Source organism: Janthinobacterium sp. GW458P, assembly GCF_002127585.1.
In the GTDB taxonomy this organism is placed as follows: Bacteria; Pseudomonadota; Gammaproteobacteria; order Burkholderiales; family Burkholderiaceae_D; genus Janthinobacterium.
Map to the genome: position 1 here is coordinate 1 of NZ_NEGZ01000020.1, position 57671 is coordinate 57671.

49 protein-coding genes and 3 pseudogenes are annotated in these 57671 nt (G+C 59.3%); 19 read left to right on the forward strand and 33 right to left on the reverse strand.

The window, feature by feature from the left end; translation table 11 throughout:
• Window positions 1–126, reverse strand: a pseudogene (locus tag CBW50_RS29955) (Bcr/CflA family drug resistance efflux transporter); the annotation flags it as partial.
• Between the two features lie 225 nt (window positions 127–351).
• On the opposite strand from CBW50_RS29955, the pseudogene CBW50_RS13205 reads away from it, so the two are divergent.
• Window positions 352–549, forward strand: a pseudogene (locus CBW50_RS13205) (serine acetyltransferase); the annotation flags it as partial.
• A gap of 177 nt (window positions 550–726) precedes the next feature.
• Here the strand turns inward: CBW50_RS13205 and CBW50_RS13210 are convergent.
• From CBW50_RS13210 to CBW50_RS13225, 4 genes are all read right to left on the reverse strand, one after another.
• On the reverse strand, window positions 727–957 hold the full coding sequence (locus tag CBW50_RS13210; RefSeq protein ID WP_086145994.1) for a hypothetical protein: 231 nt from the start codon (window positions 955–957) through the stop codon (window positions 727–729).
• A gap of 358 nt (window positions 958–1315) precedes the next feature.
• A complete protein-coding gene (locus tag CBW50_RS13215; RefSeq protein ID WP_086146049.1) occupies window positions 1316–1747 on the reverse strand; it encodes a carboxymuconolactone decarboxylase family protein in 432 nt (143 codons plus the stop codon).
• 28 nt (window positions 1748–1775) lie between these two features.
• The gene (locus CBW50_RS13220) at window positions 1776–2396 is read right to left on the reverse strand and encodes an FMN-dependent NADH-azoreductase (RefSeq protein WP_086145995.1); all 621 of its coding nucleotides are present in this window, start codon (window positions 2394–2396) and stop codon (window positions 1776–1778) included.
• Window positions 2393–2839, reverse strand: coding sequence for a GNAT family N-acetyltransferase (locus tag CBW50_RS13225; RefSeq protein ID WP_086145996.1), 447 nt, complete (start codon window positions 2837–2839; stop codon window positions 2393–2395). Before CBW50_RS13225 ends, CBW50_RS13220 begins: the two co-directional genes overlap by 4 nt.
• Window positions 2840–2926: 87 nt before the next feature.
• On the opposite strand from CBW50_RS13225, the gene CBW50_RS13230 reads away from it, so the two are divergent.
• Window positions 2927–4327: a PLP-dependent aminotransferase family protein gene (locus CBW50_RS13230; protein WP_086145997.1), complete on the forward strand. Its 1401-nt coding sequence runs from the start codon at window positions 2927–2929 to the stop codon at window positions 4325–4327.
• A gap of 381 nt (window positions 4328–4708) precedes the next feature.
• On the forward strand, window positions 4709–6214 hold the full coding sequence (locus CBW50_RS13235) for a glycosyltransferase family 39 protein (RefSeq protein WP_086145998.1): 1506 nt from the start codon (window positions 4709–4711) through the stop codon (window positions 6212–6214).
• Between the two features lie 443 nt (window positions 6215–6657).
• Here the strand turns inward: CBW50_RS13235 and CBW50_RS13240 are convergent, their stop codons facing one another.
• A complete protein-coding gene (locus tag CBW50_RS13240; protein WP_086145999.1) occupies window positions 6658–7542 on the reverse strand; it encodes a LysR family transcriptional regulator in 885 nt (294 codons plus the stop codon).
• Window positions 7543–7683: 141 nt separating this feature from the next.
• Here CBW50_RS13240 and CBW50_RS13245 point away from each other — a divergent pair, with 141 nt between their 5' ends.
• A complete protein-coding gene (locus CBW50_RS13245; RefSeq protein ID WP_086146050.1) occupies window positions 7684–8883 on the forward strand; it encodes an MFS transporter in 1200 nt (399 codons plus the stop codon).
• Between the two features lie 210 nt (window positions 8884–9093).
• Here CBW50_RS13245 and CBW50_RS13250 read toward each other — a convergent pair whose 3' ends face one another.
• Both CBW50_RS13250 and CBW50_RS13255 read right to left on the reverse strand, forming a co-directional pair.
• On the reverse strand, window positions 9094–9885 hold the full coding sequence (locus CBW50_RS13250; RefSeq protein WP_086146000.1) for an alpha/beta hydrolase: 792 nt from the start codon (window positions 9883–9885) through the stop codon (window positions 9094–9096).
• A 198-nt stretch (window positions 9886–10083) separates the two neighbouring features.
• On the reverse strand, window positions 10084–11343 hold the full coding sequence (locus tag CBW50_RS13255) for an MFS transporter (protein ID WP_086146001.1): 1260 nt from the start codon (window positions 11341–11343) through the stop codon (window positions 10084–10086).
• A gap of 235 nt (window positions 11344–11578) precedes the next feature.
• On the opposite strand from CBW50_RS13255, the gene CBW50_RS13260 reads away from it, so the two are divergent.
• Complete coding sequence (locus tag CBW50_RS13260; protein ID WP_086146002.1) at window positions 11579–12046, forward strand: helix-turn-helix domain-containing protein; 468 nt, start codon at window positions 11579–11581, stop codon at window positions 12044–12046.
• A gap of 483 nt (window positions 12047–12529) precedes the next feature.
• On the opposite strand, the gene CBW50_RS13265 is transcribed toward CBW50_RS13260, so the two are convergent.
• From CBW50_RS13265 to CBW50_RS28865, 8 genes are all read right to left on the reverse strand, one after another.
• Entirely contained in the window at window positions 12530–13435 is a 906-nt protein-coding gene (locus CBW50_RS13265) for a LysR family transcriptional regulator (protein ID WP_172404757.1), read from the reverse strand.
• Between the two features lie 315 nt (window positions 13436–13750).
• Window positions 13751–14977, reverse strand: a complete 1227-nt coding sequence (locus CBW50_RS13270) for an MFS transporter (protein WP_226935824.1) — start codon at window positions 14975–14977, stop codon at window positions 13751–13753.
• Between the two features lie 31 nt (window positions 14978–15008).
• The gene (locus CBW50_RS13275) at window positions 15009–16127 is read right to left on the reverse strand and encodes a bifunctional transcriptional activator/DNA repair enzyme AdaA (protein WP_086146005.1); all 1119 of its coding nucleotides are present in this window, start codon (window positions 16125–16127) and stop codon (window positions 15009–15011) included.
• Window positions 16114–16887 carry an isocitrate lyase/phosphoenolpyruvate mutase family protein gene (locus CBW50_RS13280; protein ID WP_086146006.1) on the reverse strand — a complete coding sequence of 258 codons (774 nt, stop codon included), beginning with the start codon at window positions 16885–16887 and terminating at the stop codon, window positions 16114–16116. The genes CBW50_RS13275 and CBW50_RS13280 overlap by 14 nt, the downstream gene beginning before the upstream one ends.
• Before the next feature lie 142 nt (window positions 16888–17029).
• Complete coding sequence (locus CBW50_RS13285) at window positions 17030–18199, reverse strand: saccharopine dehydrogenase family protein (protein WP_086146007.1); 1170 nt, start codon at window positions 18197–18199, stop codon at window positions 17030–17032.
• Between the two features lie 97 nt (window positions 18200–18296).
• Complete coding sequence (locus CBW50_RS13290; RefSeq protein WP_086146008.1) at window positions 18297–21413, reverse strand: efflux RND transporter permease subunit; 3117 nt, start codon at window positions 21411–21413, stop codon at window positions 18297–18299.
• Window positions 21410–22513 (reverse strand): efflux RND transporter periplasmic adaptor subunit, encoded by a 1104-nt coding sequence (locus CBW50_RS13295; protein WP_172404758.1) that lies wholly within the window; start codon window positions 22511–22513, stop codon window positions 21410–21412. The genes CBW50_RS13290 and CBW50_RS13295 overlap by 4 nt, the downstream gene beginning before the upstream one ends.
• Before the next feature lie 71 nt (window positions 22514–22584).
• Window positions 22585–22971: a hypothetical protein gene (locus CBW50_RS28865; RefSeq protein ID WP_367301826.1), complete on the reverse strand. Its 387-nt coding sequence runs from the start codon at window positions 22969–22971 to the stop codon at window positions 22585–22587.
• Between the two features lie 239 nt (window positions 22972–23210).
• Between CBW50_RS28865 and CBW50_RS13300 the strand changes: the two genes are divergently transcribed.
• A complete protein-coding gene (locus tag CBW50_RS13300) occupies window positions 23211–24743 on the forward strand; it encodes an efflux transporter outer membrane subunit (protein WP_086146010.1) in 1533 nt (510 codons plus the stop codon).
• A 510-nt stretch (window positions 24744–25253) separates the two neighbouring features.
• On the forward strand, window positions 25254–25829 hold the full coding sequence (locus CBW50_RS13305; RefSeq protein ID WP_253251937.1) for an AAA family ATPase: 576 nt from the start codon (window positions 25254–25256) through the stop codon (window positions 25827–25829).
• Window positions 25830–26343: 514 nt separating this feature from the next.
• Here the strand turns inward: CBW50_RS13305 and trxB are convergent.
• The 3 genes from trxB to CBW50_RS13320 form a co-directional block, all read right to left on the reverse strand.
• The gene (gene trxB / locus CBW50_RS13310; protein WP_086146012.1) at window positions 26344–27366 is read right to left on the reverse strand and encodes a thioredoxin-disulfide reductase; all 1023 of its coding nucleotides are present in this window, start codon (window positions 27364–27366) and stop codon (window positions 26344–26346) included.
• Window positions 27367–27371: 5 nt separating this feature from the next.
• Window positions 27372–27689 carry a thioredoxin gene (gene trxA / locus CBW50_RS13315; RefSeq protein ID WP_086146013.1) on the reverse strand — a complete coding sequence of 106 codons (318 nt, stop codon included), beginning with the start codon at window positions 27687–27689 and terminating at the stop codon, window positions 27372–27374.
• A gap of 1111 nt (window positions 27690–28800) precedes the next feature.
• Window positions 28801–29466 carry a metalloregulator ArsR/SmtB family transcription factor gene (locus CBW50_RS13320; protein WP_226935826.1) on the reverse strand — a complete coding sequence of 222 codons (666 nt, stop codon included), beginning with the start codon at window positions 29464–29466 and terminating at the stop codon, window positions 28801–28803.
• A 74-nt stretch (window positions 29467–29540) separates the two neighbouring features.
• Between CBW50_RS13320 and CBW50_RS13325 the strand changes: the two genes are divergently transcribed.
• From CBW50_RS13325 to CBW50_RS13335, 4 genes and pseudogenes are all read left to right on the forward strand, one after another.
• Window positions 29541–30977, forward strand: coding sequence for an MFS transporter (locus CBW50_RS13325; RefSeq protein WP_226935828.1), 1437 nt, complete (start codon window positions 29541–29543; stop codon window positions 30975–30977).
• A 125-nt stretch (window positions 30978–31102) separates the two neighbouring features.
• Window positions 31103–31332, forward strand: a pseudogene (locus CBW50_RS29960) (IS6 family transposase); the annotation flags it as partial.
• Window positions 31333–31430: 98 nt separating this feature from the next.
• Entirely contained in the window at window positions 31431–31865 is a 435-nt protein-coding gene (locus CBW50_RS13330; RefSeq protein WP_086146015.1) for a GNAT family N-acetyltransferase, read from the forward strand.
• A 234-nt stretch (window positions 31866–32099) separates the two neighbouring features.
• The gene (locus tag CBW50_RS13335) at window positions 32100–34112 is read left to right on the forward strand and encodes a S9 family peptidase (RefSeq protein ID WP_086146016.1); all 2013 of its coding nucleotides are present in this window, start codon (window positions 32100–32102) and stop codon (window positions 34110–34112) included.
• Between the two features lie 266 nt (window positions 34113–34378).
• On the opposite strand, the gene CBW50_RS13340 is transcribed toward CBW50_RS13335, so the two are convergent.
• The 8 genes from CBW50_RS13340 to CBW50_RS13375 all read right to left on the reverse strand — a co-directional run bounded on the left by CBW50_RS13340 (window position 34379) and on the right by CBW50_RS13375 (window position 43191).
• On the reverse strand, window positions 34379–35416 hold the full coding sequence (locus CBW50_RS13340; protein ID WP_086146017.1) for an acyl-CoA dehydrogenase: 1038 nt from the start codon (window positions 35414–35416) through the stop codon (window positions 34379–34381).
• Window positions 35417–35538: 122 nt separating this feature from the next.
• The gene (locus CBW50_RS13345) at window positions 35539–36156 is read right to left on the reverse strand and encodes a hypothetical protein (protein ID WP_139842502.1); all 618 of its coding nucleotides are present in this window, start codon (window positions 36154–36156) and stop codon (window positions 35539–35541) included.
• A 318-nt stretch (window positions 36157–36474) separates the two neighbouring features.
• The gene (locus CBW50_RS13350; RefSeq protein WP_086146019.1) at window positions 36475–38550 is read right to left on the reverse strand and encodes a methyl-accepting chemotaxis protein; all 2076 of its coding nucleotides are present in this window, start codon (window positions 38548–38550) and stop codon (window positions 36475–36477) included.
• 57 nt (window positions 38551–38607) lie between these two features.
• Complete coding sequence (locus CBW50_RS13355) at window positions 38608–39414, reverse strand: TorF family putative porin (RefSeq protein ID WP_086146020.1); 807 nt, start codon at window positions 39412–39414, stop codon at window positions 38608–38610.
• Window positions 39415–39690: 276 nt separating this feature from the next.
• Window positions 39691–40104 (reverse strand): hypothetical protein, encoded by a 414-nt coding sequence (locus CBW50_RS13360; protein ID WP_086146021.1) that lies wholly within the window; start codon window positions 40102–40104, stop codon window positions 39691–39693.
• Between the two features lie 63 nt (window positions 40105–40167).
• Window positions 40168–41187 carry a YafY family protein gene (locus CBW50_RS13365; RefSeq protein ID WP_086146022.1) on the reverse strand — a complete coding sequence of 340 codons (1020 nt, stop codon included), beginning with the start codon at window positions 41185–41187 and terminating at the stop codon, window positions 40168–40170.
• Between the two features lie 81 nt (window positions 41188–41268).
• Window positions 41269–42369: a diguanylate cyclase gene (locus tag CBW50_RS13370; RefSeq protein WP_157792294.1), complete on the reverse strand. Its 1101-nt coding sequence runs from the start codon at window positions 42367–42369 to the stop codon at window positions 41269–41271.
• A 111-nt stretch (window positions 42370–42480) separates the two neighbouring features.
• A complete protein-coding gene (locus CBW50_RS13375; protein ID WP_253251938.1) occupies window positions 42481–43191 on the reverse strand; it encodes a FadR/GntR family transcriptional regulator in 711 nt (236 codons plus the stop codon).
• A 141-nt stretch (window positions 43192–43332) separates the two neighbouring features.
• Between CBW50_RS13375 and CBW50_RS13380 the strand changes: the two genes are divergently transcribed.
• The 4 genes from CBW50_RS13380 (at window position 43333) to CBW50_RS13395 (ending at window position 48097) form a co-directional block, all read left to right on the forward strand.
• Window positions 43333–44142 (forward strand): (Fe-S)-binding protein, encoded by an 810-nt coding sequence (locus CBW50_RS13380; RefSeq protein ID WP_086146024.1) that lies wholly within the window; start codon window positions 43333–43335, stop codon window positions 44140–44142.
• On the forward strand, window positions 44139–44855 hold the full coding sequence (locus CBW50_RS13385; protein ID WP_086146025.1) for an LUD domain-containing protein: 717 nt from the start codon (window positions 44139–44141) through the stop codon (window positions 44853–44855). The genes CBW50_RS13380 and CBW50_RS13385 overlap by 4 nt, the downstream gene beginning before the upstream one ends.
• A complete protein-coding gene (locus CBW50_RS13390; RefSeq protein WP_086146026.1) occupies window positions 44852–46297 on the forward strand; it encodes a LutB/LldF family L-lactate oxidation iron-sulfur protein in 1446 nt (481 codons plus the stop codon). Before CBW50_RS13385 ends, CBW50_RS13390 begins: the two co-directional genes overlap by 4 nt.
• A 93-nt stretch (window positions 46298–46390) precedes the next feature.
• The gene (locus CBW50_RS13395; protein WP_086146027.1) at window positions 46391–48097 is read left to right on the forward strand and encodes a lactate permease LctP family transporter; all 1707 of its coding nucleotides are present in this window, start codon (window positions 46391–46393) and stop codon (window positions 48095–48097) included.
• Between the two features lie 58 nt (window positions 48098–48155).
• On the opposite strand, the gene CBW50_RS13400 is transcribed toward CBW50_RS13395, so the two are convergent.
• Entirely contained in the window at window positions 48156–48683 is a 528-nt protein-coding gene (locus CBW50_RS13400; RefSeq protein ID WP_172404759.1) for an NADPH-dependent FMN reductase, read from the reverse strand.
• A gap of 110 nt (window positions 48684–48793) precedes the next feature.
• Entirely contained in the window at window positions 48794–48940 is a 147-nt protein-coding gene (locus tag CBW50_RS29965) for a DUF3563 family protein (RefSeq protein WP_226935964.1), read from the reverse strand.
• 390 nt (window positions 48941–49330) lie between these two features.
• On the opposite strand from CBW50_RS29965, the gene CBW50_RS13410 reads away from it, so the two are divergent.
• Window positions 49331–50638 (forward strand): sugar MFS transporter, encoded by a 1308-nt coding sequence (locus CBW50_RS13410; RefSeq protein ID WP_086146028.1) that lies wholly within the window; start codon window positions 49331–49333, stop codon window positions 50636–50638.
• A gap of 57 nt (window positions 50639–50695) precedes the next feature.
• Here CBW50_RS13410 and CBW50_RS13415 read toward each other — a convergent pair whose 3' ends face one another.
• Window positions 50696–51589: a LysR substrate-binding domain-containing protein gene (locus tag CBW50_RS13415; protein WP_086146029.1), complete on the reverse strand. Its 894-nt coding sequence runs from the start codon at window positions 51587–51589 to the stop codon at window positions 50696–50698.
• Window positions 51590–51749: 160 nt separating this feature from the next.
• On the opposite strand from CBW50_RS13415, the gene CBW50_RS13420 reads away from it, so the two are divergent.
• The gene (locus tag CBW50_RS13420; protein WP_086146054.1) at window positions 51750–53246 is read left to right on the forward strand and encodes an acetyl-CoA hydrolase/transferase family protein; all 1497 of its coding nucleotides are present in this window, start codon (window positions 51750–51752) and stop codon (window positions 53244–53246) included.
• 61 nt (window positions 53247–53307) lie between these two features.
• Here the strand turns inward: CBW50_RS13420 and CBW50_RS13425 are convergent, their stop codons facing one another.
• Window positions 53308–53679, reverse strand: coding sequence for a hypothetical protein (locus CBW50_RS13425; protein ID WP_086146030.1), 372 nt, complete (start codon window positions 53677–53679; stop codon window positions 53308–53310).
• Window positions 53680–53775: 96 nt separating this feature from the next.
• Window positions 53776–54438, reverse strand: coding sequence for a TetR/AcrR family transcriptional regulator (locus CBW50_RS13430; protein ID WP_086146031.1), 663 nt, complete (start codon window positions 54436–54438; stop codon window positions 53776–53778).
• A gap of 302 nt (window positions 54439–54740) precedes the next feature.
• Between CBW50_RS13430 and CBW50_RS13435 the strand changes: the two genes are divergently transcribed.
• Window positions 54741–55862 carry a M14-type cytosolic carboxypeptidase gene (locus CBW50_RS13435; RefSeq protein ID WP_086146032.1) on the forward strand — a complete coding sequence of 374 codons (1122 nt, stop codon included), beginning with the start codon at window positions 54741–54743 and terminating at the stop codon, window positions 55860–55862.
• Window positions 55863–55874: 12 nt separating this feature from the next.
• Window positions 55875–56339, forward strand: a complete 465-nt coding sequence (locus CBW50_RS13440) for a CYTH domain-containing protein (RefSeq protein WP_086146055.1) — start codon at window positions 55875–55877, stop codon at window positions 56337–56339.
• Between the two features lie 71 nt (window positions 56340–56410).
• On the opposite strand, the gene CBW50_RS13445 is transcribed toward CBW50_RS13440, so the two are convergent.
• Window positions 56411–57664: a DUF2863 family protein gene (locus CBW50_RS13445; protein ID WP_086146033.1), complete on the reverse strand. Its 1254-nt coding sequence runs from the start codon at window positions 57662–57664 to the stop codon at window positions 56411–56413.
• Between the last annotated feature and the right edge of the window lie 7 nt (window positions 57665–57671).

Below are 57671 nucleotides of genomic sequence, written 5' to 3' on the forward strand. Positions count from 1 at the left end.
CATGAAGGCAAACGTGAACAGGAAAAAGCTCAGGGTTTGCTGCACCAGCAGGGGGCTGGACTGAAAATCGTGCACGATGGCGGGGAAAGACGGCAGATAGGTGTCGATGGCAAGCGGTCCGACCATGGCCAGGCCCGCCAAAATCCAGATTAATAATTTAGTCACGTCGAAGAGTGTTTTTGTTAGGTCGTTATCTTGTGGTAGTGGCAATAACCGGGTGGCCGCCAGCTGATCTGGGCTCGTTATGTATCTTTCGCATACCGAAGCGAAATGCTTTCCTGGTTTTGTCATGGGCTGCCGCTAAGCGGGGGCGACCTGGCCTGCGTGCCGTTTTTATGGAAGTGATGCCCTATGCACTGCAGCTGTCCCGCAGCACCCGCCGACGACACGGCCCAGTGGAACCTGGGAGCCGTGATCCAGGCCTTGCGCAGCTCGCGCGAAGACAAGCACAAGATCCGCCACAACGGCAGGGTGCGCGAACTGCCGTCGCGCGAAGCCTTGACTGCCATCGTCAACGGCCTGTCGGCGGCGCTGTTCCCCATCCATTACCAATTGAGATTTTTTTGCCCACTCGACGATAAATTGTTTAGGTCAGAACGGCCCCTCCCGAACCAGTATTCAGTTTAACAAACTCAACTAGTACAACATCAACTAACCGCGACGCATAGTTATCCTCGGCAGGTGTCAACTGCCTGCCAGTTGATTGGCACTCGGTGCAGTTTCCGATCAGAGCGAACCGTTGTCGACCTCCGTGCTGATCAGTGGGCGGTGTTTGGCCTCTTCAAGCTCGCGTTTGCACTGGTAAATGGCATCGCGCAGCGACTGCTGATAATACTCGTGGTCACGTTGTTGGGAGCTACAGTTTTCTCTTTGAATGCAATCGCGCTCCAACTCATTCAAGTAGGCGGCATTCGCTGCAGCCAGCGCGGCTTCAGCTTGTTCAACGGTTTTACTCATGGACCTGTCCTCACACTGGATGCCGACCAGATATCGGGCGCCGAAGCGCGGAATTTCTTTTTAAAGACGACTGCGCAAGTGGTGATTTCTATGCATTCCAATTACTCTTTAGCGCCAAAATAGTCGGCAGGGTACTCAACGCCGTCATCCGGGTACACCCGGCGATAGCCACCGGCGTTGCAATTTACTTCGATTACGAAATCGAGGTAAAGGATTCGTGCCTACTCCAGCCATGCAGCTTCTGGAACTGCCGCGTCCCATGGGGCACTGAAATCTGGAGCTTGAATTCCTGCAATATGCCGTAGGTTTCGCGAGTGGCAACACTGCAACCAGTACACAGCCGACGATCACCTCGCTTTTAGAGCTTCATACCTACCGCCAGCCGGTTAAATGCATTCATCAAGGCCGCGGCCAAAGTCAGATCGGAAATTTCGACATCGGAGAAATGTGCTTTCAAAGGCTCATATAGCTCGTCAGGCGCGCCCTTTTCGCTAATATGGGTAAGCGTCTCGGCCCATGCCAGGGCGGTACGCTCGCGGTCATTAAATAATTCGCTGATTCGCCATCCTGCGAGGCAATCCAGCTTCTCTTGCGGCATCTTGCATTCGCGCAGGGCCTGCGAATGTTCGCCCAGGCAGTAAGCACAGCCATTTATTTGCGAGATGCGCAAATAAATCAATTCAAGCAGCGGCAAACCTAGCGAGCTCGCGGCCAGCGCCGTATTGCAGGCGAGCAGACCTTGATAGGCTGCAGGCGATAGGGAACGAAATGGCAATCTAAGTTGACTCATGGTGAAACTCCTGCGTAGAAAAAAGGGATCAGGCATAAACAAGTTTGTTGAACCGAGGTTCCAGTGCCAGTCGGACACGCGCATGTTCGAGCGTGGCACGGACGGCCTCTTCTCCGAATACTAAGCCTTGAAGATAGCTGAAGTGCAGGTTGAACAGGCCAAGGGTGTTAAGCACGTGGCGCAGGTAAGTAGTGAGAAAATCTGGTTGCCGTGCCCGTTCTCCCTGATGAAAACCACCGGAACCGACCAGCACGTACACAGGGCGGTCGCTCAGGAGGCCAACTTTGCCATCGGGTCTTGAATTGAATGTCCGGTGAATTCGCAGGACATAGTCGATCCAGAGCTTGAGCGCGGCAGGGATCGTGAAGTTGTGCATTGGGGTGGCAATGAGCAGCATATCGCTGCGTTCCAATTCGGCGATCAGAACTTCGGAGGCCTCAAGTTCCGGCGAGTCGAACGGCGTATCAGAGGTCAGGGCACGGGCATAGTCCATACCGAGTGGCGACAGTGGATGTGCGCCCAAGTCTCGCTTGACAAGTTCGAGCCGCGGATACTGGTGCTGCAAAGATGAAACTAGTTCCAGTGCTAACTGGTTTGCATGGGAAACCTGCCCATTCGGGCTGGCATTGATCAACAGGACATTGTTCATGCCAGACTTTCTGGCCGAAGGCTCTGCGTGAAATGCATGCCACGGGCCAACAGCCCCTGGCGAAAATAGAAACGTTGTGCCAATGGCATATGCAGGCCTGTATCCAGCACGAAATGATCACAACTGCGCTGCATGGCCTCCTCCCGAACCGCAGTCAACAACCGCGCTCCCAGGCCGCTGCGCTGAAGATCAGAGCTGACCACTAGATCATCGACGTAAATGAAACGCCCGTAGAGCAGGTTTTCCAACGCGCGATAACCAGCCAGGCCGACCATGTGCTCGCCGGCCCACGCCGCCAGTAAACGGTAGCCCTGCTCGCTCTGCCGAACCAGTTGTGCCACGTAGGCGGCCGGATTGGCGATATGCGGCCTTAAGCCGCGCATCAGATCGAAACTGGCCTGAAAGGCCTCCTTGTCTTCGAGGTGTTGGAGTGTGTAATTCATGTCTGCAGTCCGTTGTAGAGATATAGCTCATCTTAGGGCTGCAATGGCTTAAACTACAGGGCCAAAAAATGCTTAAATGACTAGGCCATGATTTTTCCCTTCCTGCCGGACCGCAGCCAGCCAGCGCCGATCTATCGCCAACTTTATCAGCGATTCCGTGATTCCATTGCCGACGGCCGCCTGCGGCCGGGAGACCGTGTACCTGCAGTTCGCTCATTGGCTGCGGAGCTGAACTTGGCGCGCGGTACAGTGGAAGCGGCCTACCAGTTGCTGATTGGTGAAGGTTATTTGATTACGCGTGGGGCAGCCGGGACAGTAGTCTCAACGCAACTGCCGCCAGTTTCCTCGTCCATACTTCGCGGCCCAGTTATTTCGACGGTGTACCAAGCCACCCATTCCGGGACGCTGCCGCTGGCACTGCAGATGGGCCTGCCCGCGCTGGACGCGTTTCCCCGTAAGCTCTGGACAAGACTGGCGGGTCGCCAGCTACGGCAGGATGGTGTCGAGGGGCTCGTCTACCCGGACGCACGAGGCCATGCCCCCTTACGCGCGGCCATTTCGACCTATCTGGGGATTTCGCGGGGTATCACTTGCCACCCGGAACAGGTTTTCGTGTGCGCCGGCTATCGCGCGTGTCTGGACCTCATTCATCACACGCTGATGCAACGAGGCGATACGTGTTGGCTAGAGGAACCCGGCTACTTCATGGCCAGGAATGCCCTACTGGAAGCCGGTGCACAATTGGTGCCGGTTCCAGTAGATGAGCAAGGCCTGGATGTTGCGCAAGGCATCGCCCGTGCTCCAGATGCCCGATTCGCAGTGGTCACGCCGACCCACCAGAGTCCGCTGGGTATATCGCTGTCGCTGCCACGTCGCTTGGCTTTGCTAGACTGGGCCAACCGCCGAGGTAGCTGGATCATCGAGGATGATTATGACAGCGAGTACCGTTATCTAGGTAAGCCCTTGCCGGCCCTCAAGAGCCTCGACCAGCAGGGCCGCGTGCTCTATACCGGTACCTTCAGCAAGGTGCTGTTTCCAGGTCTGCGTTTGGCCTATCTGGTTGTGCCGGCCGAACAGGTCGATGCGTTTGCCCGTCTGGCTGATCGTCTGCATAACTACTGCCCGTACGTGCTGCAGGCAACCGTAGCCGCTTTCCTCAACGAAGGGCACTTTGCGCGACATCTAAACAAAATGCGGAACCTCTACGCGCGCCGCCGTCAATGGCTGGTCGATGCACTGCGTCAGCAATTCGGCGCGCGTCTACTGATCACTCCCCAGGCGGGCGGCATGCATCTCGTTGTCGGCCTTCGCCAAGGTGATGATATCGAGTTCGCTCAGCGTGCCCAGGCCGTTGGCATAGTCGTCGAACCTCTGTCACGGTGGTACCTGGAGGCCAAACCAAGGCACGGCTTGATTCTTGGATTCACGAACATAGCCAGTCCCGAACAGGCGTCGGCGATGGCACTTCGGCTGGATAAGATCATCTAAGACGGTGAAATTTTAGTAGCGCTGTCTTGAGTCGAACCAACGCTCAATAGATTTATCGGCAGCAGGCAGACCGTATTCTGGAATGTCGGTGCCCGTCTGGCTCATGTCATTCGCGGCCTGGTTCTTTGATGTTCAAGAGTCCTTGCGTTTAGTCTCAAAAGGGGGATAGCAACGTATTTTCCATGCCAGTATCTGTGCGCAAATAGGGTGGCTTTAAGAACTATTCATCCGAATTCCATAGATTCTCCATGCTGCATCGCTACAGTCAATCGCTGATGTATTTCTCGTCAGCGTGTTTGTCCCGCATGCAAGCCATGACAGTCGTAGAGAGAAGGGATGCATTCGGGACGCGCTGGACAGTAGCTGAAAAATATAGAAAACATGAAATTAGAAGCCATCACCACGTCGGAATCACCGCACGAAACCAGCCCCCACACACTAAAGAAAATTTTCTCAATTGCCGTTTTGGCACATGTGATCATCTGGATAATATTGCCATTATTATTTCAAAGCAATATTGCGCTAGACATGGCCGAGGGTTTAGCTTGGGGAAAAGAATGGCAACTTGGCTATGAGAAAGACCCACCATTGTTTCCATGGGTCATACAGACCCTGACATCTTGGTCAAATAGAGGGCTATGGATAAGCTATCTCGCAGGACAATTGTGCGTTGTCACAGTTTTCTTTGCCGTGTGGCAGTTGGGACGGCGAGTTGCGACTGAAATGCAGGCACTGATCGGTGCATTGTTGTTAGAAGGCGTTTATTATCTCAATCTTCCGGTTTTGGAATTGAATGACATCGTATTGCAGATGCCGTTTTCCGCCCTGTTTGGTTGGTTGCTACATAAGGCGATCCAAGATGATCAGCTGGGGCACTGGATTCTTGCGGGTTTGGTTTCCAGTTTAGGTTTGTTGTCGCGCTATTCTATGGGGGCATATATCGTACCCATCGCGCTATTCGTTATTATTCACCCAGCCTCCCGTCGTCGCCTGTACTCAAAAGGCCCGTGGCTTCTTATGCTGACATCCACACTAGTATTCCTTCCACATTTATACTGGATCATAAAAAGTGATTTTATTTCAATAAAGTATGTCGGGGACAGAGCGCCTGAAATTACACATGCATTTACTTTTATAAAGGAGTACTTTTCATTTATTGGGGCACAAATTTTAGCACTGTTACCCATGCTGGTAGTGGCATCATTTTTGTGGCGATGGCGGTCATCTCGTGTCTGGCTAAGGGCGCGATGGCATGACTTTGACTTTTGCTATATTGCTGTTTTAGCTCTAGGACCGGCAATTTTTTCCTTGTTGCTATCTTTGCTAGCGCAGCGCCCATTGAGGGCCATGTGGGGGGCGCCGCTGTGGTTTTTTACGGGGATTTTTATCGTTCTTCTTTTTCAGCCCATCTTGACGCAAAAACGTTTTCGTTACTTTATCCGTTCCTGGATTGTACTACTGATATTTCCTGCTTCTTTCTTTATTGCAGAGAAAATTTATGGAACTGACATTACCGGAAATGAGCAGGCCGTCAACTTTCCCGGCGAAAGTTTTGGTAGTGAAATCAATAACAGGTGGTACGCAACGACGAAACGATCATTGAAATATGTCATTGGAAATACTTGGAATGCAGGGAATGTCGCATTTTATGCAAAGGACCGGCCGTCTATCATATTCTCTCATGCAGATCTCCGTGTAAGCCCTTGGGTGAAAATAGAGGACCTTAAACAAGCAGGAGCTGTCATTGTGTGGAATATGCAGGAGGAGGGCATTGCGCTGCCCCAGTATCTTGCCGCGAGATTTCCAGATGCAGTTGTTCAGCCCGCATTGACCGTGAAAGGGAAACGATTTCATCATTTTGGCGTCGCCTACCTTTTACCGCAGTGACGGAATGCAAAGTACGTTTTTTCGCTGCTAAGCTGAAATGAAATATCATATCAAATGATTAATATTATTTAAATTGTGGCGGCAATAATCTTGTCTGAGGCTGGTTCGTCAGCGATAATTCGGCAGTATTTTAATTTTTTCTCTGCTGTGTAGGTGAATAGCCCGTTGGCAGCCAGTTTTCAAAAGCGATGAAATGAAAGCGAATGATTTTTACTCTTTTCGGCGCATAATGAAGCATATTTTTATGAGGAAGCTAAGGGAAATCGTCAGCAACGGAAAATGACTTCCAATAAAATCAAAGGGCAACGGCATCTTCTACGCCGGCGCATGATGGTGCTTGAGAGTCACCAACCTAGCAGGCAATTACCCGCATCTTCACTGCAGCCACAGTGAAGGTTTGCAGCGATTACAATCGCGCCTGCCATCGGGAAGGGGAGGGGCGATCAAAGAGGAAACAAATGCAGAACGACGAAGTCCACAAACACCCGAATCTTGGGTGATAGATGAGGACTCGACGGCCAAAGTACATGAAAAATCATACTGTCATGATTGTAATCATCTAACACACTGGTCAAACTTCCTATTTGCAATTGCCGGCGAACCGCTATTTCTGGCACACAAGCGATACCCAAACCCTCTTCAGCGAAGCAGACCTGTGGATCAAGAGTGTTTGTCACCATACTGGCTTGCAGGTTAAAGCTGGACGCGCCGGCAACTTGCAATGGCCAGGCGTCCAGCTTGCCAGTGCTGGGGAATCGATAGAGCAAGCAGGAATGCTTGATCAGGTCTTCGGGCGTGAGCGGCAAGCCCGCTACCCGAAAGTACTCAGGCGCGCCAACCATGACTTTGCGACAGGAGCCGATGCGACGGGCTGTTAGTCGGGAGTCGCTAGGTTCGCCAGTACGAATCACGGCATCGAAACCGTCTTCAATCACGTCTACCAATCTGTCCGAGTAATCAATGTCTAGCAGAATGTCGGGGTAAAGCCGCTTGAAGGCGGCCAGTTTTGGCATGAAGAGTGTGCCAACTGATGGCAGACTAATGCGCAACTTGCCACGTGGCGTATCCCGATTTTGTAATAGCTCAGCTTCGGCCTCCTTCACCTCTCCCAGAATACGGCGGCAACGCTCCAGAAATTGCGCACCTTCCGCCGTAAGACTGACGGTGCGCGTGGAGCGGTGAAATAGCCGTACGCCAAGTCGCTCTTCAAGACGAACAATGGCCTTGCTGACGGCCGATGCCGAAATGCCGAGCTGCTGCCCCGCAACTGTGAAACTGCGGGTTTCTCCGGCATGAACGAAGACGTTCAACGATCCCAGATTGTCCATATTTTTTATCCTTATTTATGACTCCAAAGTCATATGTATTTTCAACTGTAGCCTATTTTTCCTTTATCGATTGACGTCCACACTGTGATCATCCACTGGCGTGCCATCTGGCTGCCGATGAAGAACATAGGAAAGATACAAATGAATAATACGAATGCCACTTCGGCTCAGAGCGCGGATCGGCTGCCATTTGTCGCGCTTCTGGCCTTGGCGATGACAGGTTTTCTGGCGTTGTTAACCGAAACCATTCCAGCCGGAATGCTTACACAGCTAAGCGAAGGAATGGGGGTATCGCAAGCGCTTGCTGGACAGTTCGTTACGCTCTACGCCATTGGATCGCTAGTCGCAGCCATCCCGTTGACGGCAGCAACGCTGGCCTGGCGACGCCGACCATTGATGATTGCGGCGTTATTCGCCATGTTGCTCTTCAACATGGTTACAGCATTGACCTCCAACTATGTCGTCGCCTTGTCAGCACGATTTTTGGCCGGCATGGCAGGCGGCCTGATTTGGGGCATGCTGGCCGGCTACGCGCGACGCCTGGTGCCAGATCATCTCAAGGGGCGTGCCTTGGCCGTGGCGGGAATTGGTGCGCCGTTAGCATTATCGCTGGGCGTGCCGCTGGGCACATTACTGGGCGCTACCCTAGGCTGGCGTACTACCTTTGGAGTCATGTCGCTGCTGACGCTGGGAGTGATGGCCTGGATCTCTCTGCAGGTGCCAGACTATCCAGGACAAGCGGCAAAGAAGCAAACCCCTGTGTATCAGGTTTTTAACACTCCCGGCGTGCGGCCGGTCTTGGCGGTACTGGCGTTCTGGATACTCGCGCACAGCATTCTCTACACTTACTTGATGCCCTTCCTTGAGCCAGCGGGTTTGTCCAATCGGGTCGATGTGGTGCTCCTGCTCTTTGGTGTGGCATCGCTGGCTGGTATCTGGATCAGTGCCATGTTAATAGACCGTATGCTACGGTCTTTGGTACTGCTCAGCCTGGCGGGTTTTGCGCTTGCATCGCTTGCCCTTGGCCTAGCCGGCACTCAGCCGTGGGTCATCTATATCGCTGTAATCGCATGGGGCCTAACCTTTGGCGGCTCCGCTGCCTTGTTACAAACTGCATCGGCCGAGGCCGCCGGGTCAGGCGCAGATGTGGCGCAATCGATTCTGGTTACCGTATGGAATATTGCCATCGCAGCCGGTGGCCTTATCGGCGGAATTTTGCTGGAAACATCAGGTGTCGGTATTTTTCCCTGGGTATTGTTCATACTATTACTCATGGCTTTCTTGATAACCTGGGCTTGCCGTACGCATGGATTCCCTGGGAGGGCTGGCCGAATATCGTAGTTCCAAAAAATCAGGACTCTTGCCCGACCATATGTGTATACGGTTACAACCGATACTATGGATGCCTGAAAGGTTAGAAGAATCAGTATGGAGGAATGCAGTCCGAAGGCGGCGGGCGTTCAAGAGTTTGCAGGGCGAGAATGCACGGTTAAAGAAGTCAATGCGACAGAACCTCATTTCGCCAATGCAGACCAGCACTGAACTAGATAATTAACGTTTCTTTACCGTTCGATTGACAAGGAAATCGTACGCTACCTCCATGAATAGAATAGGAGAATCTTTGTGCACCTCGTGCCCTGCATAAGGGATGTTCAAGAAGACAGAACCTTTTATTTGATCTCGCAGTTCAGCAACGCTCTTTAACGAACAAAGATGATCTTCGTCGCCACGCACCAGCAACGTTTGTGCCGTGATCTGTTTGATCCGGTTGCCAGGGTAAGCACTGTGTTTGATATTTGTCCAGAGCGATACAACCGATTTGATCAACACATCGAAGTCTGGCTCTGGATTGTTCTCTTCGTAGTAGGAAACTGCGTTGGGGAACTTTGTCTTCCAGAAACCAGCTGTCACGCCACTTAACATGGGAAGGGCAGGGTCATCCGCCTCCATTTGACTTTGAGCCGCCACCGCCACAAGCCCCCTAATCCTCGACGGGGTTTCAGCTGCCATGCGCAAGGCAGTGATGCCACCGTCACTAAAGCCCAGTATAGAAAAATAATCGAGTTTCAAATGCGCGACGATGGCTTCAACATCTGCTTGATATTGTTGATAGGTCAAGCGAGATTTTCCGAGCGTCGACTTGCCATGACCACGAAAATCAATGCCAATCAATCTAAATTCACTTGCAAGTTGTCCTACAATCCCATTGAAGTCTGTGAGGTTGCCTAAGCCGCCATGCAGTAACAGTAATGGACTCCCGATCGGATTGCCTATGATTTCGAAGTATATTTCGGCGTCATCAACTGGTAAGTACTGACCTGATGAATGAGTAAAAAAAGCCATGGTGAATTTATCCTTGCAAAATTTTAGTTTTTGATTCGCGGATCATACAAGGGTTGACTGTCAGTTTTTGTCAGTATCTGAGCCGTTTGCACTGAATCGCCATCAGTTTAGGTATTTCTGATTCATCACTTTTGCCCACTGTGGATTGGGGCCGGTGGCTTCAGCCGCCGATCCAGCAGGTTTGGCGCAATGGTGACTTCATCCCTGTCGACAGTGTCCGTCCTGCTGTTGGAAGGCCCGGCGACTCCATCGCGAGCCGAGAACAGCGAATCCAAGCGAGGCAACGCCGATTGCGGCTCCCACCCAAGCAACAGCTGGCAGTCCATGACCGAAGCTGATCGGCAGTCCGGCAAGCAGCGGTGCAAGCGTCAGACCGGCTTGAAAGGCTGACGTGTTTGTCGCCCCTGCAAGCATCGGCGCATCGGGAGCGATCGCATAGACCCGGCCCCAAATTGGCGGATTTAGCAGGAAGCCCGAAACGCCGAGCAGAAATACCAGTACAATGGTCGCCACCATATGGGACGCCAGCAGCGCCATCGCAGCGGATATGACGATCAGGCCAGCGATGCCCACCACAAGCGTGGCGAACGGATAGCGATCAGCAGTACGTCCCCCAATCGTCAGCCCGATGAAGGCACCAACGCCAAACAGAGTCAGCACAGCGGGCAGCCACTGGTCGGGCAATCTACTCACCTCGAGCATCAAGGCCCCGAGATAAGCGAACGTGCCCATGTAGGCGGCAGTGGTAGCCGCCGTCGTAGCATAGGCCACCCAAAGAACCGGGGACTTCATGGCGCGCAACTCAGTGTTGAGGTCAGGCGCCGCCGCATCGCCAGGTGCCTTGTTGGGCAAAGCGAGAAGGCCGGCGACCGCCGCCACAGCAGTAACCGCGATGACGGCCCAGAATCCGCCGCGCCAGCCGGTTGAATCGCTGATGAACGTTCCTGCGGGGCCGCCCAGAACCATCGCGGTGGTCAAGCCACTGACAACGATGGAAAGTGCCTTGGCGCGGCGATCAGGAGGTGAAAGTTGCACGGCGCTTGCTGCCGCAACCGCCCAGAAGCACGCATACGCCAAGCCCATGACGAACCGGGCGGCAAGAATGGGCCAATAGCTTTGCGCAAGGAGGCTTAACACCGTTGCAGCGATGAAAGCCACCTGGCTGGCGAACAAGGTGTTGCGCTTAGACCAGTGCAGCGTCAAGATGGCGAACGGCGGCCCGCCTATCAGTGCACCCACTGCGAATGCGGAAATCAAGGTTCCCGCCGTTGGCAGCGTGATGTGCAGATCTGCCGCAATCATCGGGAGAATACCTCCCATCAAAAACTCGGCGCTGCCCATCGCAAACAAACTCAGGGCAAGAAGGTAGACGGCAGATGGAATGGCCGTGTTGCGCTCTTGGGGCCGCAACGGGGTTTCGCCGGCGCTGGGGGTGACGATGCTCACGTTTTCTTGCATTGTAGTTCTCCGATGGATTGATTTGAGAATCGAGGTTTGCCATCAATCCGCCGTGGCGGATTGCCGGCATGTGGGCACAAAGCCATCCCCATGCGGCGTGTCCAGCAACGGTTCCGTTCATTCCCACACCCGCTTGAGCAGTGCGGTAGACAGATACTCGTTCCTTTCCGTTGCCGAAAATGTCGTTTGCAGGCATGATAAAAGTTGAAGTCAACTTCAAGTCAAGGGGGGCATCATGGATATTTCAGAGGTCGCCAGGCGCACAGGCATATCGGCCTCTTCGCTGCGGTTTTATGAAAAAAAGGGTTTAATCTCAGCAACCAGCAGCGCGGGGGAGCGGCGACACTTTGCACCGGACGTGGTCAATCAACTGGCATTGATTGCGCTCGGACAGGCAGGGCAACTCTCTCTGGAGGAAATCCGCACGATGCTTTCTCCCACTGGTGCCCCGCAGGTAGACAGGAATGTACTAGTGGCCAAAGCTGACGAAATCGACGCGACTATCAAGCGCCTACAAGCCATGAGCGAGGGTTTGCGCCATGCTGCACAATGCCCCGCTGCCAGCCACGCGCAATGCCCCAACTTCCAGCGTTTACTCAAGGTTGCTGCGGCGGCAAAGTTGAAGCAAAGCAGGTCGACAGCTATTAACGCATCTCCTGGTAGTCTTGTTGCCCGCCAAGCGATGAGATCAAAAGCAAAGTGAGGCGGTCCCAGGTAATTGTCCGATTTTTGACCCGGGCGAATGACCAGACTATAAAAACGGTTGATTCAGCTATGGACGTGTTCAAACACTCAATGACGAGGCAGAAAGCCTTCGCCCCCGAATTTACCGGCCTTTTGTATGGCGCGTTCGGCAACATTATTGGTAAACGGTAGCGATAGACAGCGTACGCACAGGAGAACGGTATCGTTGTATTGGCGCATGCGGTGTAGCAGAGTGAAGGTGAAGGACTGTTCGTATCGGTCCCTTTGGCTAGCCTTGCTTACTTTCGACCCAAGCACGTCCGGTCACTCAAGAAGCACCTGGATCGAGCTGTCCGCGTGCGCAAGAGAGAGCGTGGGAATGTCGGGGGGGGGGGGATGAGATTTTTGTCATCCTCATCACCATGGGCAGATACGCCAATGCTGACAATGGTTAGCATGAATTTACGCAGGTCGGACAGTCACATCAGGTCATTTGTGCAAATTAATGATCATCAGTGAGTGCGGGCGGATCAGCAAGACATGCCGTAATTTGCTGGCGTAGCCAGTCGATACCACCATCATGCCAACTGCTCGCCGACCAATGAAGGCGAATAGACAAAGTCGGGAGCATGAATGGAAGTTTGAGTATGCTGAGTGGCTTCTTGCGTTGGTCAATGATGAGCTTGGCGAATCGCTCAGGAACGACTGCAATGTAGGATTTGCCAACAAGTATTTCCGGCAGTATGAAAAAACTGGGAGTCGTAATGACTGGCACCCTAGTCTGTGCCTGCAAACGGTCAAGGACAGCATGGTGAGCTGAACTTGGTATATCAGCGACTGCATATTGAAGAAACTCGCTGTTGGCATTGACTGGCGCCGACGTGTCGTGCAGGCCAACATATCTATCCTTGAATAACAAAATACTGGATTTACGCGATTTAAGCTGCGGAATCCAGCCAAACGCCATGTCGATACTTCCATCATGCAATCTGTCAGCAAGAGAACCTTCCCAGTGCGCAACGACACGGATATGGATGCGCGGAGCATAAAACGCCACCCGCTGCATCAGCCGGTTCAGCACAAGAAGTTGACCAACATCTGTCATATAGATAATGAAAGTACGCCGTGAAGTTGCGGGGTCAAACGTAGCAGGCAGGCTCAGCGCCGCCTCCAGCGCCTTCATAGCCTCCGCCACCGGGAGGTACCACTTCCGGGCCATTTCAGTCGCTTGCATCCCTTCCGCACTGCGTATGAAAAGAGGGTCACCAGTAGTTTTTCGCAACCGGGCGAGCACTGTCGATACAGCTGGCTGAGTCATGCCAAGAGTATCTGCGGCGCGTCCGATATGGCGTTCGCGAAATACGGCAATAAATACTTTCAGTAATCGTAAATCCAGCTGGTCGAACATTGCGTTTCTTTTCATATTGTTTTCATCAACCCAGATCGCGCACGTGCATGTCATCGAAATTTTAATACTTCCTGCATTGCCACGAGTCTACTAGACCTGGCACCATCCATACCGGCGCCGCATTATTGCCGATGCCGCCACCTCCCGTATCCTGCAAGATTCATTCTCCGGCTCATTCGCATTTCCGAATAATACGCATGCCTACGTAACCAGCTAGCCAGCTTGATTGAATCTGGATAACGGTGAAGGCACAAGTGCCAGCCATTTTTTAGCATGCCATACCTCAAGGATGCATGGAAAGAGTTGAACGTGACATCAATTGGAATCCAACTGGCAGGGTGAAGGAGAATATGTGCCAACAACAGCATACGCCAGCGCTGCGGCCGCAAACAGTGCTCCAGCAATGCTGACGCCGGTCCAGGCAGCGATCGGAAAGATCCACGCGCCGATGAACGAGCCGCTAGCGGCCCCAGCAAAATTGCCTGCCATCATGGCTGCGGTCAGACGGCTTCTTTTCTCGGGAGCCAGGCGATATACCGCACTCATGTTGGCGACATGAACGCCCTGTATGCCCATATCAAGCAGCACGGCGCCGATAATCAGTGCGATTACATGTTGTTGGCCGAGCATGATTGGGAGCCATGAAAGCAGCAGCAACATCAAGCCCAAAATGGTCGCGCGATTGCCTAAACCACGATCGGCCAGGTGTCCAAATGGTCTGGCAGCCATGGCGCCAGCGGCGCCAGCCAAACCAAACAGACCAATAGCAGTATTGGAGTAACCATGCGGCGGCCCCGCAAGCAGAAATGCCAATGGTGTCCAGAAAACACCAAACGATGCGAACAGGAACACACCTATCAAGGCACGCGAACGCAATATAGATTCGTCTATGTAGAGATGAAACAATGACACAAGCAAGTCTTTGTAGCTGAGATCCGTTGCGCTCTTAGACTTTGGCAACACTAACCTGAGCATGAGTGAAGCAGCCAGCATCATTATGGCGGCAAGCCAGTAAATAGCTCTCCAGTTATACAGGTCGGCGACGATGCCTGCCGCCACGCGGGCCAGCAATATTCCAAGAAGCAATCCTGCCATGAGTGTTCCGACCACGCGTCCCCGCTCATGCTTCGTCGCCAGGGTAGATGCAAATGGAATAAGAATCTGTGCAGCTACCGACATGCATCCTGCAAGGGCCGTACCAAAAAGCACAACGGCGATGCTACTGGCGGAGGCCGTGACCATCAAACCAATCGCTGCCATAACACTCATGGCGACAATCATGTTGCGGCGTTCCAGCACATCTCCCAACGGCACAAACAGCACAAGCCCGGCCGCGTAGCTCAATTGCGCCACAGTGACTATGCTGCCAGCTGCGGCGGCCGACAGGGAGAATTGTTCGCCCATGCTATACAACAGAGGCTGCGCATAGTAATTGCTGGCGACCGTTAGTCCTATAGCGATTGACATGAGTAAGACCATGGATGTCGTCATTTTCTGCTTGACTAACGATGTTGCCGTTGGTTTTGATGACGTTGATTCCATGTCTGCTTCCTGTCAGTTTATTGGTTCGATGTTACGTACCTGTAACTGGGGAGGCAATGTGTACAAGCTGATTTGTGTTATCCCGATTCGGCATACCCCCGGCCCCCACATTGCGCCGCTCGTGCTCTATCAACCACTGCTTGCGCGCAAGACCGCCGCCGTAGCTGGCCGGCCCGCCATTTTCATCTATCATCCGGTGGCAGGGAATGACGATAGCCACACGATTGGCAGCATTGGCACTGGTCATTGCTTGAACGAGCTGTGGCTGTCCGAGTTTCTCTGCCTGCTTGTCATAGCTAGCGGTGCTGCCATAGGGAATTGCTCGCAACGCTAGCCACACCGACCGCTGGAAGTTGCTGCCGGGCGTGTCGAGCGCTAGTGCGAACTGTTGGCGGGTACCCGCAAAGTATTCGCTGACCTCGAGCTCGGCCTGGCGGGTGTGCTGGTTTTCGCCGGTCAAGATGCGCGCCTGCAAGAGCCTTTGCAGATCCTTAAACTTGGTCTCCAGCATACGTCGGTCGACGAATTCCAGTAGACAGATGCCGCGCGCGGTTGCGCAAGCGAACATTGGCCCCAAAGGCGTGGTAAAACGATGAATGAGAATGACATGGGCGGCTTCCGTCGGTGCTCCTCCGGTCAGCTTCTTGCAGGTGTAAGCAAAACCGCTGAGTGAGTCGTAGCCGCTATCGAACGCAGTATCAGTCGCGCGGCGACCGGCCCTCAACTCTTCTAGAGCCGTATTGATTCTCAACGAGCGCTGAAAAGACTGAAAACTCATACCATGGTGTGCTTGAAACCATCGCCGGATGCGCTCTGGGCTAAGACCACGCTGCCGGAGCTGGCAGTCGCTCAAGCGCTCTTTGGGGTGTTGGCGCACCCAGGCAATGGCCTCGGCGACATCGGGTGGCGCGGTGTGGGCGTTCTCCGTCGGTTTGCATACCTTACACGGCCTGTAACCGGCATCAAGGGCTTCCTTGAAGTTGGTGTAAAACACCACATTTTCGCGCTTGGGTTTGCGTGCGCGGCATGTGGCGATGCAGAACACGCCTGTTGTCTTCACTCCGACGTAGAAGATGCCGACATGATCAGCCGCCCGATCGAGCAGTGCACGGTAGTAGGCATCAATTTCTTGGACATCAGTGACCAGCATAGGCAAATACCCGTTGAAAAGATTTCTCTTCGCGCACGGCGACAAACAGTTGCAGAAGGGTCTGCTGTATGCGACTGTGCAGGAAATTACCCATGCTGATGCGCTTGACGCCTAGCGTAGTGAGCTTTTCAACTGATGGTAAATTCGGCATGCACATCACGTTCAACGGCAGAGATACGCCAGCCACGATAGTCGCGATATCAGTCTCGTCGGTGACACCGGGTACAAACAGGCCATCGGCGCCGGTGGCGGCATAACACCGGCCGCGGCTGACTGTTTCCGTAAGTGCATTCGCAATGCCCAGTAGGAAGGTATCGGTGCGTACATTGAGGAACAATTCCACGCCGGCCTCCTTCAATCCAGTGCGGATATCAGCAAGACGCTGTACGAAGACGTCAACGTTCAACAATTCTCGCATACCGTTGCGCACCACACTATCTTCCAAATTGACTCCGACCACGCCCATATCCGTCAATTTGAGTAGATTATCCACCACCTCACTTGCTGTCTCGCCATAGCCGGCTTCTACGTCAACGGTTAGTGGCAGGTCAGTTACGGCTTGTAAGCGAGCGACCAGTGTTTTCAGATCAGCAAAACTCACACCCTCGCCGTCGGCATAGCCCAAAGTATCGGCGATGGCCGCACTGGAAGTGCCAATGACGGCATAGCCTGCGGATGTCGCCGCACGGGCACTCGCGGCATCCCATACGTTGGCGAGCAACAACGGTTCGGCTTGTTGATGTAGTTGGGCAAAGTTCATGAATAACTCCTGGTTAGAATGTGGCGCCAGTATGTCTGTTTGCCCCTTTGTTCTACAACCGAAAACCGGACGAGTATTTCTTTGCTTGCATACTAGTTGGCGGTAGGTACGCGTCCCGTGTTGCCTGACTAATGCGGTGCTATTATGGCAAGAAGGCTTGCACGATCAGTGATTCCGCATCAGCTAGAGGGCCGAGACAACGGGTGGCGAGGCCGTCGAAATAGGCTAGCGGATCAATAATATCCTCAGGCGTAAAGACGCCGCGACGATCGCCAAAGCCGCTGGCGAACAAGGGCAGAGTCATGGCGAGGGGGATGCTCGTCGCGCCTGCCATACCATCGGGAATGACCACCTTCAGGTGTGCGCTTGAGATCATGGCTCGCCCTTCGCGTCTGCCCCGTGCCCAGGCAAACAGCTCCGGTGGCGAGGGATCTGCATTGCGCTGCGCTTTACTTAGAGCGGTGCCTTGAACCTTATCAAGTTCAAGCGCAGCGCATTCAACGGACATGATCCCCTTGTCAATGAGGGAAGCGATCATTTTCAGATCACGGAAATCCTGGTCTGGGCCGATCATGACGTTTGCGCAAGTGGTGAGCGATGGAAACGCACGAGGCAATGTGACAGCCTCGGGGTGGCCGACTGTCCAGACGGGCAGCTCCCCGTAGCCAGGGTAGGCAATGATGTGCCGCTGCAGCGGTTTTACCTGGCGCAGTTGGCCTCTTTCCTGCTGCCTGATGGTACCTGTGAGTTGCTGTAACCAATGCACTGAAGCCGCGCTCGGTTTCCGCGGCTTGACCCGCGGGGAAGGCGTTGATGATTGATCGTTTCCGTCGACGATAGACCAGCCGGTGAGTAGTTCCTCGGTCTGGTCGAGGCTGGATGCTGCAACCATTGCAAGCAAATTGGTCAAGCCCGGACTGGCGCCGATGCCGATGATGGCGACAACGTTGTTTGCTTTGGCTAAGCTATCAAGCTGGAGCATCTCCAGCGTGGGCTCCCAATCATCGCAAATGTCTGCGTAGTGCTTACCCGCAGTGATAACGGCATGGAGAATAGGGACACCAAAGCGATAGAAGGGGCCTATGGTGTTGAGAACCACGTCGTGCGCGGCAAGCAGGGGATGCAGTTCACTCGGGGCGGTCGCATCACATTGAAAGGCTGCACCTTTGCTGCCCAAGCTATTTGCCACGGCAAGGGCCGCCTTGTGGTTCATGTCTGCGACAGTCACTGTTTCGACGAAGTCATAGCTCGCCGCTTCACGAGCGGCAATGCGCCCCATTTCGCCGCCACCGCCTAATATCAATACCTTCATTCTTTTCTCCTGTCTAAACTGTTAATAAATGGCGTTCAAGTACCGCATTGAGCTCTCTCAGATTCCTCAGATGAGTGGGGCTTCGCGCGCGGCCGCTTTACTGCGTAACCTCGTTCCCTGGAAGGTGATGCTCGTCGGCGTCCTTGCGATCTTGGTCAGTCACCGATGTCAGACGTGCCAGTTTTGGAGCGAGCCATAGCCTCAAGTCATCCATATAGGTGAAGATCACGGGAACAAAAACGAGACTCAGTAAGGTTGAGGTCATCAAGCCGCCGATTACCGCCACCGCCATGGGGGCACGGAAGCTTGCGTCGGCGCCGCTACTGAGCAAGGCCGGCACCATGCCTGCTGCCATGGCGATCGTGGTCATGACGATGGGGCGCGCCCGCTCAGCGCCAGACTGCATCAATGCCTGGAACCGTATCATCCCTTCGCGTCGCTTTTCGGTGGCGAACTCGACAATGAGGATAGAGTTTTTGGTCACAATGCCCATGAGCATTAGAATGCCAATGACAGCGGGCAGGTCCAGCGCAGCCCCGTAGAGAAGAAGACCACCCAGAGCGCCGCCGATCGAGAGTGGCAGAGCGGTCAAGATGGTAATCGGCTGTAGGAAGTCCTTGAACAACAGTACCAGTACCGCGTACACCATCAACACGCCAAAGCCCATGGCCAAGCCGAATTTCGTGAACATCTCATTCATGTATTCCGTATCACCGTACTCTGCGCGCGTAATGCCTGGAGGCAGACTGAGCGCGACGGGCAGCAGGCCGATACGGTCCTGCGCGGTGCCCAGTGTGGTGCCCGCAACCAAGTCGGCATCGACGGAGATGCGGCGCAGGCGGTCGAATCGATCAATGCGCGCAGGTCCCGCGCCAAAGTTCACATCGGCCACCGAGTGCAAAGGAATACTCTGGCCATCGATGGTAGGTACGCGCAGCTGGCGTAGTGTTTCCAGCTCGCTACGCGTTTTTGTACTCAGCGCGACGCGGATAGGCACTTGACGATCCGCAAAGTTGAAACGCGCGGAACTCGCATCGATCTCTCCTACCGTGGCAATGCGCATGACGGTACCTATGCTCTGCGGCAATGCCCCCGCGCGCGCTGCTTCGATCGGCCGCGGCCGGATCAACAGCTCCGGACGAAGCAGGGGCTCATTGACCTGTACATTGCTAATTCCTGGCACGCCCTTCATTTGCTTTTGCAACGCATGGGCCGTTTGCGACAATTTTTCGGGGTCGGCGCCAAGCAGGATGATGGATACATCCCGCGAATCGCCTTCTGCTTTGAAAGAAAAACGCATGTCCGGGAATTGGCTCAGTGTCTGTCGCAAGGTGTGCTCAAACGCTTTTTGGCTGATATCGCGCTTGTTTGCCGGCGTCAGCCGGACCAGCAGGGTCCCCGCACTGGTGCCATCCTGACCGCCAGCTGTGGCAAACACGGCAGCGACTTCCTTGTGCTTGCGCACCTCTTTGGTGATGGCCTGCAGCCTTGCGTCGGTTTGCTTCAACTGCGACCCCGGGGGAAGCGCGATACTGATCTGCGCCAGGCTTTGATCACTGACAGGCATGAAGCCCGTAGGCAACAAGGGTATCATCAGCAGTGAGGCGGCCAGGAAAGCACCAGCGGAAACGAGCGCCAGACCGCGATGCGTCAATGCCCATTCCAGAATTGCCAGATAGCGTCCCATCAAACTACCGGGCCTGACCTGCGCGTCAGTCCCGGGCTTGAAGGACGAACTTGGCTGCAGCAGATATGCTGCCAGCAACGGCGTTGCCAGGCGCGCCACCAGCAGCGAGGCCAGTACGGCAACGGACACCGTGATGCCAAATTGGGTGAAGTACTTGCCTACGTAGCCGCCAATGAAACTAACCGGAAGGAATACTGCGACGATGGTGGCCGTAATGGCAACGACTGCAAAACCGATGGCATCCGAGGCGTCAATGGCCGCCTGAAACGGTCGCTTGCCCATGTGCAAGTGGCGCTCAATATTTTCGATCTCAACAATGGCGTCATCGACGAGGATGCCGATTACCAACGTCAGGGCCAGCAAGGTCATGCTGTTGAGAGTGTAGTTTAACTGAGCCATCACGGCAAAAGTCGGCAAGATGGACAGCGGCAGCGCAATAGCGGCCACCAGCGTCGCCCGCCAGTTGCGCAGGAAGAAAAAGACGACCAGTACTGTCAGCGCTGCCCCTTCGACCAGGGTCATCATCGACATCTTATAGCTGGCGCGGGTATAGTCCACGAGGGAGATGATTTGCTGAATCTGCACATCGCCATAGGTTTTTTGCAACTTGGCAATGGCTGATTCCACCCCCGATGCAACCACGGTGTCGCTGGCGCCTTTGCTGCGAAATACCGAAAATCCGACAACTTCGCTGCCATTCAGCCGCGCCCGTTCACGTGCTTCCCCACTACCGTCAGTCACGCTGGCCAGGTCAGACAGCACGCTCCAGCGGCCATCCGTCAAGGCGATGGGGCGTGCCGCGAGTTCAGCAACGCTTGCCGCACTGCCCAGGGAGCGTATAGCCAGTTCCTGGCCTTTTAAGATGGTATGGCCACCGGGCACATCAATGTTTGACTGGACAATCTGCGCATTGACCTGGTCTGCGGTGATGCCGAGAGCTTCAAGCCGGTCTGGCTTGAGTTCAACGCGGACCTCCCGATTGACACCGCCGAGGCGCTGCACTTTCTGTACGCCAGGTGTTGCCAGTAACGAGCGGCTCACCGTGTCATCAACGAACCAGGACAATTCCTGCGGTGCCCGCGACGTCGAGCTGATGGCATAGTAAAGAATGGCGCCACCTTCAACATCGACCCGCGAGATGAGTGGCTCCAGTATGTTCTGTGGCAAGTCCGCACGTACATTGGACACCGCATCGCGCACGTCGTTGGTCGCCCGATCGGGATCAATACCCAGTTGGAACTCGACGGTCGTCAGTGAGACCCCTTCGCTCAAAGTGGACGTAACGTGCCGAATCCCGGCCATGCCGGCAATGGCACCTTCGACACGGCGTGTGACGGCGTTCTCCAGTTCGCTTGGAGCTGCGCCCGGCTGGGTAATCGCCACGGTGACGACAGGGAAATCGACGCGTGGATTGGAATTGATCGGCAGACCGACAAAGGCGCTCCAACCCGCAATTGCCAGAAGCAAGAACAGCAGCATGGTCGGTATGGGGCGGCGGATAGCCCAGGAAGAAAGCTGAAGATTCACAGAATGTCATCCTTCTTGTCCACAATGCTCACGACATCGCCATCGCGCAGGAAGGCCGAGGCGGTGGCCACCACACGTTCACCGGTTTTGAGGCCGGACCTGATCTCCATCAGGTCCGTGCCGCACATGGCGACCGTCACCTGACGACGTATTACCTTGCCGTCGTCATGCACCAGCATTACTGATGCCTGCCCCTTGTCAGTGATGGTTACCGAGCGGGAAGGCAAGGCTACCGCCAGGGATTTTCTGCCCAGTTCCAGTTGCGCTAGCGCAAACGCGCCGGTGCGTAGCTCACTGTGTGGATCGGCCAGGACAATCCGAATTTTGCCAAGCCTGGACTGGGGATCGATCCTGGGGGTGACTAGACGCACGTGGCCGGCGATAGGCCCAGGCTGACCGGCAACGCTAACGTGTGCAGCTGTTCCTTGGCGCACGCGCGCGAGGTCACCTTCGGCGATCTCGGCTTCGAGTTCGAGCTGTCCGGAGCGAACCAAGCGGAACAAGGGTTCGCCGCTTGCGAGCGCTCCGGCACGGGCACCACGTTCGACGATCAGTCCGTCCGCCGGTGCATGCACCCTTGTCTTACCCAATTGGCTACGGCTTTCGGCCAGGCGCGCAAGCGCTTGATCGATATCAGCGCGTGCCACCTGCAGGCTGGCCAAAGCAGATTCTGCCTGTGCTCGGCGTTCGTCGACTTGCTGTGCACTGACCGTACCAATGCCCAGCGGTTCGATGCGTTGAAAACTGGCTTGGGCTTCGCGATGCGTGGCACGCCTCTCACGTAAGGTGGCGCGCGCGCTGGAAAGTGCGGCCTCAGCCTGACTTACCTGGGCCATGAGCCCCGTACTTTCCAATTCGGCCAGCAATTGACCTTGCCGAACCGTGTCCCCCATCTCCACCAGCACACGGACGACACGTTGGTCCTGAAGGGCAGTTCCGATGGCGATCTCATCACGCGCCACCAGCGTGCCGCTGATGCGGGTGGTTTGTATCCATTCCGCTGGACTGGCGACGACAACGCCTACCTGGATGGGCGGTGTGCTGGACGGTGCGCTCGATTGTGCTGGCCAGAGTGCCCAGACAGTCAGCAAGGCGAGCATTGTGCCAATGCCTGCGATAAGGCGGTAGCGTTGGCCACGCGTGCGCGTGACCCCGGTATTCGATGAGCGATTCATAGGCTTCGCGGTTGCAAACAACCGATGTGAGGAAGATGGGAAAAATGAATGAGTAGAAAGCGGCGGATCATCTGCATTACTGCCGGAGCATGGGCGCTCGAATGAAATACAGGATCCAACGCGGCACGGCCGATTGCTCCATTGATGAGCGAAAGGAAGCAATTGGCGACTGATCCAAGACTCAGTTCTGGGGCTATCTGAGGCGTACTGCCAATAGGGGATAGCCTTTTTTCAAGCCGCCAGAGTGTTGACGATACGATCACATCGGGTTCATGCACCAGTCGCGTAAAGCGTTGTGCCGCCTTACGTCCGCCTTTATGAACGATCGCTTCGAGCATGGCCGGCTTGCTTGGAAGGTAATGAAAAAACTTGCCCTCGCTCATGCCGGCGTTCTCGCAAATGGCAGACCTGGAACTGGTATGGCAGCCGCTATGGGCAAAGTAAAAAAATGCTGTCTCACGGGGCCGACAGCGTTCGGATTTATGTTTTTAGGAATCATTTTTTTCGTCAAATATCTCATTTTTGAATTGCATCAATGCTGAATCTTTATTAGACTGATTACTCGATCTATTATTGATGCAACTGAAATGCATGTCAATCAAAATCAATCAAGGGACTTGGAATGAAGAAAAAACTGAACTTTCAGCTTGGACGAACGACGTTGGCATGCTTGCTCAGTGCCTGCCTGCTCGCTGGCTGCGTGTCGCTTGGCCCATTGCCTGACAAGAGCATGCCCGTACAGGGGGATTGGACCCGTCGAGGCAGCGTTGAAAATGCCCCTGGGACCGATCCGGCGACCTGGTGGGCTGCCTTCAACGATCCCGTGCTCGATACATTGGTGGCACAAACCTTGGCACAAAATTTATCAATAAAACAATCTTTATATCGCTTGCAAGCCGCCCGCGCATTGCTACTGCCCGCGCTTGCGCAAGGCCGCCCGCAGATCAATGCGGGCGTCACTGCCCGCCGCGAACAGCGACTGTCCGGTAACGGCAATCTTGGTGCTGAAGCCGGTGAGCAGAGAGGCGGGAATACCAACTCGGCCGATAATATATCCTTGCTTCGCGCGGAGCCGCGTGCCAGTGGCTACTACCAGATGGGTTTTGATGCAGCATGGGAAATGGATCTGTTTGGCCGTGTTGCTGCCAGTGGGGAGGCCGCCCGCAGCGCCGCGGGTGTCGCCTTGGCGGATGCACGTATTGCAAGGGTCTCCGTCGTTGCAGAGGTTGTGCGCACGTATATTGAACTGCGCGGTGCCCAGCGTCGGCACGTCTTGCTTACGGAGAATGCGCACGACCAAGAGCATATGGTGGCTATGGTGCTGGAACGGCAGAAGTCGGGCATTGCAAGCGATTTCGAGAACGATCGGCTGGTCGCCGGCGCTGCTGAGATGATGGCGCAACTGCAATTGCTTGAGCAGTTTGTTCGGCAAGCGGCGCAACGCATTGCCATACTGACGGGGCAAGCCGCAAGCGATGAGCGCTTGCCTGATGTGATGCCACAGCCCATGGCGGAGAGGCTCACGCTCAGATTGTTGCCGGCAGATGTCGTTAGAGTCCGTCCTGAAATTCAGCGGGCAGAGCATGCGGTGACGCAGGCTGGTGCAGAGCTGGGTATTGCCGTGGCAGATATGTATCCACGTCTGACCTTGGTAGGAGATCTTCTTGCAAGTAGTAACTGGATCGGTACGCCGCTTCCAGGGCGTTCCACCAATGCCAGTTTGGCCATGTCGGTCAACATACCGTTGCTGGACTGGGGCGCGCGTCGCGGCGTCGTCAATGCGCGTGAAGCGGCCTTGGCGGAAGCAATTGCCGGCTACCAAGAGGCCGTACTCGAAGGCATCGAAGAAACTGAAAATGCACTTACCGCGATCGAAACTGGCCGTCGCCGCGCGGTGCAGGATGCCAGGCGTCTTGAGGCGGCCCAGCGCTCCAAAGCAAACGCCCAATTACTGTATGAACGTGGTGTTGTGAACATGACTGAGCTGCTCGATGCCACTATCGCCTTGCGGCAAGCGCAAATGAGCAGTGCTGAATTGACGGAACAGCGGGCACTTGCAGTGGTGGCGCTGCACAAGGCAGTGGGAGGGGCAAGCCTCGATCCTGCTCATCGCATGGACACGCGTGCGAGGACCCGGGCTCCCGACGCATCATGAAGGCGCTTACCTTGTCCGTGATGTTGATATTGATGACAGTCTGCGCGCAAGCAGAATTGAGCGTGGCCACTGCAAGAATGGAAGCAGCGCATGCAGAATGGCTGAAAGCGTTGCGTGGACAATGCAAATTGCGTCCGCCAACGCTGCGCCTGAGGCGATTTCGGCTGCTGTTACGAATAAATCCTCTAAGCTGCCAAGGCCAGGAATCGAAACGCACAAAAAAGGCGAACACGTGCCAAGGGGCCGGCACTGACTATCATCGGCGCTATCGTCGGATATGACACACTGTCTGTAGCGGCGATACAGTCCGGCGTTACGCTAGCGGTCACGGCGGGGCACCTCGCCAGCCGGACGCTAACGTTCGGGCAAAGCGCAATATGCAGACAAACCCGCAAAATAGACGCAAGGCCTATGGCATGTGTCGTCATCTTAGTGGTCAGCATTCGACATTCCAAGCATCAATGCCAATGCCAGGCTTCCGCACTCCAATCTTCTATTTTAAGTACCCTCATGGTCCCCAAATCGAATGTCAATAAGTATTCATCTTCAATGAGCCGTTGTGTCGTTATTACAGGTTGTTCAGGTGCAGGTAAATCCACATTGCTGTCCGAACTCCAGCGGCGGGGGCATACCGTGATCAAAGAGCCCGGAAGGCGTATTGTGCAGGAGGAGATGCGTACCGGAGGGCGGGCCTTGCCGTGGCTTGATATGTCGGCATTCCTGCACAGGGTTGTCGAAATGGCATTAATTGACTATGCAGCTGCCCAGTGCGCGGAAGGGCGGTGGGTGTTCTTCGACCGAAGCATCATCGATGCGGCCGCTGCATTACAGGCGCTAGAGGGTTCGCTGCTGCTCGCACAGCTTGGAGAAAGCCATCGTTATCATCCTTGCGTATTTTTAGCGCCTCCCTGGCCTGACATTTATGTCAAAGATGCTGAGCGCCGACATAATATCGACGCGGCACTGGAAGAATTTGATAGGCTTGAGCGCGCCTACCCATCATTGGGATACGAGGTTGCGTTGTTGCCAAGGATCTGTATTCGTGAACGTGCTGATTTCGTGCTGCAGGCCTTGGCAGCTTGGTGACCTCTCATGCTACTGAAATCCCTGAGCGATGCTGCAGCAGCAACTCTCGGAGGGGGCGAGCAAAAATGCTGTTTCTGTTATGGCTGAGTAAGTCAAGACGTAACAATAAAGAACTTCGCATAACCAGAGGTTGCAGCGCTGACAGCGAGCGCAGCGCCTGAAACGACTCCCTGTAGCCTCAGGGGCATGTTGATCTCGGCGATTTTCGGGACCGCAGTTGCCATCTTTTTTGCCCGGACAGATCGTAAGCATCGCTATGTCTCTGTTCTGACCGCCCCCGAGGAAACTGGACGTTGCGATTGCAGGGGGCTCCAATGGTGCTGTAGCGTGGCATACGGCAGGCCGACGCAGCACCGGATTTTGCGCCTAGTCGCGCCAGTCCGGCGCGCACATGCCCTATCCGGGTGCGGCCCATGGCAACGCGTTATTGAGCCGCCGCTGGCTTCCAGAGTTCGGCTTGCCTTTCCATGCCCACTTTGAAACGGCGCCTCAATGTCTTGCGCGTCGAAAATCGTCAGCCGCTCATGGGGCCGTCCCAACCTTTCGGTACATGCGGTGGCCAGCGGCATTCAGAAGATTCAATTTTAGCCGCATATGGTTGAGTCAAGTAGCGCTCAGCATCGAGAGCTGCCATGCATCCTGACGCTGCCGAAGTAATAGCTTGACGATAATGCTGATCAGCAACATCGCCAGCCGCAAAAATGCCTTTGGACGAAGTTTGGGTAGTATTGCCCTTCAATCCAGATTGAATCTCAAGATAACCACTATTCATCGACAACTGGCCATCGAACAATTGTGTGTTCGGTTGGTGGCCAATTGCGACAAAAAGTCCCTTCACGGAAATATCGCGTGAACTGTTGTCCAATATCGAATTCACTCGTACGCCTGAGACACTGAAAGCGTCGCCCAGAACCTCCGCGATGGTGTGATTCCAGAGCAATTCCACTTTTCCGGCGTCGACCAAGGCAAATAGTTTATCTTGCATAATTTTCTCTGCACGCAAACTGCCGCGCCGGTGGACCAAATAGATTTTTCGGGCGATATTGGACAGATAAAGCACATCCACAACTGCAGTATTTCCACCGCCCACCACCACGACATCTTGCTCCTTATAGAAGAATCCGTCACAGGTTGCACAAGCGGAAACACCGCGCCCCTTGTACTTCTGTTCTGACTCAAGGCCCATGTATTTTGCAGTGGCACCCGTTGCGATAATCAAGGCATCGCAGGTGTACTCTGCGTTATTGCCGTTGAGTTTAAACGGGCGCATTGACAGCTCAGCATGGTGAATTTGGTCAAAAACCACTTTTGTATCAAATCGTTCGGCATGTGCCTGCATGCGTGCCATCAGATCAGGGCCTAGCAGGCCTTGACTGTCGCCAGGCCAGTTGTCTACTTCAGCAGTCGTCATCAATTGGCCACCCTGCTCAAAGCCTGTGATGACCATCGGTTTCAAGTTTGCACGGGCAGCATAAACGGCTGCAGTCCATCCGGCCGGTCCGGAGCCCAGGATGATGAGTTCGTGGTGGGTGGCCATATTCGTTATAAATTATGCTTAATAAATTCGATAACGTGTCGCTTGCCAATGGTACCAACCATATGATCGACAACCTTTCCATCTCTGAACAGCAAAATTGCTGGAACGCTTTGCACGCGGAACTTATTTGCCAACCTGTCAGCATTGTCGATATTGACTTCAGCAAAATGGGCGTCGTCCCGCAGCTCCTGTGCCACTTCATCATATACAGGCGCCATCACGCGACATGGTCCACACCATTCGGCCCAAAAGCGAACGACATGCAGGCCAGGAACGTGGGTCACCGCAAGGTCGAAATTGTTGTTATTTAATGAACTGATCATCACGCGTCTACTTTCTTAAAATTGATTGATGTCAGAATGTGTTGTCCTTAACAAAGATGCGGACCACACAATCAGTCGTTTCCCTGCCTACGTTCAAACATCATCCAGGCAGCCGGGGCAGGGCCCGGCACTTGAATGCAATGGGGATGCGCATTTATGGTCAAGGAAACGCGAGGCCCTAGGCTGCTTCTTGATAAGAATCTGTTTAGTCTTTCTTTCTTTCTTTGACCTTCTTGGCCATGGAGTTGCGGCCATAAAGGGGTAAGTCATTAGTTTTACTGTTGCTCAGAAAGAATGAGCTGGTGACTCAGAGTAGATACATTTTTGGTTTCAACATCCAAAAACTACATTCAATGGAATGATTGAATGATAGTCACGTGCAATGTTAATGTCAATGCAGTAAGCGGCCAGCCGTGCCATCGATGAATTCGTGATCTTGGCAGCAAGTGCGCAAGCCATGCCATCGCTGTTGCCGGCACTGCTAATGCCCGTAGTCGGTGCTACTGCGGCACCATGTAGACTTTTATCGCTGAAGAAGCAGTACGGCGGTATGTGATCCGAAGGCTTGCGGGAGCTCAAGCTTCTGCACGAAGAGAACGTTCGGCTGAAGAAAATGGCGGCTGGGCTGAGCCAGGGAATGGCGATCTTGCAGGACGTCGTTAAAAAAGGGGAGGGGGCGCTAAAGCGTGAGGGGGCGATCGTCTGCGCGGTGAGAATATCGTGACGGTTTACTGGTATCGTTGCCGAGCGCACGGCACCGAAATACTTGTTTGTCGACAACAGCAACGAATTGTCGGGGAAAATGCAGGATCTATGGGCCTACCACCATCTTACCAAGATCGATTTCAGCCGACCGGGCAAGCCGATGGACAACTGCTTCAGCGAAATGCACAACGGATCGCTGTGCGATTAATGTCTTAACGTTCGCCAGTCTGGAGACTCAGGCCGTCGTAGCGGCTTGGCGTATGGATTGCAATGGGATTTGGTCGCACACGGCCCTCAAAGACCAAACCCTGCTGCCCTTGCTCTGAGCGGGGTTTCTGGATGGGTAGACAATGACCATTGGCCGACCGAATTCTCGATCCTCTGGTGATGCTCCTGCCAGTCGTGGTCAGCGTCGCATCGCATCGATACGCAGGCCCGCAGCCTGCCATCCAGGAAAACCATCTTCAAGGCGTTGCGCCTTGAATCCCTTCGTCCTTAGCAGCGAAACCGCTTGAATAGAAAGTACGCAATAACGTCCACCACAGTAAGCAAGAATGTCCTGGTCGCGCGGCAGTTCGACAAAGTGCTGTTCTAGAGCCTCGGTTGGGATATTGATTGCACCGGGAATGTGTCCTTTCGCGTAGTCCTCCTCCGAGCGGACATCCAACAGCAGAACTCCTTCTTCCAGTCTGGTGATCAACTCTTCGACAGAGACACCTTCCAGGTGCTCCGAGTAGTGAATATCGCTCGATACCACACGCTGAATCTCTGCTTGCTGGAAATCGAGATAGTCGTGCAAGGCGGCAAGCATATTGGCAACTGGCCCGGTGCCAATCCGATACAGGACATGCTTGCCGTCACGGCGGGTTTGGACAAAGCCTGCGCGCCGGAGTTGCTGCAAATGCTGGGAAGTATTGGTGATGGAAAGCCCTGAGAGTTTCGTCAGGCGCTCCACCGAGCTTTCTCGCTGAAAAATGGCTTCCAGCAAGGCAAGACGATGTGCATGCCCCAGCGTTTTGGCGATGTCGGCCAGTTCGTTGAGGGTCTTGGATGGGGTCTCAATCATATTCATGGCTGCAGTCTCAGTTCTCTATTGACCTCACAATATCATCCATCTATCATTCCATCATCTAATGGAATGATGCAATGAAGAAACCTTCGAAGGAATCGGACATGACCTCGACAGCAGCTGCCCCTCAGGCCTCGTGGCGTGAGTTGTTCCACGGGCGTAATGGCTTACGCTCTATCGCGCTGGCCGGCGGAGTGGCACTGCACGCAGTAAACATCTATATCGTTACAACGATCTTGCCGACGGTTATCCAAGAAATCGGCGGCCTGGCTTACTACGCTTGGAACACTACATTGTTTGTCGTGGCGTCAATTGTAGGATCGGCTGTTTCTACCCGACTTATCGCCACAATGGGGCCCCGCCAGACCTATCTGCTTGCCTTGGCTGTGTTCTCGCTTGGCGCCGTGGGCTGCGCCTTGGCACCAACGATGCCCGTCATGCTGGCAGCCCGTACGGTGCAGGGGGTGAGCGGCGGCGTACTGTTCGCTCTCAGTTATGCCTTAATCCGGGTGGTGTTCGATTCGCACCTGTGGCCTAGGGCAATGGCGCTGGTATCAGGCATGTGGGGCGTAGCGACGCTTGGTGGTCCGGCTATTGGGGGAGTTTTTGCCCAGAACGGTCATTGGAGGTTGGCCTTCTGGGTAATGCTGCCCGCAGCACTCCTGCTGGCCCTTATCGTGGCAACCCAATTTCGCGGCAAGGAAGCTCAGGATACGGCCACAGGGCGCCTGCCGATTGCCTCCATTACATTGCTGGTGCTATCGGTCTTGGCAATTTCGATCGCCAGCCTATCGCAAAGCCTCGCTTGGAATGTGGGAGGTATCATTATCGGACTGATCATTGCCGCTCTGATTGCTCGAATAGACAGTCGAAGCTGCAACAAGTTGTTGCCTTCAGGTGCCTATTCCTTGTCAAGCCAACTTGGCGTGATCTATGCAATCATGAGTTTGCTGGTGGCAGGCCTGACGACCGAGATTTTTGTTCCCTACTTTCTACAGGTGATCCATGGTCTGACGCCACTTGTCGCTGGTTACATGACAGCGGCTATGGCGGGAGGGTGGACTCTGGCTTCGCTCTACAGTGCGACTAGCGATGACACTCGGGCGTATCGGCTGATCAGGATCAGCCCCGTCATAGTTACAGTAGCACTGACCATCCTAGCGGCAACGATACCGATTTCGACATGGCAGAACAAGGAAGCCAGTATTGTGGTTTATTGCATTGCTCTCACGTGTGTTGGCTTTGGGATCGGATTGAGCTGGCCGCACCTGCTCACGCGCGTCTTCGCGGTTGCCGCTGCTGGTGAAGAAACACTGGCATCCGCGTCAATCACGACTGTTCAGCTCTATGCAACGGCACTTTCCGCTGCACTCGCGGGCGTCATTGTCAATGGCGCCGGGTTGGCCAACCCAGGTGGAGTGGCAGGTGCCCAAGGGGCCGCCCTAGCGTTGTTCGCCTCGTTTTCTATCGCATCTGCGCTTGCCGTCCTGTTATCGACACGCGTTAAACGATGACGCTTTATTGTGGCAAGATCCAGGCAGTAACCGTGCAAATCCTTGCCGAGCGAATCATGAGCAGTCGCTCATCATTCTGAGCAATCCGTGACGGAAAAATCTGGGGATTGGGATTGCTCCCGAGTATCGTTGACGCCGATCTCGGTAAGCTGAAACTGCTGATTATGCCGGTGCGAGGTTTAAAACGTTGAAAACGACCTACGCAACGACCAAGGGTTGCGAGGCCATGTGCGCTTTACGCAAGTGACAGGCGGGAATTATCAATCTAACGGGCGAGGTCCGTAGGGTAGCCCGCATCGTCAAACGAGCTTTTGGCATCGGACTAGGAGCGCTGACGGAAGCCATCGAGTTGCTCGTCCAGGACCTAGGGGGAGCAGACTGCGTGACATCGGAGAACACGAGATCTCGTCAACTGAATCTAATTTTTGCTATACAGCCGATCAAGGAACATCTATGCAGCTGAGAAGAATCGTTCCGGAAGATTGGTCATGGATCCAGAGCTGGTTCGAGGATGAGCAGCTCAACAAGGCGCTGGGGCCGCTCGACGAGGCGTGGCTCGATCATGCCCTGCACGCCGAGAACGGCGTCCAGCTTGTTGGCGTCGAGGACAGCCTGCCCGTCGTCTTGATCGGCTGTGCCTGGAGTCCGGAAGCTGGCGGTCTCCACGGGATAACGGATATTGCTGTATCGCCGGTGTCGCGCGGGACCGGCCTCGGGCGCCGGGCAGTTGCTGCGCTCGTTCGCTGGAACTGCCATCCGCCGGCTGCGGGTTGGGTCGCCTTTGTCGATCAAGAGAACGCGGCCGCACGCGCTTTCTTCACGGAACTTACGTGGATATATCGCGGCGTCGACGACGAGATGCATCGCTTCGAGCTTCAGGTTACCTGAGCCTGGCGCGGCAAGGGACAACCCTCGGCCTCTTCGGCCGCTGGCTACAAGCTGTCACCTGGCTTTTCTTGGGGGCAAGGATTCGTCGTGCATTCCATCCCTTCTTTCCACCATCCTGTCCCCCGATTTTCGTCTTCCATCGCTGTAGTCAACCTGGCAACCCGGCTTTGGCCTATGATGGGCTGGCACATGCACGTGTGATGTTTCCCTTCATTTATCAACCATGAGGTGTCCATGATTCGCTATGTCCTGCCCGTCCTGTTGTTTGCCGGCACACTGCCGGCGCACGCCCAAGCTCCTGCCAAGGAGGCGCCGCTGATCGAGCGTGCCAAGCTGTTCGGTAATCCCAGCAAGTCCGGCGGCAAGCTCAGTCCGGATGGCAAGTGGCTGTCGTGGATCGCGCCGCGCGACGGCGTGCTCAATGTGTGGGTGGCGCCGGCTGGCGACCTGGCGCAGGCGCGGCCGCTGACGGAAGAGAAGCTGCGGCCCCTCCGCGGCAGCTTCTGGTCGCCCGATTCGACAACCGTGCTGTTCATCCAGGACAAGGGCGGCGACGAGAATTTCCTGCTCTACGGCGTGAATGTGGCAAGCGGCAAGCAGACCAATTACACGCCGTTCGAGAAAACCCGCGTGCGGATCGTCCAGATCAGCAGCAAGGTGAAGGACCGCATCCTCGTCGGCATCAATAACCGCGATGCGCGCTGGCATGACGTGTACAGCCTGGACCTGGCCAGCGGCAAGCTGACGCTGGTGCAGCAAAATGACGGTTATGGCGGCTACGTGGCCGACGAATTGCTCAACTTGCGCATCGCCAGCAAGGCGCGCGCCGATGGCGGCTTCACGTATTTCCGCATGACGGACGGCAAGGTCGACAGCGCGCCGCTGGCCGAGGTGGGCCTGGAAGACTCGCAGACGACGTCGCCGCTGGCCTTCACCGCCGACGGCAAGACCTTGTACTGGACCGATTCGCGCGGCCGCAATACCTCGGCGCTACTGGCGCAGGACGTGGCCAGCGGCAAGACCGCGGTGGTGGCGCAAGACCCGCACGCCGATATCGCCGATGCGCTGTACGACACGCGCACGGGCCGCGTGCAAGCCTATACGGTCAATTATCTGCAGCAGGAATATTTGCCGCTGACGGACGACCTGAAGGCCGACCTGGCTTTCCTGAAGAAGAATACCAAGGGCCAGTTCAATGTAACGTCGCGCACGGATGCCGACGACAAGTGGCTGGTGGGCGTCGACACCGTCACGGCGCCGCCGTCGAGCTGGCTGTATGAGCGCAAGAGCAAAAAACTGACGCAGCTGTACGTGACGCGGCCCGAGCTGGAAGGCGCGCCGCTGGTGCCCATGTATCCGCAGGAAATCAAGGCGCGCGACGGCCTGACCCTGGTGTCTTACCTGAGCCTGCCGCAGGCGTCGAAGGCGGGCGCCGGCGGCAAGGCCACGCAGGCGGTGCCGATGGTGCTGCTGGTGCATGGCGGCCCGTGGGCGCGCGACACCTACGGCTACAACAGCTATCACCAGTGGCTGGCCAACCGCGGCTATGCCGTGCTGTCGGTGAATTATCGTGGCTCGACGGGCTTCGGCAAGCAGTTCATCTCGGCCGGCGACCTGCAGTGGGGCCGCAAGATGCATGACGACCTGCTTGACGCCGTGCAATGGGCCGTCAAGAGCGGCGTGACCACTGCCGACAAGGTGGCCATCATGGGCGGCTCGTACGGCGGCTACGCCACCCTGGCCGGCATGGCGTTTACGCCGACCACGTTTGCCTGCGGCGTCGACATCGTCGGCCCGTCGAACCTGTTTACCTTGCTGCAAACCATCCCGCCGTACTGGGAAGCAGGCAAGCAGCAGTTCTACAAGCGCATGGGCGACCCGACCACGGAAGAGGGCAGGGCGCTGCTCAAGGAGCGCTCGCCGCTGAACTTTGCGCAGAACATCCAGCGCCCGCTGCTGATCGGCCAGGGCGCGAATGATCCGCGCGTCAACGTGGCTGAATCGGACCAGATCGTGGCGGCCATGGCGGCGAAGAATATCCCTGTCACCTATGTGCTGTTTCCCGATGAGGGCCATGGCTTTGCCCGGCCCGTGAACAACATCGCTTTCAATGCGGTGACGGAAAACTTCCTGGGCCAGTGCCTGGCTGGCCGCGCCGAGCCGATGGGCGCCACGCTCAAGGCGTCCACCGCGCAAGTCAAGCATGGCGCCGAGTTTGCGCCGGGACTGCAGGAGGCGATGCGCTAAGCACCCACGGCTGGCGAGTCGCCTGCGCGGGGCTTCCGGCCGTTAAAAAATGTCAACTCGACATTAATTTAATTGCAATGGGTTAATGTGCGGCCGCTCTCGCGACGGCGGCGCGCCACGCATTCTGGAGGCGGCGCGTCTGCCGCCGGCGCCGGTATTGCGGGGGGATGCCGCACGCGCCATTAGGATTGCCTTTTGATAATTTTCCCTTGGCGGCCAAGAGGCATTGCTGCCACAGCCGTTCTGTCAGGCGCGTTTGCCAGCTGTCAGAGTGTCCACGGGTGATCTTCCGCGCCGGCGACGATGCCTCCCAGCGTTGCCTGATCGCGCTCCGCATGGCTCTGGCGCAGGAACACGGGCAGGTCGGCCACCAGGCGGGCGAAGCGGGCGTCGCTGCACAGCGGGCCGGCGCCCAGCGCCCGCGTGGCCAGGTGCAGCACCAGGGTCGCCGCGTCTTCCGTTGCCAGGCGCAGGCGCAGGGCCAGTCCCATGGCGTCGCGTTGCGGGTGGCGGTCGATGTCGGCGGCCCCTTCGCGCAGCAGGGCGCCCACGGCGTGCAGCGCGCAGTCGATCTGGCCCAGCTGGGCCAGGCGCACGGCGTCGGGTGCGGCATGCTGCGCGCGCGCATGCAGGTGGCTGGCGATGGCGCAGGCGGCGCCATACCAGGCGGCCGCGATGCCGGCCGCGCCGTGCCAGAAGCCGGGGCGGCCCAGGTAGGCGCCCGGCGCGCCCACGGGAAAGGCGCGCGCGGCCGAAAAGGTCACGTCGACGCTGGCGCAGGCGTGCATGCCGACGGCTTGCCAGCCTTCGTCCGTGACGTGCACGCCGGGCTGCGCCAGTGCCACCGAAGCGAGGCAGGCCTGGCCCTCTTCATTCCAGCAGCTGAGCAAGGCATGGCTGAGGCCACTCGCGCCGGAACACCAGGCCTTGCGCCCGTCGAGCACATAACGGCCATCGGCCGCCTGCTGCAAGCGGACGCGCGCGCCCGGCATTTCCGCGCACCAGACGCCCCAGCTGCTGCCGGCCGGCGCGCCGGGGCCGTCGATCTCGGCCAGGATGGCCAGCGCATCGGCATGGCCTTCATACAGCTTGAGCAGGGAAAGGTCGATGGCGGCCACGGCGGCAAGGGCTTGCCAGCGTTGCAGGGTGGCGCCATGGCCGGGCAGCGGGAGCTGGTCCAGGCCCGCGTCGCGCAGGCGCCGCAGGCCGTCGATGGGCGCAAGCTCGCCGTCCTGCGGACGCAGCAGGGCGTTCAAGGCGGCGTGGCTGAAATCCTGGTGGGAGGCGATGGTAGTGGACGGCATGGCTAGCTCCTGTTTTTCAAGAGCTTATCTTTCTATTTTGGTAATGTCTGTTCGATTTTGCACATAGCCGTATCGGCGGGCACAARAGCATCACCGTGCTGGACGATGATGCCCCGCAGCGCTTATTTTTTCACGTAATGCATGTCCAGGACGTATGCGCCCTTGTCCAGCATCACCGTGTACAGTTCGTTGCCGCGCAAGGACAGGCCGCCGGGGATGCTTTGTGCGGCTTGCATGCCTTCGTCCCACATGCACGATTCGCCATTGTCCACGTCGACGCACCATTGCTGCTTGCCGTCCCGCAGCACATATTTCACGGTGGCGCCGCTGCGCTGGAAGGTATAGGCCGGGACTGACGAGGTGATCTTGTCGACGCGCAAGCTCGTTGCCGCGGCGTTTTCCGCCAGTTTGATCAGCATGTCGGCCGTACCGTCCGGCTTGCCCGTGATCTTCGCGCTCATGCCATCCGTCGCCACCACGGGACCGGAGCAATCGGCCTTGAAGTAGGTCTCGCCGGTCGGCGTCAGTTCCAGCGAACCGCTGCCGTCGCTCTTGAATGCGATGACGAGCTTTTGACGGTCGTGATTGTCGCAAGCCGACTGCCAGGTGCCGATGTAGGCGGCCAGTGGCGAGGTGCTGCCGGAATCGCCGGCAAGCTGCTGTGTCGTACCGCCGCCGCCGCCACAGCCGCTCAGGAGTGCCGCGGCCGAGCCGGCCAATACTGCCATTAATTTTTTCATTCAGGGTCCTTTTCATCCGGCAGCGGTGCGTGCCGTAAACGCGGCCTGATTATAGAAGTATTAATGCAGGGAAATTCTCACCGAATCTATCGCGAGCTTGATTTGGATCATATCGCGGCAATGCGCTGAAATGGTTTGACGGACTGAAGGAGGAGGCGCAACTGGCGTGCATTGCGCCGAATACGCGGCGCAATGGCTGCTGTATTGTTTGACATCGTGCGTCGCGCGCATACAGGCGCCGTCATTTTGCGAAATGGCGCCGATGGGGAGATTGCCGGCACCCGAGAAGGGCGCCGGCTGCCGCCCGCGCAGGCAAGCTTAAAACTCTTCCCAGTCATCTCCTGCCGCTGCCTTGGCCGGCGCGTGGCGTGCCGCTTGCGGCTTGGCAACGCTCAGGCGCCGGGCGGGCACGGGTGCCTCTGGCGTCACGGCGCGCGGCGTCGCCACGGCCGTCGGTACCGCCTGGCGCACCTGCTCGCCCAGCTTGAACACGCTGACCACGTCGGCCAGGTGGCTGGCCTGGTCTTGCAGGCTTTCGGCGGCCGCCGCCGCTTCCTCGACGAGGGCCGCGTTTTGCTGCGTCACGCCATCCATCTGCGCCAGCGCCTGGTTGACCTGGGCGATGCCGTCGCTTTGCTCGTTGGTGGCGACGCTGATGTCGGCCATGATGGCGGTCACCTTGCGCACGCTGTCGACCACCTGTTCCATGGTGGCGCCCGCTTCATCGACGAGCTTGCTGCCGGCCGCCACCTTGCCGACGGAATCGTCGATCAGCTGCTTGATTTCCTTGGCGGCAGCGGCCGAGCGTTGCGCCAGGTTGCGCACTTCCGTGGCGACGACGGCGAAGCCACGCCCCTGTTCACCGGCGCGTGCCGCTTCCACGGCCGCGTTCAGGGCCAGGATATTGGTCTGGAAGGCGATGCCATCGATGACGCTGATGATGTCGACGATTTTATTGGACGAGTCATTGATCGAGGTCATGGTCTCTATCACCCTGCCGACCACTTCGCCGCTCTTCTGTGCCACACTCGATGCGGAAGCGGCCAGTTGATTGGCCTGGCGCGCATGGTCGGCGTTTTCCTTCACCGTGCCCGTCAGTTCTTCCACCGAGGCGGCCGTTTCTTCCAGCGAACTGGCTTGCTGTTCCGTGCGGGCCGACAGGTCGTTATTGCCTTGGGCAATTTCCGCGCTGGCGCGCGCCACGTTGTCGGCGCTGGCTTGCACTTGCAGCAGCACGGCGTGGATCTTTTCCACGAAGGCGTTGAAACCCTTGCCGATGACGGCCAGCTCGTCCGTGCCCTGGACTTCCAGCTTGACGCGCAGGTCGGCGTCGCCGCTGGACAGGTCTGTCATGGTGCGGCCCAGCGTGCGCAGCGGGCGCGTCAGCTGGTTGACGACGAGTATCAGAATGCCGGCCGTGGCCGCCGCGCACAGCAGGGCGACGATCAGGGTGTAGGTCATCAGGTCGCGTGCCGAGGCGGTGGCCACGCTTTTCGGGAAGTTCAGCTCCACGCTCCATGGCGCGATATCCGGGTGGATCTGCAGCGGCTGCAGCAAGTGGATATAGCCTTGTCCATCCTCGTATTCATACGGTTGTCCCTGGCGCACCTTGTCCAGGCCGGCGGCCGGGATGTCGTCGGCCTTCTTGCCCAGCCGTTCGGGCGCGGGATGGCTGGCATACAGGCCGCCGTTCGAGATCAGGGCCAGCTTGCCGCCCTCGATCACCTTCAGGCCGGCCAGGATCTTCGCCAGGCGCGTGAGCATGAAGTCGGCGCTGGCCGTGCCCTTGAAGTGGCCGTCGATCATGATGGGCGCGACAAGCGAGGCCATTAGCACATCCTTGCCATCGACGGGGTAGATGTAAGGTTCCGTAAAGAAAGTTTTACCTGTGCGCTTGGGCACGTCATACCAGTCGTTGGCGCCAGGTTTCGGGTCAAAGACGATGGGTTCGACCTGCAGCTTGCCGCCGGCGCCCCGCGTCCAGTAGGGCATGAAGCGGCCGCTGGCGTCGTAATTCGGCTTCTGGTTGGCGAAATCCGCGTCCTTGCCGTCGAGCGCGTTCGCTTCCCACGTCACGGCAGCGCCCAGCAAGTCTTCCGAGCTGGTCAGGGTGGCCTTGGTCAGTTCATTGATCTGCTCGCGCTGCAGCGGCAGGCCGGCGCTTTTGGTGCCGCGCATGGCGCCGGCCAGGCCCGACACGCTGGACAGGTTGCTGGCGATGCGCGCCTGCAGCGCGCCGGCCACTTCGCGCGCCGACGTGCGCGCCAGTTCCAGGGCGGCCGCCTCGGCGCTGGCGCTGCTCTTGTAGCCGATGACGGCCGCCGTGACGCCCAGGCTGAGGATGGCCAGCGCGGTGGCGGCGACGCAGATTTTACTGTTCAGTGAGAGTTGCATGATGCTGTTCCTTGGTGGGGAGGGGTATTGGTGTCGCGGGCGTCGCGGGTAGCGCGCCTAGAAAGTCTTGCTGATGGCCAGCACGAAGGTGGCCGCGGCCGGGTTCGAGGTGTCGAACCGGCCGGCCGCATCGGGAATGCCCAGGGTGTAATGGTCGTAGGCGTCGGTGGCACCCCAGGCGCGCGTGACGGCGGCGCTGACGCTCCAGCCGCCTTCAAGCGCCCTGGTGACGCCGGCCCTGGCGTCGCGCCAGTTCCACATGGCGTTGCCGCTGCCCGCCACGCGGCCATTGCCGGCGTGCAGGTTCAGGGTCCAGGCATGGCCCAGGTCGACGTTCGCGCCCACGTCCAGGTAGCCGGTGCCGCGCGCATTGGTGATGCCAAAGAAGTCGCGCGTGACCGTGCGGTTGTACTTGGCGTACAGCATCTTGTAGCTGAGGCCCAGCGACAGCTCGCCATAGTCGTACTTGACGCCCGTGGCGCGGTAGACGGCGCCCGGGTACTTGTAGTAATACGCGAGCACGCTGTAGCCCAGTTCGCCCGCCGTGCCGCCGTAGCCGCCGTACAGATCCCATTCGACGGTGGCGTCCTGGATGTAGCGGTCGCTGACGGTGGAAGCCCAGGTGCCCAGCGACCAGCCGCTGGGGTGCGCATAGTCCAAGCCCGCCTGCAGCGCGGGCTTGCCCCAGGTCTGGCGGAACCCGCGCGAGATGTATTGCGTAGCGAGCGTTACATTGGCGCTCAGGCTCGCCGCGGCGGGGGCGTCGCCGGCGCCCGCCGTCTGCGCGTGTGCCGGCAGCACGGCCAGCAGCGTGCAGGCGCAGCAAATGAGGGAAAAGGCGGGTTTCTGGATCAGGCAAGGCATGGCAGTCGGCTCCGTAGTTTGCTGGCGGCGGCCGTCCAGGCGCGCTGCCCTGATGGTTGCAATAAATGCGGCAAAGATGCGGAAAGGACTTGTTGGCGCTCGGCTGGCGATGCAGGCATGCACGGTCGCGGACAAGCACCATGCAGCGTCATTTCAACATGCACGCATTCCCACCAAACGTAACCGAAAGGATAGGGCGTATGACTAGTGCAAGTCAATAATGTTGCACTGCGGAAATCATAAGTTGTTGTTTCCTGGCACTTTTTCAAGCGCCTGTCATGCGGCGGGCCGGCCCCGCTGCGCCGCCGTCCGCAAGGCGGCCAGCAGCCCGGGCAGGGCGCCGGACAAGGCTTGCATGCCGGCGGCCGGCAAGTCCGCCTGCGCCTCGACGAAGCCGGACGGCTGTCCCCACAGCACCTGGGCGCACAATTGCGCGCTGCTGTCGAGTCCCGATACGCTGACCAGCAGGGCCACTTCCTCGGGCTGGTCGTCCGGCACGTCCCCGAGCAGGCAGGAAATGCCGAAATGATAATCCTGGAAGGCGCTGGTCGTGCCGCTGGAAAACGCGAAGACGGAAGCGAGCAGCTGCGGCGCGCCGGCGGCAAGCTGCGGCAGGGCGGCGCGGAACAGGGGCAGCAAGTCGTTTTCCAGCTGGATCACCAGCGGATGGGTGTGGACGAGGACGGTCATGGCGGGATGGAATCATTGGCGGCGCGCGATGGTAGCAGTTTTCGCCGGCGCCGTGGTCCGCCGTCAGGCCGCGTAGCGGCTGGCCATGCTGGCGATGGTGTTCTTCATCTGTTCGCGCAAGGTGGCCGGCGCCAGCACTTCCACGCCATCGCCCAGGCCCAGCAGCCACCATTGCAGTTCGCGCGTGCTGGGTACGGTGGCGGTCAGGTGCAATGCGCCGTCGGGGCGCTCGCGCAATTGCTGGTCGGCGCTCAGCGGCGTTTCATACAGATGTTCGCCGCTGCGCCGCGCAAACACGGCTTCGAGCCGCAGCGGTTCGCCTTCGCGGATGCCCATGGCGCCGGAGGCGATGTAGGCGTCGATGTCGAAGCCTTCTTTTTTGCGCGCAGGCAAGTAGAGGATATCCGCCTGCTGCACGCGATGCAGCACCAGCGTGCGCACGTCGCTGTACTCGGCGAACAGGCACACCAGGTAGATCAGCTGGCCGCGCTGCACGATGGCCAGCGGATGGACGGCGTCGTAGCTGACGGCGGCGTCGGCGTCGCGTTTCTTGTAGCGCAGCTTCAGCTGGCGGTCCTGCAGCAGCGCCTCGTACACATTGCGCTGGCACGCCTCGTCGATGACGGGGGCCAGCAGCCGCTGCATGGGGGCGATGGTGCGTATCTTGTCCAGCCAGGCGGGCGCGTGGGCGCGCTCGTTGGTGGCGTTCAGGGTCTGGCGCGCGGCGCTGAAATAGGGCTGCATGCTGTCCAGGGTCGATGGCGGCAGGGCGTGGCGCAATTGCTGCTCCATCAGCGCCAGGGTCAGCGCGGCGGGCGTCGACAGCCCCGGCATGTCCATGCGCGCGGCGTTTTCCATCCAGCACCAGCCAAACGGTTTGCTGTCGAGCGGGCTTGTCAGTGGGAATATCTCGGCCAGGTCGAGCAAGTCGCGCTGGATGGTGCGGATGCCGATGGCAAAATCGATCGCCTTGAGCTTGTCGTGCAGTTCGGCAACCGTGATGGTGCGCGGCGCTTGCGGTATCAGGCGCAGCATTTGCCATTGACGCATGATGGTGGAGGGGCGTGGCGGGCGCTCGGACATGGTGTTTCCGTTCAATTCAGTGGCAGGATGTGTACTGTGGAGTACATAAGTTGTCGAATGGTAACATTAATTCGATGGCAATTACAGGGAGGCCAGCATGGCGGCCCTGACGCAATTGCGTCCCGCATGCTTGGCCTGGTACAGCAGCTTGTCGGCGGCGGCGACCAGGGCGGATGCGTCGGGCGCCGGTGCGCCAGGCCGGCAATCGATGGTGACGACGCCGAAGCTGGCCGTCGTCGCCGTCTGCCGCGCCAGGCTGGCGCGCAGGCGTTCGGCCAGGCGCACGCCGCCCGCCAGGTCCGTTTCAGGCAGGATCAGCAGGAATTCTTCGCCGCCGTGGCGCACCACGCTGTCGATGCCGCGGCGGGTGGCGTCGCCGAGCAGGGCGGCCACCGTGCGCAGCGCCGCGTCGCCAGCGGCGTGGCCGTGCACGTCGTTGATGCGCTTGAAGTGATCGATGTCGCACAGGATGGCGGTCAGGCTCAGGCCATGGCGCTGCGAACGGGCCAGTTCGGCGTCCAGCAGGCGTTCATCGAGGTAGCGCCGGTTGTAGCAGCCGGTCAGGTGGTCGCGCATGGCTTGTTCCAGCAGGATGCGGCGCTGCATGAACTGGGCGCGGCGCTGGCGCTGCAAGCCATGGCTGGCGCAGACGCCGCCCAGGTTCAGCGCCAGCAAGGTGGCGGCGTCGGCGGCCTGGCTGGCGCCGTGCAGGCAGAACCAGGCCAGGCTGGCGGCGCCGCCCAGGCCGGCGGCGTGCCGCGTGCCTTGCGTGATGCCGGCATATGGCAGCAACAGCAGGGCGCAGAAGGCCATGGCGTGCCAGGCGGCGTCGGCGTCCCGCAGCGAAAAACTCGTCAGGAAGCCGGCCATGCCCAGGGCGAGCACGGTGCGGCGGGCCGCCTCGCGGCAAGGCCCGGTGGCCGGGCTGCGCAGCGCCTGCCACAGGGCGCAAGCCATGGCCAGGCACCAGGCCAGCGCCAAGGGCCAGCAGTCGGGCGGCAGGAGCGCCGCGCCAAAGGCCAAGCTGGCGCTGGCGTACAGGGCCAGCGGCGGCCAGCCATGCGTCTGGCCCGGCGCCGGCAGGCGCAGATAGGCCGCTTCCTGTTGCGGATCGCGCAAGCGGGCCAGCCAGGGGTGCAGCGCCAGGCTGCGGGAGTCGTTGCTTGCATGGTGCTGCTGCATGGAAACCTGTCGGGTAGCGAATCGAAGCCTCATTCTTGCCCCGCCCTGCGACAAATTGCGACGCATCCCAAGCGTGCCCCTGAAAATCCCCAATTGGCCCTACCAGTGGCCTTAATCGTCGTGGTTGACGCGCGTGCGCACGAAGTCGATATGGCTTTGCATGGCCGTGCGCGCCTCTTCCGGCTGGCTGGCGCAGATGGCCTCGCACAGGGTGCGGTGCTGCGACAGCAGTTGCAGCGAGGTGGCGTCATCCTGCTGGCGCAGGCCCGTGCCGTTGAGCGTGATGTGTTCGCGCAGCATGCCGATGATGCTGGTGTGCAAGTGCAAGAACATGGTGTTGTGCGACGCCTGCGCGATGACTTCATGCAGCCGCGCATCGGCTTGCGCCTCGCCGTGCTTGTCGTCGACCGCGCGCGCCTGCTCCAGTTCGGCCAGCAAGGCCAGGATTTGCGCGCGTTCGCCCGCGCTGGCCCGCTGCGCGGCAAAGTAGGCCGTGGCTCCTTCGAGCACGCGGCGAAATTCCAGGATGTCATCGCGCAGGGCAGGGTGGTCGGCCACCAGCTGGCTCCACGGTGAAGCCATGCCGGTGCGCAATTGATCTGTCACAAAGACGCCGGCGCCGCGCCGGCTGCGCACGAGGCCCCGCGCCGCCAGCCGCTGCACCGCCTCGCGCACGGTATTGCGCGAAACCCCATATTGCTGCGCCAGCAGGCGTTCGGCCGGCAGTTGCGCACCCGCCGGCAAGCTGCCGTCCAGCAGGGCCGTCTCCAGCCTGCGCATCACCGTCTCGACCCTGCCCCGCGTCTGCATGCCTGTCGCCATCGCTGTTGTCTCGTCTGTTGTTTTCAAGTGGTCCGAGCAATTTGAAGCGGCGCGCGGAAGCTGGAATTATGCGTGAACCGGTCATTCTTAACAACACACAGCGGCGCCGCAGCAACACACAGAGCGCCGGGAGACACACTCATGCAGCCAGACCCGCGCCAGCCGCGCCACGCATCACGCCACTACCCGCCCGCACCGCTCCAGGTGTACCTGTTCGCCACCTGCCTGGTCGACCTGTTCGTGCCGCAGGCGGGGCTCGACGCGGTGCGCCTGCTGGAACGGGAAGGCTTGCTGGTGCACTATCCGCGCGGCCAGAGCTGCTGCGGCCAGCCCGCCTACAGCAGCGGCAACCCGGACCAGGCGCGCGCCGTGGCCCGCGCCCAGCTCGACCTGTTTGCGCAGCCGTGGCCCGTGATCGTGCCGTCCGGTTCCTGCGCCGGCATGATGCGCCACCACTGGCCGCAGCTGTTCCAGGACGACCCCGTGGCCGGTCCCAAGGCGCTGGAACTGGCCGAACGCGTGTATGAACTGAGCGAATTTCTCGTCTGCGTGCTCAAGCTCGACCTGGCCGGCCTGGCCCTGGCCGGTCCAGGGCAGGCCGATGAAAGCGTGGTGCTGCATACCTCGTGCGGGGCGCGCCGCGAGATGGGCACGCGCCCGCACGGCGTGGCCCTGCTCGACGCCCTGCCCGGCGTGACCCGCGTCGAACACCAGCGCGAGTCGGAATGCTGCGGCTTCGGCGGCACGTTCTCACTGAAACATCCGGACATTTCCGGCGCCATGGTCAGCGACAAGATCGCCTCGGCCTGCGCCACGGGCTGCGACCGGCTCGTCTCGGCCGACTGCGGCTGCCTGCTCAACATCGGCCACGCCGCCCAGCACCAGGGCGCGCCGCTGCCCGTCGAGCACCTGGCCAGCTTCTTGTGGCGCCGCACGGGAGGCGCGCCATGAGTGCGGCATTGACCGCCCGCGAACGCATGCTGGGGCGTTTGCGTGCCGCCGCACCCTCCGCGCCCGAGGCGGTGGATACCATCGATACCGTCATCGACAGCCACTACCAGGCGCGCCGCGCCGCATCTCCTCTGTCGCCGCGTCACAGGATAAGCGCCATGCAGGCAGCCTTGCGCGTCTCGCATGCGCAGGTCGACTGCGTGAGCGTGGACGCCTGGCCGGCCCTGCTGGCGCAGCGCCTCGGTGAGCACGGCGTGCGCCGTTTGCTGGTGGATGCCGCCAGCGCCGAAGGGCAGGCCTTGCGCGCCGCCTTGCCGGTGGGCGTGTCAGCGCTGTCTTTTGACCGTCCGCTGGCGCAGTGGAAGGGCGAATTGTTCGACACGGTCGACGCCGGTTTTACGGTCGCCCGCTCGGGCATTGCCGCCACGGGCACCCTGGTCATTGCGCCCGACGCGGCCGCGCCGCGCACGGTGTCGCTGGCGCCGCCCCTGCACGTCTGCCTCGTGTATGCGAGCAGCCTGCACGTGGACTTGCACGCGGCGGCGCGCGCCGAGCGCTGGGCGGACGGCATGCCATCGAACCTGGTGCTGGTGTCGGGACCGTCGAAAACGTCGGACATCCAGCAAACCCTTGCCTATGGCGCGCATGGCCCGCGCTGGCTGTGGGTGCTGATCGTCGACGACTTGCCAGCCCATGAAGGAGGCCAGCCATGAACGCCAAGCCCTTGCAATTCGTCAAACCGGCAGACTTTCACGCGCGCGCCCGCGCCGCGCTCGACGATCCGAAGCTGCGCCAGAGCTTTCGCGGCGCCATGGATTTTTTACAGGACAAGCGCAGCGCCCAGTTCCCCGACGGCGATGAACTCGAACGCCTGCGCGACATCGGCGAAGCCGTGCGCCGGCACGCGCTGGCGCGTCTGCCTGACCTGCTGGTGCAGCTGGAAGACAGGCTGACGGCGGCCGGCGTGCAGGTGCACTGGGCCGAGGATGGCGAGCAGGCCAACGCCATCATCCACGCCATCGCGCAAAAGGCCCAGGCGACGCGCTTCATCAAGGGCAAGTCGATGGCCAGCGAGGAAATCGAGCTCAATCACTACCTGGAAGCGCGCGGCATGACCTGCCTGGAGTCGGACATGGGCGAGTACATCGTCCAGCTGGCCGGCGAAAAGCCGTCGCACATCGTCATGCCGGCCATTCACAAAACCAAGGCCGACATCGCGGGCCTGTTTGCCGAGCATATTCCCGACGCGCCTTACACCGAAGACGTCGACAGCCTGATCCAGACGGGCCGGCGCGCCCTGCGCCAGGCCTTCGTCGAGGCCGACATCGGCCTGTCGGGCGTGAACTTCGCGGCGGCCGACACGGGCACCTTGTGGCTGGTGGAAAACGAGGGCAATGGCCGGCTGACGACGTCCGTGCCGGACGTGCACATCGCCATCATGGGCATGGAAAAAGTGGTTGCCAAGCTGGAGCACATCGTGCCGCTGGCCAGCCTGCTGACGCGTTCGGCCACCGGGCAGGCCATCACCACGTATTTCAACCTGATTTCCGGCCCGCGCCGCGCCGGCGAGCTCGATGGGCCGCGCGAAGTGCACCTGGTCTTGCTCGATAACGGCCGCAGCCAGGCCTACGCCGACGAGCAGCTGCGCGCCACCCTGCAATGCATACGCTGCGGCGCCTGCATGAACCACTGCCCCGTCTACACGCGCATCGGCGGCCACGCCTACGGCACCACGTATCCGGGGCCGATCGGCAAGATCATCTCGCCCCACTTGCTGGGACTCGCCGCGACGGCGGACCTGGCCACCGCGTCGAGCCTGTGCGGCGCCTGCGGCGAGGTGTGCCCCGTGCGCATCCCGATTCCGCAACTGCTGGTGCGCCTGCGCACGGAGGCGAACCGCAATCCGCATGAGGAAGTGACGCATCCGTTGCGCGGCCAGGGCGCCAAGTTCAGCCGTGGTGAAAGCCTGATCTGGCGTTTCTGGAGCGGCGCCTTTGCGCGCCCTGCCAGCTACCGCCTGTTCCGCTGGGCAGCCACGCGGTTGCGGTTGCTGACGCCGCGCGCGCAACTGGGCTGGACGCAGCACCGCAAGCCATTGACGCCGGCGCCGCGCAGCCTGGCCGACCTGCTTAATGCACGGGGGCAGGAAGAATAGCGACACCCCGCCATACCGCAAAAAACACGCTGCACACAACTACATCAAAAGCCGTTTTTTCACTCAACCCGCATCCACCGGAGGAGACCCGACATGCAAACCTGGACCCAACTTTATACACCGCTCGGCAGCCTGTGGCTGTCGTCGCTGGCGGCAGCCGTTCCCATCATCTTCTTCTTCATCGCCCTGGCGGCGCTGCGCATCAAGGGCCATGTGGCCGCCGCCGTCACGCTGGCGCTGGCGCTGGCCGTGGCCATCTTCGCCTATGGCATGCCCGTGCCGCAGGCGCTGGCGGCGGCCGGCTACGGCTTTGCGTACGGCTTGTGGCCCATCGCCTGGATCATCGTCACGGCCGTCTTCCTGTATAAAATCGTCGTCAAGACGGGGCAGATCGACATCATCCGCGCCTCCGTGCTGTCGGTCACGGACGACCAGCGCCTGCAGGTGCTGCTGATCGGCTTTGCCTTCGGCGCCTTCCTCGAAGGGGCGGCCGGTTTCGGCGCGCCCGTCGCCATCACCTCGGCGCTGCTGGTGGGCCTCGGCTTCAACCCGCTGTACGCGGCGGGCCTGTGCCTGATCGCCAACACGGCGCCCGTGGCCTTCGGCGCGATGGGCATCCCCATCATCGTGGCGGGCCAGGTGACGGGCATCGACCCCTTCCTGATCGGCGCCATGGCGGGCCGCCAGCTGCCGCTGCTGTCGCTGCTGGTGCCGTTCTGGCTGGTGTTCATGATGGATGGCTTGCGCGGCGTGCGCGAAGTGTGGCCGGCCGCGCTGGTGACGGGCTTGAGCTTTGCCGTCACCCAGTACTTCACCTCGAACCATATCGGCCCCGAGCTGCCGGACATCACCTCGGCCCTCGTCAGCCTGGTGTCGCTGACCCTGTTCCTGAAAGTGTGGCAGCCGAAGAATGCGAAAGTGGCCCATGCCGTCGGCGGCGGCACGGCCGCGCTGTCCGGTTTTGGCGGCGCGGGCGGTGCTTCGGCCGTGCGCGGCGCCGGCAATCGCGCCGCCTCGCCCTACACGACGGCGCAGACCATGCGCGCCTGGGCGCCGTTCGGCCTGTTGACGGCCATCGTCACCGTGTGGAGCCTGCCCGGCTTCAAGGCCCTGTTTGCCGCCGGCGGCGCCTTGTCCGGCCTGGTCATCAAGATCCACGTGCCCTATCTCGACAAACTGGTGATGAAGGCCATGCCCATCGTGGCCGAGCCGAAGGCGTATGAAGCCGTGTTCAAGCTCGATTTGCTGTCGGCCGTGGGCACGGCGATCTTGCTGACGGCCGTGCTGTCGATGCTGATGCTGCGCATGAAGCCGCGCGATGGCGTCAAGGCGTTCGTGGAAACCGTGGTGGAATTGCGCCGTCCCGTGCTGTCGATCGGCCTGGTGCTGGCGTTTGCCTTTGTTGCCAACTACTCGGGCATGTCGTCCACCCTGGCCCTGCTGCTGGCCGGCAGCGGCGCCGCCTTCCCGTTCTTCTCGCCCTTCCTGGGCTGGCTGGGGGTCTTCCTGACGGGGTCCGACACGTCGTCGAACGCCCTGTTCTGCTCACTGCAAAACACGACGGCGCACCAGATCGGCGTGTCCGACACCCTGATGGTGGCGGCCAACACGACGGGCGGCGTGACGGCGAAGATGATCTCGCCCCAGTCGATCGCCGTGGCCTGCGCGGCAACGGGACTGGTGGGCAGGGAATCGGACCTGTTCCGCTTTACCCTGAAGCACAGCCTGTTGTTTGCCGTCATCATCGGCATCATCACCATGCTGCAGGCGTATGTGTTCACCGGCATGATCCCGCATTGAGCGGTGCGTAGAAGTACGTAGTAAAACTAGATAAATTTTCAGCAAAACGTGCAGAAGGTCATGGAAATGACCTGATGCACTGCAGCATATCGAGGATGGCCCGGCGCAATGCCGGGTCAGCGGCGATGCCTTCCGCATCGAGTCCCGACCCCAGCAGGGGCAGGCTGATGCAGGCCTCGTCGATCAGGCGCGCCGACATGGTGCATGCCGTTTCGCGCAGCGCCGCCTGCGCATGCGTGGCGCGCGGTGCAGCGTTCAGCAGCACCAGTGGCTTGTCGATGAACGATTCATTTCCCACCATCCAGTCCAGCGCATTCTTCATGGGCCCGCTCACGCCGTGCGCGTACTCAGGGCTGGCCAGCAGCAGCACGTCGGCCGCCACGATGGCGTCGCGCAGGCCCGTCACGGCCGGCAGGCTGTCGGCGTCGAGGTCGGGATTGAACAGCGGCAGGTCACCGAGTCCCTGGTAGATGCGGATATCAAATGGCGCTGGTGCAAGCCGGGCGATGGCGCGCAGCAGGGCGGTATTGAGGGAGGCGGCACGCAGGCTGCCGGCGATGGCGAGGATGGTAATGGGCGTTTGCATCTCGCCTGTATAGCCCATCGCGCGCTCAAGCGCAAGGCGAGCAGGATGGCGCTATCGATGTTGCAACAGCCGACGATGGGCTGCTATGCGTGGCTGGTATGGCTGCGCTCTTAACGGCTCAGACCGCTCATCCAGCTTGGCTGCGGGTTGGCGCGGGCCAGTTCGCGCATGCGGTATTCCAGGTCGTAGCGGTCGGTCGATTCGGCCAGATAGGCTTCTTCATAGGCGCGTTCGCGGTGATCGCTGCTCTGGGCCAGCCAGGCGCCGACACGCTTGGCGGCGTGCAGCAAGGTGGCGATGACATTGTTGTTTTGCGTCGTGTGATAGGTAAATGCGGTAGACATGGCGAACTCCTTGTGTGGCGTGCCGCGTTGTGCTGCACTGCAACATAAGTATACCAATCCCAAGATATAAGGCTACTTTTGTTTTCGAATGTCAGCTATTCAATTATCGAATAATTGATGCGAAACCTGCGCAATCCGGGGCCTTTCGGGCATAATGCGGCCGCAGCAAGGTAGTTTTACTACGCGCTCGGCCTTGCGAAGATGTTGCTTTCAGACACGAGCGCTGCCGCTGCCTGATGGTGCCCATGCAAGCGATGGGCCAGGGCAGGGCACGACAATCTTGGATAGAACAATGGAGAAAGTATGGAACACGTAAAGCAGGGGCTGGGCGCAACGCGCGCGCAGGCCGGCACGCAAAACAATACAGGCGCCCTGATCATTGTCACGGTGCTGTTTTTCATGTGGGGGCTGCTGACCTCGCTCAATGATGTGCTGATTCCCCATCTGCGCTCGATCTACACCTTGACCTATGTCCAGGCGATGCTGGTGCAGTTCTGCTTCTTTGGCGCCTACGCCATCGTTTCGTTGCCAGCCGGCATGTTGATCAAGAAAATCGGCTACCAGCGCGGCGTCGTCGCCGGCCTGCTGATCGCCGCCGCCGGCTGCGCCATGTTCTATCCTGCTTCCACCGGCAGCTACGCGCTGTTCCTGTTGTCCTTCTTCATCCTGGCGGCCGGCATCACCGTGCTGCAGGTGGCTGCCAATCCCTACGTGACGGAATTGGGCGACCCGCAGACGGCGTCGAGCCGTCTGACCCTGACGCAGGCGTTCAACGCGCTGGGCACCACCGTGGCGCCGGCCCTGGGCGGCATGCTGATTTTGTCGGGCACCGTGCTGACGGTGCAGCAGTTCGACCTGCTGCCGGCGGCCGAGCAGCTGGCCTACCGGGCCAAGGAAGCGGCCGCCGTGCAGGGTCCGTACCTGGCGCTGGCCGCCACCCTGGTGGTGCTGGCCGTGCTGTTCGCGCTGGCCCGCTTGCCGAAGATTTCGCATGCCGACGATGCGGCGGCCCTGGCGCAGGATGGCCACAAGGTGTCGATCTGGTCGCACCGCCATCTGGTGCTGGGCGCACTGGCCATCTTCCTGTACGTGGGCGGAGAAGTGAGCATCGGCAGCTTCCTGATCAACTTCCTGGGCGAGAGCCATATCGCGGGCCTGAGCCACGCCGACGCCGCCTATTTCGTCAGCTATTACTGGGGCGGCGCCATGCTGGGCCGTTTCGTCGGTTTTGGCGTGATGCGTTATGTCAGCCCGGGCAAGACCCTGGCCTTCAACGCCGCCGTCGTCATCGCGCTGATTCTCGTCGCCGTCTTCTCCAGCGGGCACACGGCCATGTGGGCATTGATCGCCGTGGGCCTGTTCAACTCCATCATGTTCCCGACCATCTTCAGCATGGCGCTGAACAAGCTGGGCGCGCAAACGGGACAAGGCTCGGGCATCCTGTGCATGGCCATCGTCGGCGGGGCCATCGTGCCGTTCATCCAGGGCTTCCTGGCCGACCACATCAACCTGCAGCTGTCCTTCCTCGTGCCGGCCCTGTGCTACACGTTTATCCTGTACTTCGGCTGGAAATACGCCGGCATGTACAGCGAAGGCGCTGGCGCAAAGTAAGCGGCGCGGAATCGATAATGCTGAAAAGGGTGGCCGAGGCCACCCTTTTTTTTTGCGTTAATGCTCGAATTTCGTGCCCAGCACATCCTCGCACACCTCGAGCCAGGCGCGCGCAGCGTGCGACAGATAGCGCCCGCTCCAGATATGCGCCACCTGCCACGCCACTTCCGGCTCGACGATGCGCACCGTCTCAAGCGGTTCGCCGGCCAGGCGGTGGATGAACGGCTCCGGCAGCAGGGCCACGCCCAGTCCCGCCGAGGCCATCGCCACGAGCCAGTCCCATTGTCCGCTCTGCGCGGCGATGCGCGGCTCGAAGCCGGCCTGCGCGAAATACTGGCGCAGGCTGCGCGTGAGGGCGAAATCATCTTTCAATAACACCAGCGGCAGCTCGGCCAGCGCCTTGAAGGGCAAGGTCGTGCGCTGCTTCTGGAAGGTGCCCGGTTCGGCCAGCGCCCAGATCGGGTAGCTGGCGACGGGCACGGCGACGAGATCGAGTTCGGGATCGGCCGGCAGCACCGTCATGCCGATTTCCAGCTCGCCGGCCGCCACCTTGCGTTCGATCTGCTGGCCCGTGTCTTCCTGCAAGGTCAGGCTGATGTGCGGATAGCGCGCGCGGAAGGCTTTTAATACGGGCGTAAACAGCACGTTGATCATCGGCGGGATGCCGACCGTCAGGCTGCCGCGCGCCAGCGCCTGCGTGTCGCGCACTTCCAGGGTCAGCTGGCGCATGTTGGCCAGCATTTCCTGGCCGTGCTGGTAGACGATGCGGCCCGTGTCCGTCAGCGTCAGCTTGCGCCCGTCGCGCACGAGCAGCTGCGCGCCCACCTCGTCTTCCAGCTGGCGCACCATCTTGCTGATGGTCGACTGGGTCAGGTGCAGCGATTCGGCTGCCTGCGTAAAGCTCGACAGGCGCACGGTTTCGACGAAATAGCGCAGGGAACGGATATCCAAGATGGTGCTCGCCTCGGCGCGGCATGAAAATATCGACTGGATGTGGCGAAATTAATTCATGCCATGCATATGGCCGGGATTTTATACTGAATCCCACTTATGGGGTTGGTGTATGACAGCCATCCAGTTTGAGAATATTAAGAATATCAGGAGCATCACGATGTACGAGGACCGTATCCGCCACCCAGGCTTGCTCAGCAAAATCATGAGCGCCGATGAGGCAGCCAAATTGTTCCACAACGGCATGCGCGTCGGCATGAGCGGCTTTACCCGTGCCGGCGACGCCAAGGCCCTGCCGCGCGCACTGGCCGAGCGCGCCCTGCAGGACCCGCTGAGCCTGACTTTGATCACGGGCGCCTCGCTGGGCAACGGCAGCGACGGCCTGATGGCCGAGGCGGGCGTGCTGGCGCGCCGCATGCCGTTCCAGGTCGACCCGGTCTTGCGCGGCAAGATCAATAACGGCGAAGTCATGTTCATCGACCAGCATCTGTCGGAAACGGCCGAGCAGTTGCGCTCGGGTAACCTGGCTGCCGTCGACATCGCCGTCATCGAAGCGACGGCCATCACGGCCGCCGGCGCCATCATTCCGACCATGTCGGTCGGCAACTCCGCCGCCTTTGCCCAGCAGGCAACGCAGGTCATCATCGAAATCAACCTGTCCACGCCGCTGGCGCTGGAAGGCTTGCACGACATTTATATTCCACAAACCCTGCCGGGCCGCGAACCGATCCCGCTCACGCGCGTGGACCAGCGCCTGGGCAGCACGGCCATCGCCATCGACCCGGCGCGCATTGCCGCCATCGTCATCACGGACAGCCCCGACAGCCCGTCGAACGCCTTGCCTCCCGATGCGGAAACGCAGGCGATCGCCGGCCACGTGATCGCCTTTCTGGAAGGCGAAGTGGCGGCCGGACGCATGGGGCCGGAACTGCTGCCCCTGCAGGCGGGCATCGGCACCATCGCCAATGCCGTGCTGCATGGCCTGATCGGTTCGCCCTTCCAGAACATGACGATGTACTCGGAAGTGCTGCAGGACAGCGCCATCGAGCTGCTCGATTCGGGCCAGCTGGCGTTTGCTTCGGCCTCGTCGATCACGCTGTCGGCGCCCGTGCACCGGAAGCTGATGGACAATATCGATCATTACCGCTCGAAGATCGTGCTGCGGCCGCAGGAAATCAGCAACCACCCGGAAATCGTGCGCCGCCTGGGCATCATTGCACTGAACACGGCGCTCGAGTTCGATATCTACGGCAACGTCAATTCCACCCACGTGTGCGGCACGCACATGATGAACGGCATCGGCGGCTCGGGCGACTTTGCGCGCAACGGGCAAGTGTCGATGTTCGTGTCGAAATCGGCGGCCAAGGGCGGACGCATTTCCAGCGTCGTGCCGATGGTGTCGCATGTGGACCATACGGAGCATGACGTCGACGTGCTGGTGACGGAGTGGGGCTATGCGGACTTGCGGGGCCTGGCGCCGCGCGAACGGGCGCCCTTGATCATCGAGCGCTGCACCCATCCCGACTACCGCGAGCAATTGCGCGCATATTACGACGCGGCATGCCAGCGCGGTGGTCACACGCCGCACATTCTGCAAGAGGCGCTGTCGTGGCATACGCGCTACCAGGAAACGCAGAGCATGCTGGCAGCGCAGTAAGTTCGCGTCAGCGCAAACACAGGGCAGGGCGGTGCAGCACCGCGCCTGCCTTTTTCACTATTCAATACATATGCAGCGCCTTGGCGCCCAGGCCCAGCAGGGCAAACGTGGTGGTGGCCTGTATGCCCATGAACCACAGGAAGTGGGTATGCATGTGCTTGCGGATGTCGCCCAGTTCCGTGCGAAAGGCGTGGCAGTCGCCGCGCAGGTCGCCGCGAAATTGCGTCAGGTCGGCGCGCAGCAACTGCGATTCGTCGCGCAATCCCGTGCGCACCTTGTCGAGGCCCTCGCCAAGCCGCTGTTCCAGGGTCTTGAACCATTGCCGGTCATGTTCCCGGTCCGTTTCCAGTTTTGTCAGGCGCGCTTCCATGCGTACAGCATTGTGCGCGCTTTGCTGTTTGTCAAGCCGGTCCGTGGCATAGGCATCGTTCATCTCGCACTCCTTCGCGCGGGCCGCGCTGCACCAGCGCAGGCGGCGTCACTCCACTGTCCGCCTTTTTGAGCGGCCCGGTTTGCGCTGGATCAAACGTCAGGAAGCTGGTGCAAAGCGCAAGCGGATGCCTGCCGTGATGACAGCGAGCAAGTCGTCGATATGCGCGTTCATTTCCAGATGCGGCGTCCATGGGTCGCCCGCATCCATGACGATGCGCAGCGACACGAGGCCGTGCAGCGCCTGCCAGAAGATTTGCGTCATCGTGTGCAGCGCTTGCTCGTCCTGGCGTACCTGGCCCGCCTGCGCCAGTTCGCCGAACAGGTGCAGCGCGTAGGCATACGGGTCTTGCTCGATGTTGCCGTGCTCGACTTCAACGGCGTCGATTTCCGCATGCGGGCGCAATTCCATGAAAATCAGCGAATACTCGTCGGGATGCCGGAAACCATACTCGATATAGGCGCGCCCGACCAGGCTGATGCGCTGCCACGGATCGGCGCTGGTGGCGCAGGCTTCGCGCATGGCGCGCACCAGTTCCAGCAAATCCTTGTCCATGGCCTGGGCGATCAGGGTGGCCTTGTCGCGGAACAGGGCATACACGACGGTGGTGGAAAAGCCGGCCGCTTCGGCCACCTTGCGGATGGAGACGGCGCGCGCGCCGCCCTTCTTGATGAGGTCCTTGACGACGTCAATGATGTGCTCGCGCCGCGCCTGAGCCTCGCGTAACTTTCTTTCCTGGATATTAGTTAACTTCTTGTCCACGACTCTTTCCTGGCGACTCTATGAAAGCAAGAATTATAGGGGGGCGGCATGGTGCCAATGTGTCAGCCGCTGTTACAAATCAGTTTTTTGTCCGGTAGATGCAACAGCTGGCCGATTTTTCGCGCTTTTACCCGGCACTTTTCCATCGATGCCCCGGATTGGTGCATAAATCGCCGGGGCAGGCTTTGCGAACGGGGCCAAAGGGCGGAAAATAGCGGGATAGCTTACACTGCGTTTTTTAGCGCGACGGCGGTGGCCCACGAGGCGACGCCGGAACACTTACATTCGGACGGGATCATTACATGACCATTAAAATCAGCCAGAACTTCGACTCGGGCGCCATCGACGTGGTGAGCGCCACCAGTGCCGGCGCCATCGACCTGAACTTGCGCAAGGACAGCCACGCCGACATCCACCAGTGGTTCCACTTCCGCCTGCAGGGCGCGCGCGGCCAGGCGTGCACGATGCGCTTCCTGAACGCGGGCCAGGCCACGTATCCGGCCGGCTATGAAGACTACCAGGCCGTGGCCAGCTACGACAGCGAAAACTGGTTCCGCGTACCGACCTCGTTTGATGGCCAGGTCATGACGATCTCGCACACGCCGGAACTCGACAGCGTGTATTACGCCTACTTCGAGCCGTACTCGTGGGAACGCCATTTGCGCCTGCTGGGCGAAGTGGCCGAGCATCCGCTGGCGCGCGTGTCCGACCTGGGCAGCACGGTCGACGGCCGCGACATGAACATGGTTACCATCGGCAACCCGCAGGCGGAAAAGAAAATCTGGATCATCGCGCGCCAGCATCCGGGCGAATCGATGGCCGAATGGTTTGTCGAAGGCCTGATCGACTCGCTGCTGGACGACGCCAACCCGATTGCGCGCAAGCTCTTGCAGCGCGCCGTGTTCCACATCGTGCCGAACATGAACCCGGACGGTTCCATCCGCGGCAACCTGCGCACGAATGCGGCCGGCGCCAACCTGAACCGCGAATGGATGACGCCGTCGCTGGAGTCCAGCCCGGAAGTGTTGTGCGTGAAAAACAAGATCCACGAAACGGGCGTCGACATGTTCTTCGACATCCACGGCGATGAAGCGCTGCCGTACAACTTTGTGGCTGGCAACGAAATGCTGGAAAACTTTACGCCAGAGCAAGCGGCGCACCAGAAGGCCTTCATCGAGCGCTACAAGCAGTCCAGCCCCGACTTCCAGGACAAGTTCGGCTATGCGGCCAGCAAGTACAAGTCGGACATGCTGACCCTGGCGTCGAAATACATCGGCCACCACTTCGGCTGCCTGGCGCTGACGCTGGAAATGCCGTTCAAGGAAAACGCCGACTTGCCGGATCCGGCCGTGGGCTGGAATGGCGCGCGCAGCGCGGCCCTGGGCGCGGCCATGCTGCAGCCTATCCTGTTGTCGCTGGATTGATCGGCGTTGTTCATGGGCATCGAAATCGAGCGTAAATTCCTGCTGGCCAGCGACGCCTGGCGCGGCCTGGGCCAGCCGGTGCTGCTGCGCCAGGGCTATCTGTCGTCGGCGCGCGAGCGCGTGGTGCGCGTGCGCATCGAGGGCGAACAGGCGATGCTGACCATCAAGGGCGCCAACGTGGGCGCGACGCGCGGCGAGTGGGAGTATCCGATTCCGCTGGCCGACGCCGTCGAACTGCTCGATGGCCTGTGCGAACAGCCGCTGATCGAAAAGGTCCGCCACCGCATCGAACACGCGGGCATGGTATGGGAAATCGACGAGTTTCTTGGCGCCAATGCGGGCCTGGTGGTGGCCGAGATCGAGCTGGCGTCGGAAGACCAGCCGTTCGAGAAGCCGGAATGGATAGGCGCGGAAGTGTCGGGTGATGCGCGCTACTACAACGCGAATTTGATCCGCCACCCGTTTTCACAGTGGTGATGGCGCGTTAAGCGTGGCTTGAAATGCAAAAAGGCGGAACCGGGGTTCCGCCTTTTTTACGTCTGCACGATTTAGTGGAAGTGCTCGGTGCCCTGCGGCGTATCTTCCGGCATTTCCGCATGCGCCAGCTCGCCGACCGGGTCGGCAAACAGCGGCGCGCCGCAATCGTCGCAATACTCTCCGACAAAACGTTCCGCATGGCGCTTGATCTGCGTCACGCCGGCTGCGTTCAGATGCTCGATAATTTCATCGACGGGCGTCTTTTGCTTGTCCAGCGCGGCGATGCCGACCTGGATCAGGCCTTCGATCGGCGTGCCATCCTCGTCTTCCTGGCCGTACAGGGGCCAGACGATGCCGTAGATGACGTCCGGCGCCTGGCGCAGGGTGAAGGCGATGCGGTACTCGTCCACCTGACCGTCGGCCGCCTCTTCGCCGAAGCCGGCGATGACGGCGCGCAATTCCGACGGCTCGATGGCCAGCGTATGCGTCAGGTAGTGCACGGCGGCGCGCACGGAGACGGGGCGTATCAGCTTGTCCGCTTCGCGGCAGGCCACGTAGTACGCTTCCGGCAGCAGCAATTCCAGGCCGCAGCCGGGCAGCAGGCGGGCAATGGTCGGGGTGGCCTGCGCGCGCCATTGCTCCAGGGCGGCGCTGCGCTCCTTGATGAAGTCGAGCTGGCTGGCCGGCGTCTGCCAGCGGAACAGCGGCGCGCCGGCAGGCGCGACCACGGCCACCAGCAGGTAGCGGGTGTCGGCCAGGAAAGGCGCCGTTTCCGCTTCCTTGCTCGATGGCTTGACGGCCGTGCCCTTCAGGGCGGCCAGGGCCAGCTTCTGCGTCTTGGCATACGTCTCGACGTGGCTGCGCGGCAACTGGTCGATCGAGTACAGGGTCGGTGCCATGGCCATCTTCGTGCCATCGGCCAGCAGGTGGGCCGCAAAGTGCGCGGACAAGACGCCGTGCGCGTCGCCGGCCATGGGGCCGGAGGCGATGGAAAAGCGCGTCCACGCAAGGATGGGCACGGCCACCAGCAGGGCGTCGTAGCGCACCTCTTCATGCGTGATGACGGTCGATTCGCTGACGGCTTCAACGCAGTCCATCAGCACGTCGTAGGCGTTCAAGTCTTCCTTGAACAGGCTGCCCAGGGTGTTGTCAACGGTGTCCTGGTGGCCGGTTTTGAGTAATTTCTGGAGCTGCGTATCCAGGCTGTGTTCCCAGGACCGCTCTTCGAGACGGCTGGCTGCCTGCACGATCGCCTGGGCAAAGGTGACCAGGCGCTGGCTGTCGGCAGTCAGTTTATGGGATGAATCTTTGGAAGGACGACGCATAGCGGGA

Excerpts from the sequence above, each read along its gene's own strand:
- CBW50_RS13230 (WP_086145997.1), top strand. The coding sequence starts at position 2,927 with ATGATTTTTCCCTTCCTGCCGGACCGCAGCCAGCCAGCGCCGATCTAT.
- CBW50_RS13410 (WP_086146028.1), top strand. The coding sequence starts at position 49,331 with ATGGAACACGTAAAGCAGGGGCTGGGCGCAACGCGCGCGCAGGCCGGC.
- CBW50_RS13325 (WP_226935828.1), top strand. The coding sequence starts at position 29,541 with ATGAAGAAACCTTCGAAGGAATCGGACATGACCTCGACAGCAGCTGCC.
- CBW50_RS13395 (WP_086146027.1), top strand. The coding sequence starts at position 46,391 with ATGCAAACCTGGACCCAACTTTATACACCGCTCGGCAGCCTGTGGCTG.
- CBW50_RS13365 (WP_086146022.1), bottom strand. The coding sequence starts at position 41,187 with ATGTCCGAGCGCCCGCCACGCCCCTCCACCATCATGCGTCAATGGCAA.
- CBW50_RS13285 (WP_086146007.1), bottom strand. The coding sequence starts at position 18,199 with ATGAAGGTATTGATATTAGGCGGTGGCGGCGAAATGGGGCGCATTGCC.
- CBW50_RS13370 (WP_157792294.1), bottom strand. The coding sequence starts at position 42,369 with ATGCAGCAGCACCATGCAAGCAACGACTCCCGCAGCCTGGCGCTGCAC.
- CBW50_RS13305 (WP_253251937.1), top strand. The coding sequence starts at position 25,254 with ATGGTCCCCAAATCGAATGTCAATAAGTATTCATCTTCAATGAGCCGT.
- CBW50_RS13275 (WP_086146005.1), bottom strand. The coding sequence starts at position 16,127 with ATGCTGGTCACTGATGTCCAAGAAATTGATGCCTACTACCGTGCACTG.
- CBW50_RS13340 (WP_086146017.1), bottom strand. The coding sequence starts at position 35,416 with ATGCCGTCCACTACCATCGCCTCCCACCAGGATTTCAGCCACGCCGCC.
- CBW50_RS13330 (WP_086146015.1), top strand. The coding sequence starts at position 31,431 with ATGCAGCTGAGAAGAATCGTTCCGGAAGATTGGTCATGGATCCAGAGC.
- CBW50_RS13225 (WP_086145996.1), bottom strand. The coding sequence starts at position 2,839 with ATGAATTACACACTCCAACACCTCGAAGACAAGGAGGCCTTTCAGGCC.
- CBW50_RS13235 (WP_086145998.1), top strand. The coding sequence starts at position 4,709 with ATGAAATTAGAAGCCATCACCACGTCGGAATCACCGCACGAAACCAGC.
- CBW50_RS13440 (WP_086146055.1), top strand. The coding sequence starts at position 55,875 with ATGGGCATCGAAATCGAGCGTAAATTCCTGCTGGCCAGCGACGCCTGG.
- CBW50_RS13250 (WP_086146000.1), bottom strand. The coding sequence starts at position 9,885 with ATGGCTTTTTTTACTCATTCATCAGGTCAGTACTTACCAGTTGATGAC.
- CBW50_RS13240 (WP_086145999.1), bottom strand. The coding sequence starts at position 7,542 with ATGGACAATCTGGGATCGTTGAACGTCTTCGTTCATGCCGGAGAAACC.
- CBW50_RS13270 (WP_226935824.1), bottom strand. The coding sequence starts at position 14,977 with ATGGAATCAACGTCATCAAAACCAACGGCAACATCGTTAGTCAAGCAG.
- CBW50_RS13350 (WP_086146019.1), bottom strand. The coding sequence starts at position 38,550 with ATGCAACTCTCACTGAACAGTAAAATCTGCGTCGCCGCCACCGCGCTG.
- CBW50_RS13355 (WP_086146020.1), bottom strand. The coding sequence starts at position 39,414 with ATGCCTTGCCTGATCCAGAAACCCGCCTTTTCCCTCATTTGCTGCGCC.
- CBW50_RS13345 (WP_139842502.1), bottom strand. The coding sequence starts at position 36,156 with ATGAAAAAATTAATGGCAGTATTGGCCGGCTCGGCCGCGGCACTCCTG.
- CBW50_RS13280 (WP_086146006.1), bottom strand. The coding sequence starts at position 16,887 with ATGAACTTTGCCCAACTACATCAACAAGCCGAACCGTTGTTGCTCGCC.
- CBW50_RS13210 (WP_086145994.1), bottom strand. The coding sequence starts at position 957 with ATGAGTAAAACCGTTGAACAAGCTGAAGCCGCGCTGGCTGCAGCGAAT.
- CBW50_RS13360 (WP_086146021.1), bottom strand. The coding sequence starts at position 40,104 with ATGACCGTCCTCGTCCACACCCATCCGCTGGTGATCCAGCTGGAAAAC.
- CBW50_RS13300 (WP_086146010.1), top strand. The coding sequence starts at position 23,211 with ATGAAGAAAAAACTGAACTTTCAGCTTGGACGAACGACGTTGGCATGC.
- CBW50_RS13295 (WP_172404758.1), bottom strand. The coding sequence starts at position 22,513 with ATGCTCGCCTTGCTGACTGTCTGGGCACTCTGGCCAGCACAATCGAGC.
- CBW50_RS13435 (WP_086146032.1), top strand. The coding sequence starts at position 54,741 with ATGACCATTAAAATCAGCCAGAACTTCGACTCGGGCGCCATCGACGTG.
- CBW50_RS28865 (WP_367301826.1), bottom strand. The coding sequence starts at position 22,971 with ATGAGCGAGGGCAAGTTTTTTCATTACCTTCCAAGCAAGCCGGCCATG.
- CBW50_RS13445 (WP_086146033.1), bottom strand. The coding sequence starts at position 57,664 with ATGCGTCGTCCTTCCAAAGATTCATCCCATAAACTGACTGCCGACAGC.
- CBW50_RS13385 (WP_086146025.1), top strand. The coding sequence starts at position 44,139 with ATGAGTGCGGCATTGACCGCCCGCGAACGCATGCTGGGGCGTTTGCGT.
- CBW50_RS13265 (WP_172404757.1), bottom strand. The coding sequence starts at position 13,435 with ATGTTCGACCAGCTGGATTTACGATTACTGAAAGTATTTATTGCCGTA.
- CBW50_RS13335 (WP_086146016.1), top strand. The coding sequence starts at position 32,100 with ATGATTCGCTATGTCCTGCCCGTCCTGTTGTTTGCCGGCACACTGCCG.
- CBW50_RS13220 (WP_086145995.1), bottom strand. The coding sequence starts at position 2,396 with ATGAACAATGTCCTGTTGATCAATGCCAGCCCGAATGGGCAGGTTTCC.
- CBW50_RS13260 (WP_086146002.1), top strand. The coding sequence starts at position 11,579 with ATGGATATTTCAGAGGTCGCCAGGCGCACAGGCATATCGGCCTCTTCG.
- CBW50_RS13380 (WP_086146024.1), top strand. The coding sequence starts at position 43,333 with ATGCAGCCAGACCCGCGCCAGCCGCGCCACGCATCACGCCACTACCCG.
- CBW50_RS13390 (WP_086146026.1), top strand. The coding sequence starts at position 44,852 with ATGAACGCCAAGCCCTTGCAATTCGTCAAACCGGCAGACTTTCACGCG.
- CBW50_RS13375 (WP_253251938.1), bottom strand. The coding sequence starts at position 43,191 with ATGGCGACAGGCATGCAGACGCGGGGCAGGGTCGAGACGGTGATGCGC.
- trxA (WP_086146013.1), bottom strand. The coding sequence starts at position 27,689 with ATGATCAGTTCATTAAATAACAACAATTTCGACCTTGCGGTGACCCAC.
- CBW50_RS13425 (WP_086146030.1), bottom strand. The coding sequence starts at position 53,679 with ATGAACGATGCCTATGCCACGGACCGGCTTGACAAACAGCAAAGCGCG.
- CBW50_RS13320 (WP_226935826.1), bottom strand. The coding sequence starts at position 29,466 with ATGAATATGATTGAGACCCCATCCAAGACCCTCAACGAACTGGCCGAC.
- CBW50_RS13420 (WP_086146054.1), top strand. The coding sequence starts at position 51,750 with ATGTACGAGGACCGTATCCGCCACCCAGGCTTGCTCAGCAAAATCATG.
- CBW50_RS13400 (WP_172404759.1), bottom strand. The coding sequence starts at position 48,683 with ATGCAAACGCCCATTACCATCCTCGCCATCGCCGGCAGCCTGCGTGCC.
- CBW50_RS13255 (WP_086146001.1), bottom strand. The coding sequence starts at position 11,343 with ATGCAAGAAAACGTGAGCATCGTCACCCCCAGCGCCGGCGAAACCCCG.
- trxB (WP_086146012.1), bottom strand. The coding sequence starts at position 27,366 with ATGGCCACCCACCACGAACTCATCATCCTGGGCTCCGGACCGGCCGGA.
- CBW50_RS13215 (WP_086146049.1), bottom strand. The coding sequence starts at position 1,747 with ATGAGTCAACTTAGATTGCCATTTCGTTCCCTATCGCCTGCAGCCTAT.
- CBW50_RS13245 (WP_086146050.1), top strand. The coding sequence starts at position 7,684 with ATGAATAATACGAATGCCACTTCGGCTCAGAGCGCGGATCGGCTGCCA.